Origin of the sequence: Streptomyces venetus (genome assembly GCF_039540295.1) — a bacterium.
GTDB lineage: Bacteria > Actinomycetota > Actinomycetes > Streptomycetales > Streptomycetaceae > Streptomyces > Streptomyces venetus.
This window is the reverse complement of sequence record NZ_BAABET010000003.1, coordinates 794375-845258: the sequence shown is the minus strand read 5'-3', so window position 1 is coordinate 845258 and position 50884 is coordinate 794375. Positions and strand designations below refer to the sequence as shown.

General features: G+C 71.6%; 39 protein-coding genes, 6 tRNA genes and 1 riboswitch (1 of these 46 only partly in view). Of the genes, 21 read left to right on the top strand and 24 right to left on the bottom strand.

The features are described from left to right. Nucleotides 1-553: 553 nt before the first annotated feature. Nucleotides 554-1102 carry a MarR family winged helix-turn-helix transcriptional regulator gene (locus tag ABEA82_RS13735; RefSeq protein WP_345661682.1) on the bottom strand — a complete coding sequence of 183 codons (549 nt, stop codon included), beginning with the start codon at nt 1100-1102 and terminating at the stop codon, nt 554-556. A gap of 122 nt (nt 1103-1224) precedes the next feature. Between ABEA82_RS13735 and ABEA82_RS13730 the strand changes: the two genes are divergently transcribed. After that, entirely contained in the window at nt 1225-2490 is a 1266-nt protein-coding gene (locus ABEA82_RS13730) for an MFS transporter (protein ID WP_345661728.1), read from the top strand. A 27-nt stretch (nt 2491-2517) separates the two neighbouring features. Here the strand turns inward: ABEA82_RS13730 and ABEA82_RS13725 are convergent, their stop codons facing one another. Together ABEA82_RS13725 and ABEA82_RS13720 are read right to left on the bottom strand one after the other, a co-directional pair. Beyond that, nucleotides 2518-4185, bottom strand: a complete 1668-nt coding sequence (locus tag ABEA82_RS13725) for an ATP-binding SpoIIE family protein phosphatase (RefSeq protein ID WP_345661681.1) — start codon at nt 4183-4185, stop codon at nt 2518-2520. Between the two features lie 173 nt (nt 4186-4358). After that, nucleotides 4359-5738: an NAD(P)/FAD-dependent oxidoreductase gene (locus ABEA82_RS13720; RefSeq protein WP_345661680.1), complete on the bottom strand. Its 1380-nt coding sequence runs from the start codon at nt 5736-5738 to the stop codon at nt 4359-4361. Nucleotides 5739-6112: 374 nt separating this feature from the next. Between ABEA82_RS13720 and ABEA82_RS13715 the strand changes: the two genes are divergently transcribed. Next, on the top strand, nt 6113-6892 hold the full coding sequence (locus ABEA82_RS13715; RefSeq protein WP_345661679.1) for a TetR/AcrR family transcriptional regulator: 780 nt from the start codon (nt 6113-6115) through the stop codon (nt 6890-6892). A 218-nt stretch (nt 6893-7110) separates the two neighbouring features. Beyond that, entirely contained in the window at nt 7111-9057 is a 1947-nt protein-coding gene (locus ABEA82_RS13710; RefSeq protein ID WP_345661678.1) for a sigma-70 family RNA polymerase sigma factor, read from the top strand. On the opposite strand, the gene ABEA82_RS13705 is transcribed toward ABEA82_RS13710, so the two are convergent. Further along, nucleotides 9054-12365 (bottom strand): AfsR/SARP family transcriptional regulator, encoded by a 3312-nt coding sequence (locus ABEA82_RS13705; RefSeq protein WP_345661677.1) that lies wholly within the window; start codon nt 12363-12365, stop codon nt 9054-9056. The two genes, ABEA82_RS13710 and ABEA82_RS13705, sit on opposite strands and share 4 nt — an antisense overlap. Before the next feature lie 427 nt (nt 12366-12792). After that, complete coding sequence (locus tag ABEA82_RS13700; RefSeq protein WP_345661675.1) at nt 12793-14910, bottom strand: asparagine synthase-related protein; 2118 nt, start codon at nt 14908-14910, stop codon at nt 12793-12795. A gap of 777 nt (nt 14911-15687) precedes the next feature. On the opposite strand from ABEA82_RS13700, the gene ABEA82_RS13695 reads away from it, so the two are divergent. The 4 genes from ABEA82_RS13695 (at nt 15688) to ABEA82_RS13680 (ending at nt 20842) form a co-directional block, all read left to right on the top strand. Further along, complete coding sequence (locus ABEA82_RS13695) at nt 15688-17112, top strand: NsdA family TPR-like regulatory protein (protein ID WP_345661674.1); 1425 nt, start codon at nt 15688-15690, stop codon at nt 17110-17112. 139 nt (nt 17113-17251) lie between these two features. Then, nucleotides 17252-18457 carry an L-2-hydroxyglutarate oxidase gene (lhgO, locus tag ABEA82_RS13690; protein WP_345661673.1) on the top strand — a complete coding sequence of 402 codons (1206 nt, stop codon included), beginning with the start codon at nt 17252-17254 and terminating at the stop codon, nt 18455-18457. A 164-nt stretch (nt 18458-18621) separates the two neighbouring features. After that, entirely contained in the window at nt 18622-19479 is an 858-nt protein-coding gene (gene trmB, locus ABEA82_RS13685) for a tRNA (guanosine(46)-N7)-methyltransferase TrmB (protein WP_345661672.1), read from the top strand. Nucleotides 19480-19537: 58 nt separating this feature from the next. Beyond that, complete coding sequence (locus ABEA82_RS13680) at nt 19538-20842, top strand: PrsW family intramembrane metalloprotease (protein WP_345661671.1); 1305 nt, start codon at nt 19538-19540, stop codon at nt 20840-20842. A gap of 33 nt (nt 20843-20875) precedes the next feature. Here ABEA82_RS13680 and ABEA82_RS13675 read toward each other — a convergent pair whose 3' ends face one another. The 4 genes from ABEA82_RS13675 to ABEA82_RS13660 all read right to left on the bottom strand — a co-directional run bounded on the left by ABEA82_RS13675 (nt 20876) and on the right by ABEA82_RS13660 (nt 24739). Further along, entirely contained in the window at nt 20876-21820 is a 945-nt protein-coding gene (locus ABEA82_RS13675) for an aldo/keto reductase (RefSeq protein ID WP_345661670.1), read from the bottom strand. A gap of 170 nt (nt 21821-21990) precedes the next feature. Beyond that, on the bottom strand, nt 21991-23022 hold the full coding sequence (locus ABEA82_RS13670; RefSeq protein WP_345661669.1) for a M23 family metallopeptidase: 1032 nt from the start codon (nt 23020-23022) through the stop codon (nt 21991-21993). An 11-nt stretch (nt 23023-23033) separates the two neighbouring features. After that, nucleotides 23034-23190, bottom strand: a riboswitch (cyclic di-AMP (ydaO/yuaA leader). 289 nt (nt 23191-23479) lie between these two features. Further along, nucleotides 23480-23553: transfer RNA gene (locus ABEA82_RS13665), tRNA-Met, on the bottom strand. A 55-nt stretch (nt 23554-23608) separates the two neighbouring features. Then, the gene (locus tag ABEA82_RS13660) at nt 23609-24739 is read right to left on the bottom strand and encodes a dihydrofolate reductase family protein (protein WP_345661668.1); all 1131 of its coding nucleotides are present in this window, start codon (nt 24737-24739) and stop codon (nt 23609-23611) included. 125 nt (nt 24740-24864) lie between these two features. Between ABEA82_RS13660 and ABEA82_RS13655 the strand changes: the two genes are divergently transcribed. From ABEA82_RS13655 to ABEA82_RS13645, 3 genes are all read left to right on the top strand, one after another. Next, the gene (locus ABEA82_RS13655) at nt 24865-25380 is read left to right on the top strand and encodes a MarR family winged helix-turn-helix transcriptional regulator (RefSeq protein WP_345661667.1); all 516 of its coding nucleotides are present in this window, start codon (nt 24865-24867) and stop codon (nt 25378-25380) included. Nucleotides 25381-25518: 138 nt separating this feature from the next. Continuing rightward, nucleotides 25519-26160, top strand: a complete 642-nt coding sequence (locus ABEA82_RS13650; protein ID WP_345661665.1) for a GTP cyclohydrolase II — start codon at nt 25519-25521, stop codon at nt 26158-26160. A 100-nt stretch (nt 26161-26260) separates the two neighbouring features. Then, entirely contained in the window at nt 26261-26788 is a 528-nt protein-coding gene (locus tag ABEA82_RS13645) for a MarR family winged helix-turn-helix transcriptional regulator (protein ID WP_345661664.1), read from the top strand. Between the two features lie 200 nt (nt 26789-26988). Here ABEA82_RS13645 and ABEA82_RS13640 read toward each other — a convergent pair whose 3' ends face one another. From ABEA82_RS13640 to ABEA82_RS13620, 5 genes are all read right to left on the bottom strand, one after another. Next, on the bottom strand, nt 26989-28056 hold the full coding sequence (locus ABEA82_RS13640) for a SpoIIE family protein phosphatase (protein ID WP_345661663.1): 1068 nt from the start codon (nt 28054-28056) through the stop codon (nt 26989-26991). Next, nucleotides 28056-28499: an anti-sigma regulatory factor gene (locus tag ABEA82_RS13635; protein WP_345661662.1), complete on the bottom strand. Its 444-nt coding sequence runs from the start codon at nt 28497-28499 to the stop codon at nt 28056-28058. The genes ABEA82_RS13640 and ABEA82_RS13635 overlap by 1 nt, the downstream gene beginning before the upstream one ends. After that, nucleotides 28499-28942 (bottom strand): STAS domain-containing protein, encoded by a 444-nt coding sequence (locus ABEA82_RS13630; protein ID WP_423652438.1) that lies wholly within the window; start codon nt 28940-28942, stop codon nt 28499-28501. The genes ABEA82_RS13635 and ABEA82_RS13630 overlap by 1 nt, the downstream gene beginning before the upstream one ends. After that, nucleotides 28939-29844, bottom strand: a complete 906-nt coding sequence (locus ABEA82_RS13625) for an STAS domain-containing protein (RefSeq protein ID WP_345661661.1) — start codon at nt 29842-29844, stop codon at nt 28939-28941. The genes ABEA82_RS13630 and ABEA82_RS13625 overlap by 4 nt, the downstream gene beginning before the upstream one ends. 107 nt (nt 29845-29951) lie before the next feature. After that, a complete protein-coding gene (locus ABEA82_RS13620; protein ID WP_345661726.1) occupies nt 29952-31145 on the bottom strand; it encodes a PP2C family protein-serine/threonine phosphatase in 1194 nt (397 codons plus the stop codon). A 204-nt stretch (nt 31146-31349) separates the two neighbouring features. Between ABEA82_RS13620 and ABEA82_RS13615 the strand changes: the two genes are divergently transcribed. Together ABEA82_RS13615 and ABEA82_RS13610 are read left to right on the top strand one after the other, a co-directional pair. Further along, nucleotides 31350-31844, top strand: coding sequence for a MarR family transcriptional regulator (locus tag ABEA82_RS13615; RefSeq protein ID WP_345661660.1), 495 nt, complete (start codon nt 31350-31352; stop codon nt 31842-31844). 307 nt (nt 31845-32151) lie between these two features. After that, entirely contained in the window at nt 32152-33000 is an 849-nt protein-coding gene (locus tag ABEA82_RS13610; protein ID WP_345661725.1) for an RNA polymerase sigma factor SigF, read from the top strand. A gap of 82 nt (nt 33001-33082) precedes the next feature. On the opposite strand, the gene ABEA82_RS13605 is transcribed toward ABEA82_RS13610, so the two are convergent. From ABEA82_RS13605 to ABEA82_RS13590, 4 genes are all read right to left on the bottom strand, one after another. Continuing rightward, nucleotides 33083-33155, bottom strand: a tRNA-Lys gene (locus tag ABEA82_RS13605). Nucleotides 33156-33272: 117 nt separating this feature from the next. Then, nucleotides 33273-35342 carry a DEAD/DEAH box helicase gene (locus ABEA82_RS13600; protein ID WP_345661659.1) on the bottom strand — a complete coding sequence of 690 codons (2070 nt, stop codon included), beginning with the start codon at nt 35340-35342 and terminating at the stop codon, nt 33273-33275. 380 nt (nt 35343-35722) lie between these two features. Continuing rightward, entirely contained in the window at nt 35723-36271 is a 549-nt protein-coding gene (locus tag ABEA82_RS13595; protein ID WP_345661658.1) for a hypothetical protein, read from the bottom strand. Between the two features lie 87 nt (nt 36272-36358). Beyond that, nucleotides 36359-36709, bottom strand: a complete 351-nt coding sequence (locus ABEA82_RS13590) for a metallopeptidase family protein (protein WP_345661657.1) — start codon at nt 36707-36709, stop codon at nt 36359-36361. An 83-nt stretch (nt 36710-36792) separates the two neighbouring features. On the opposite strand from ABEA82_RS13590, the gene ABEA82_RS13585 reads away from it, so the two are divergent. The 4 genes from ABEA82_RS13585 (at nt 36793) to ABEA82_RS13570 (ending at nt 38758) form a co-directional block, all read left to right on the top strand. Beyond that, nucleotides 36793-38397 carry a metallophosphoesterase family protein gene (locus tag ABEA82_RS13585; protein ID WP_345661656.1) on the top strand — a complete coding sequence of 535 codons (1605 nt, stop codon included), beginning with the start codon at nt 36793-36795 and terminating at the stop codon, nt 38395-38397. 80 nt (nt 38398-38477) lie between these two features. Further along, a tRNA-Glu gene (locus tag ABEA82_RS13580) sits at nt 38478-38550 on the top strand. A gap of 35 nt (nt 38551-38585) precedes the next feature. Further along, nucleotides 38586-38660: transfer RNA gene (locus ABEA82_RS13575), tRNA-Asp, on the top strand. Nucleotides 38661-38684: 24 nt separating this feature from the next. Then, nucleotides 38685-38758, top strand: a tRNA-Phe gene (locus ABEA82_RS13570). Nucleotides 38759-38825: 67 nt separating this feature from the next. Here ABEA82_RS13570 and ABEA82_RS13565 read toward each other — a convergent pair. Then, the gene (locus ABEA82_RS13565; protein WP_345661655.1) at nt 38826-39014 is read right to left on the bottom strand and encodes a hypothetical protein; all 189 of its coding nucleotides are present in this window, start codon (nt 39012-39014) and stop codon (nt 38826-38828) included. Between the two features lie 193 nt (nt 39015-39207). On the opposite strand from ABEA82_RS13565, the gene hrpA reads away from it, so the two are divergent. The 3 genes from hrpA (at nt 39208) to ABEA82_RS13550 (ending at nt 43775) form a co-directional block, all read left to right on the top strand. Further along, nucleotides 39208-43176: an ATP-dependent RNA helicase HrpA gene (hrpA, locus tag ABEA82_RS13560; protein WP_345661654.1), complete on the top strand. Its 3969-nt coding sequence runs from the start codon at nt 39208-39210 to the stop codon at nt 43174-43176. Nucleotides 43177-43269: 93 nt separating this feature from the next. Further along, a tRNA-Asp gene (locus tag ABEA82_RS13555) sits at nt 43270-43344 on the top strand. Between the two features lie 239 nt (nt 43345-43583). After that, complete coding sequence (locus ABEA82_RS13550) at nt 43584-43775, top strand: DUF6274 family protein (protein ID WP_345661653.1); 192 nt, start codon at nt 43584-43586, stop codon at nt 43773-43775. Between the two features lie 464 nt (nt 43776-44239). Here the strand turns inward: ABEA82_RS13550 and bldC are convergent, their stop codons facing one another. Further along, nucleotides 44240-44446 carry a developmental transcriptional regulator BldC gene (gene bldC / locus ABEA82_RS13545; RefSeq protein ID WP_003949541.1) on the bottom strand — a complete coding sequence of 69 codons (207 nt, stop codon included), beginning with the start codon at nt 44444-44446 and terminating at the stop codon, nt 44240-44242. 598 nt (nt 44447-45044) lie between these two features. Then, nucleotides 45045-45890 carry a DUF8083 family protein gene (locus tag ABEA82_RS13540; RefSeq protein WP_345661652.1) on the bottom strand — a complete coding sequence of 282 codons (846 nt, stop codon included), beginning with the start codon at nt 45888-45890 and terminating at the stop codon, nt 45045-45047. A 222-nt stretch (nt 45891-46112) separates the two neighbouring features. Between ABEA82_RS13540 and ABEA82_RS13535 the strand changes: the two genes are divergently transcribed. Then, nucleotides 46113-47219 carry a Leu/Phe/Val dehydrogenase gene (locus ABEA82_RS13535; protein WP_345661651.1) on the top strand — a complete coding sequence of 369 codons (1107 nt, stop codon included), beginning with the start codon at nt 46113-46115 and terminating at the stop codon, nt 47217-47219. A 309-nt stretch (nt 47220-47528) separates the two neighbouring features. Beyond that, the gene (locus tag ABEA82_RS13530; protein ID WP_345661650.1) at nt 47529-47780 is read left to right on the top strand and encodes a DUF3073 domain-containing protein; all 252 of its coding nucleotides are present in this window, start codon (nt 47529-47531) and stop codon (nt 47778-47780) included. Between the two features lie 93 nt (nt 47781-47873). Here the strand turns inward: ABEA82_RS13530 and purM are convergent, their stop codons facing one another. From purM to ABEA82_RS13515, 3 genes are all read right to left on the bottom strand, one after another. After that, nucleotides 47874-48953: a phosphoribosylformylglycinamidine cyclo-ligase gene (purM, locus tag ABEA82_RS13525; protein WP_345661649.1), complete on the bottom strand. Its 1080-nt coding sequence runs from the start codon at nt 48951-48953 to the stop codon at nt 47874-47876. 44 nt (nt 48954-48997) lie between these two features. Beyond that, nucleotides 48998-50527 carry an amidophosphoribosyltransferase gene (purF, locus tag ABEA82_RS13520; RefSeq protein WP_345661648.1) on the bottom strand — a complete coding sequence of 510 codons (1530 nt, stop codon included), beginning with the start codon at nt 50525-50527 and terminating at the stop codon, nt 48998-49000. A 62-nt stretch (nt 50528-50589) separates the two neighbouring features. Continuing rightward, nucleotides 50590-50884, bottom strand: partial view of an META domain-containing protein gene (locus ABEA82_RS13515; RefSeq protein ID WP_345661647.1) — the 3' end only. It continues 479 nt past the right edge of the window; 295 of the gene's 774 nt are visible here — the last part of the coding sequence; its start codon lies beyond the right edge, outside the window; it ends in the stop codon at nt 50590-50592.

Below are 50884 nucleotides of genomic sequence, written 5' to 3'. Positions count from 1 at the left end.
CAAAGGAACCTCGTCCCAGCCTGATGGCCGGAGACGGGGTATCAACATATCTGGCGTTGACTTTTGGCACGCTGTTGAGTTCTCAAGGAACGGTCGCTTCCTTTGTACTCACCCTCTCGGGCTTTCCTCCGGGCGCTTCCCTTCGGTCTTGCGTTTCCGACTCTATCAGATCTTTCCGATCCGATTTCCTCGGTGCTTTCCAGGTTCCCGCTTTCGCGTTTCCCTTTCCGGCGGTTCCGACTCTATCAGATCCTTTCGGGCCTGATCCCCAGTCAGCGGGGGTTGTCTTTGCGGCTGTTGGGCCGTTCCGACGTGTCCAACCTTAGCGCGCTCACTCGGCGATTCCAAAATCGAGTCGTCGAGTCCCAATTCGAATTGAATTCGGGCACGCCGAAAACAACCCCGCTGGGAGTGATCTTGCTGGTGGTTGGATGCCGCTCGTGCGGCGGAAGTGCTGCCGAAGAACCGTTACGGCTCTGTGGCAACCCGAAGAACTCTACGGATCGGGCAGGGGGCTGTCAAGCGGTCCCTGTCAAGATCTTTTGTTGTGCCGTCAGTCCAGGTCTGAGAGGCGTCCGCCGGCGTCCGGCTGGTCGTCCTCGACCCTGCGCAGGAGGCGAGTCAGGACTTCGCCGAGCGCGGCGCGCTCCTTCGGGGCCAGGTCCTGGAGCAGGTCCTCCTCGAAGACCGTCGCCAGGCGCATTGCCTCCAGCCACTTCTCACGCCCCTCGGATGTCAGCTCCACGATGACTCGTACGCGGTTCGTCTCGTCTCGCTCCCGGGTTACCAACCCTTCGCCGACCATGCGATCGATCCTGTGCGTCATGGCGGCCGGGGTCAGTCCGAGGCGCTTGGCCAGGTCGCTCGGGCCCAGACGGTAGGGGGCTCCGGAGAGGACGAGGGCCTTGAGGACCTCCCACTCGGCGTTGCTGATGCCGAGGGCCGAGGTCTGGCGGCCGTAGGCGACGTTCATACGGCGGTTCAGGCGGGACAGCGCCGAGACGATCTGCTCGACCTGGGGGTCGAGGTCCTGGAACTCGCGCTGGTACGCGGCGATCTGCTCTTCGAGGGTCGGCTCGCTGGGGCCGGGGGTGTCGCCCATGTGCGCAGTATCGCACGCCTGTTCTTTGCCTTGAAGTCCTTGGGTATGTACTCTTTAGCTTCGAACTTTAGTTTCGAAGTCTTCACTCCTAACTTGTGAGAGAGGTGAACGTGACCAGGGCGATGGGCGCAGCGATGCGCCGGATTCACGTGGGTAACGCACTCAGCGCGTTCGGGCTCGGCTTCACGGTCCCGTACCTGTACGTCTACGTGGCGCAGGTGCGAGGGCTGGGAGCCATGACGGCGGGTCTCGTACTCGCCGTCTTCGCTGTGGCCGCGCTGATCGTGCTGCCGTTCGCCGGGCGTGCCATCGTCCGGCGCGGCCCGCTGCCGGTGTTGCTCGCCGCCCTGGTCACCGCCGCTCTGGGTGCGCTCAGTCTGGGGATCGCGAGCAGCGCGGCGGCCGTGCTGGTGTCGGCCTCCCTGCTGGGGGCCGGGCAGGCGGTGACGCAGCCGGCGCTGGCGACGATGATCGTGGACTGCTCGTCGGCGGAGACGCGGTCGCGGGCGTTCGCCATGCAGTTCTTCCTGCAGAACCTCGGGCTCGGTGTCGGTGGCCTCATCGGTGGTCATCTCGTCGACACCACGAGCGCCGCCTCCTTCACTCTGCTGTTCGCGATCGAGGCGGCGATGTTCCTGTTGCTGGTCGTGGTGATGACGACCGTGCGGATGCCGCACGCGCCGCGGATCGGGGAGGCGCCCGTGTCGGCCGGGCGGAACAGCTGGAAGCAGCTGTTGGGCAACCGGGCCATGGTGCAGCTGTGCGTGCTGGGCTTCGTGCTGTTCTTCGCCTGCTACGGGCAGTTCGAGTCGGGGCTGAGCGCGTACGGGGTCGAGGCCGCCGGGATATCGACGTCGGCGCTGGGGACCGCGCTGGCTGCGAACACGCTGATGATCGTCGTCGCGCAGTTCGCCGTGCTGCGGTTCGTGGAGCGGCGCCGGCGGTCGCGGGTGATCGCGGTCGTGGGGCTGATCTGGGCCGTGGCGTGGGCCGTGGCCGGGTACGCGGGGCTCGGGCACGGGAGCCAGGAGATGGCGACGGCCGCGTTCGTCTCGACGTACGCCCTGTTCGGGCTGGGTGAGGCGATGCTGTCGCCGACGGTCGCGCCGCTGGTCGCGGATCTCGCGCCGGAGGGGATGGCCGGGCAGTACAACTCCGCGTTCGCCCTGGTCAAGCAGCTCGCGCTGGCCGTCGGGCCGGCGGTGGGCGGGCCGCTCGGGGCCTCGCTGCACGCGCCGTACATCCTGGCGTTCCTGGTGTTCTCCCTGGGGATCACCGTCCTTGCGCTGCGGTTGGGGCGGCAGCTCACGGACGTGCAGGACCAGCCGTGGGTCGCGAAGAGCCGGGTCGTGGCGCGGGGTGGGGCGCCCGTTTCGGCGGACGTCTGATCCTCCGTCGCCGATCCGGACCCGCGCCTACGGCAGCTGGGTGCGCGGCAGGGCGAACTCGCACCAGACCGCCTTGCCGCCGCCGGGTGTCCGGCGGCATCCCCAGTTCGACGCGATCGTGGCGACGATGGCGATGCCGCGGCCCGATTCGTCGCCCGGTTCCGCGCGGCGGCGTCTGGGGAGGTGGTCGTCGCCGTCGGTGACCTCGATGATCAGGCGGCGGTCGGTGCGGCGCAGGCGCAGCCGCATCGGCGGGGTGCCGTGCTGGAGGGAGTTGGCGACCAGTTCGCTGGTGGCGAGGACTCCCAGGTCGTGCAGGTCGGCGGGGAAGCGCCAGCTGGTGAGGACGCCGGAGGCGAAGGCACGCGCGCGGGGGGCCGCTTCGACGCCGCCGAGGAGTTCCAGGGCGGCGTTGCGGAAGAGCTCGCCCTCGGGGCCGGTGCGGGCCGGGTGCTGGAGGACCAGGACGGCCACGTCGTCGTCGTGGTCGGGGGTGACACCGGCGGAACGGACCAGGCGGTCGCAGACGACCTGGGGGGTGCCGGTGGCGCCGGACAGGGCGCGTTCCAGGGCGGCGATGCCCTCGTCCAGGTCGGCGTCGCGGCGTTCGACCAGGCCGTCCGTGTAGAGGACGGCCGTGGAGCCGGGGCTGAGGGGGATCGAGCCGGAGGTGTGCATCCAGCCGCCGGTGCCGAGCGGGGGGCCGGTGGGTTCCTCGGCGCGCAGGACCGTGCCGTTCTCGTCGCGGACCAGGATGGGGAGGTGGCCGGCCGAGGCGTAGACCAGCTTGCCCTCGTTCGGGTCGTGGACCGCGTACGCGCAGGTGGCGATCTGGTTGGCGTCGATCTCGGCTGCCAGGCCGTCGAGGAGCTGGAGGACCTCGTGGGGTGGGAGGTCGAGGCGGGCGTAGGCGCGGACCGCTGTGCGGAGCTGGCCCATGACGGCTGCCGCCCGGACGCCGCGGCCCATGACGTCGCCGATGACCAGGGCTGTGCGGCCGCCGCCCAGGGTGATGACGTCGTACCAGTCGCCGCCGACCGCGGCCTCGGTGCCGCCGGGGTGGTAGGTGGCGGCGATGCGCAGGTCATCGGGCTCTTCGAGTTCCTGGGGGAGCAGGGATCTCTGGAGGGTCACCGCGGTTTCGCGTTGGCGGCGTTCGCTGGTGCGCAGGCGTTCCGCGGCTTCGGCGTGGTCGGTGACGTCGGTGGCGAAGACGAGGACGCCGCGGCCGTTGCTGCCGCCCTTGCCGTCGCCCTGGGCGACCGGGGTGCAGGTGAAGGTGTAGGAGCGGCCGTCGGGGGCCTTGCGGGACTTCACCGTGCGCGGCTTGCCGCTGCGCTGGACCTGGTCCAGGAGGGGGAACAGGCCGAGGGCGTCCAGTTCGGGGAGGGCCTCGCGGGCGCGTTCGCCCAGGGGGCGTGCGCCGAAGGCGGTCCGGTAGGCGTCGTTGACGTAGGCGATGCGGTGGTCGGGGCCGTGGACCAGGGCGACGAGGGACGGGACCCGGTCGAGGACCTCGCGCACCCGCAGTTCGTCGACGGCGGGTACCGGCGGTGCCTCGTCGGTCACTTGTTCGGCACGGGCGGCGGGCACGGAGCCTTCCCCCTGCCGGTCCGGGGAGGCCGTCTGCTCGGTCCGCGCTGCGGCGCGGCGCTGCGTTCCGGGGAGCCGGGCGCTCCAGCGCGTGAAGTTCACGAATCCTTGCCTCGTGTAGTCGTCGGCGGCCGGCACCGGAACCGGCCGGGGCCCCGGGGGCCCGCACCGGGGCGAGCGGTGGCACACCCGCGGTGGAGGACCAGTCTGGCAGTGTGCCGACCGGGCCAACATCCGTCAGACGCCGGGCCGGCCGATGGAGTTCCTGGGTCCGGTCAGGACGACCCCTTCGGGTTGTGCGAGGGGTCCTGGGGAGGCTTTCCACCGGCCGCGAGTTCGAACTCCGCCCGGGGGTGTTCGAGTGAACCCAGCGAGACGATCTCCCGTTTGAACAATCCGGCCAGGGCCCATTCGGCGAGCACGCGCGCCTTGCGGTTGAAGGTGGGCACGCGGCTGAGGTGGTAGGCGCGGTGCATGAACCAGGCGGGGTAGCCCTTGAGCTTGCGTCCGTAGACGTGGGCGACGCCCTTGTGCAGGCCCAGGGAGGCGACCGAGCCGACGTAGGCGTGTTCGTACGTCGTCAGGGGCTCACCGCGCAGGGTGTGCACGATGTTGTCGGCGAGGACCTTGGCCTGGCGGAGGGCGTGCTGGGCGTTGGGGGCGCACTCGCGGCCGGTCTCCGCCGCGGTGACGTCGGGGACGGCGGCCGCGTCTCCCGCCGCCCACGCGTGCGTGGTGCCCTCGATGGTCAGTTCCGGCGTGCACTTCAGCCGGCCGCGGTCGTTGCGGTGCAGGTCGGTGGCGGCGAGCAGCGGGTGGGGTTTCACGCCGGCCGTCCAGACGACTGTTCGAGTGGGGAAGCGGGCTCCGTCGCTGAGGACGGCGACCCGGTCCGCGCAGGAGTCCAGACGGGTCCGCAGGCGTACGTCGATGTTGCGGCGGCGCAGTTCGGTGACGGTGTAGCGGCCCATCTCCTCGCCCACCTCGGGCAGGATGCGGTCCGAGGCCTCGACGAGGATCCACTTCATGTCCTCGGGCTGGACGTTGTGGTAGTAGCGCGCGGCGTAGCGGGCCATGTCCTCCAGTTCGCCGAGTGCCTCGACGCCCGCGAAGCCGCCGCCGACGAAAACGAAGGTGAGGGCCGCGTCGCGGATCGCGGGGTCGCGGGTGGAGGAGGCGATGTCCATCTGTTCGATGACGTGGTTGCGCAGGCCGATGGCTTCCTCGAGGGTCTTGAAGCCGATGCCGTGGTCGGCGAGGCCGGGAATCGGCAGGGTGCGCGAGACGGAGCCGGGGGCGAGGACGAGTTCGTCGTACGGGAGCAGCTGTCCGCCCGTGCCCTCCTCCTCGGTGGCGAGGGTGGCGACGGTGGCGGTGCGTTTCGCGTGGTCGACGGCAGTGGCCTCGCCGATGACGATGCGGCACCGGTCGAGGACGCGGCGCAGCGGTACGACGACGTGGCGGGGTGAGATGGCGCCGGCGGCGGCCTCGGGGAGGAACGGCTGGTACGTCATGTACGGGTCGGGGGTGACGACCGTGATCTCGGCCTCGTCCCGCTCCAGTTCCCGTTTCAGTCTGCGCTGGAGGCGCAGGGCCGTGTACATCCCGACGTAGCCACCACCGACAACGAGAATGCGCGCACGTTCCTTCACCATCCCATGACGCACCCGCCGCTTGCGTTTGTCCACAGCCTCGACGAATTGTGTGACCGGAGCGGGAGAGCGCGCGGAGTTGGCCGGAATCGCAAGCTGCTCTCGATTCCCGCAGGTCAGCAGGGGTGGTGTGGGGCGTGCGCGGGGGCACATTCAGGACGTATGCGGTCCGTACTCCGATCGGTGGGCGCTCCGTGCGGAACGTGCCCCTTCTGAATTGACTCCCTCTCAACTATGTTCGTGTGTCGACGGGGTGTAGGGGGATGTGCTCACCGGGTCCGCGACGGCGGGCCGCGGAACCGGGCCGGTTCCCACGTCCCGGCATCGAATGGCGGGGAGAGTCTCCGGGGGGAGACGTCATTACCGGGGGAATGCGTATGCATGTTCAGGATTCTCATTGGTCGTCCGCATCTGCTCTCGCGGCGGGTGGCGTGACGATGAGCGCGGCGACGGGCAACGGACGCGGGCACGGAGCGCGGACGACGCCACTGCGCGTGGACGCACAGCGCAATCTGGAGCACGTCCTGCGGGCGGCGCGCGAGGTCTTCGGCGAGCTGGGGTACGGCGCGCCGATGGAGGACGTGGCCCGGCGCGCGCGGGTCGGTGTGGGCACGGTGTACCGGCGGTTCCCGAGCAAGGACGTCCTGGTGCGGCGGATAGCCGAGGAGGAGACCTCCCGGCTGACCGACCAGGCACGGGCGGCCCTCGGGCAGGAGGACGAGCCGTGGTCGGCGCTGTCGCGTTTCCTGCGCACGTCGGTGGCCTCGGGTGCCGGACGGCTGCTGCCGCCGCAGGTGCTGCGGGTCTCGGTGGGCGAGGACGGGCCCGGCGGCGCGCGGGTGCCGCAGCAGCGGACGCAGCCGGGCGCCACGGAGCTGCGGCTGGTGCCGGAGGAGCCGGTGGCGGTCGCCGCGGTGCCGGCGCCCGTGGTCGGCGCGGACGACGACGCAGGGGCGTCGGCGCTGCTCGAGGTCGTGGGTCAGCTCGTGGAGCGGGCGCGTGCGGCGGGTGAGCTGCGGCCGGACGTGTCGGTGTCGGACGTCCTGCTGGTGATCGCGACGGCCGCGCCCTCGCTGCCGGACGCGGCGCAGCAGGCGGCCGCCTCGGCCCGGCTGCTGGACATCCTGCTGGAGGGGCTGCGGTCACGCCCGGCGTGAGCTTCCGCGCTCGGAACGGGGTTTCCGGGCTCGGAGGGGGACTTCCGGGCCCGGGGCGACGGGGAATCATTCCCCGAACGAGTGACAGCTAGTACTGGCGTGCGGCACGTCCCCACGGATGAGTGATGATCCGAATTCCGGGGTCCCGACCAGAAGCCGTTATGGCACTCTGACCCGGTGGTCTGGACGTGTTGGGCGGCTGGCGGGGGCTTTCCGCGATGAGCGTTGACGGGCGGGACGAGTCGAGCGGCAGCGGTGACGCCACAGCCGACGGCTCGGTGCCGCCGCAGCGTGCGTGGCACGAGGACAGTGTCCTGCCGCCGCCGCGCGAGCTGCCGCCCTCCGACGCCCAGCTCATCGACCGGATGCGCTCGGGCGACGACACGGCGTACGAGGAGCTGTACCGGCGTCACGCGCCCGCCGTGCGCCGGTACGCCCGGACCTGCTGCCGTGACGCCCACACCGCGGACGACCTGACCGCGGAGGTCTTCGCCCGCATGCTCCAGGCGGTGCGCGGCGGCTCCGGCCCCGAGCAGGCCGTACGCGCGTACCTGCTCACCTCCTTACGCCGCGTCGCGGCCTCCTGGACGAGGTCGGCACGGCGGGAGCAGCTCGTCGAGGACTTCGCGGTGTTCGCCGCCCGGTCCGCACCCGGCTCCGACGTCTCCGACGACGACGCGCCGGAACTCGGCGCGGACGTCCGGGCGATGCACGAGGCCGACCGGTCCATGGCGATGCGGGCCTTCCGCTCGCTGCCGGAGCGGTGGCAGGCCGTGCTGTGGCACACCGAGGTCGAGGACGAGTCGCCCAGCGAGGTCGCCACGCTCTTCGGGCTGGACGCCAACGGCACACGCGTCCTCGCCAGCCGGGCCCGCGAGGGCCTCAGGCAGGCCTACCTCCAGGCCCATGTCAGCGCCACGCTCACCGGCGACGAGGCGTGCGCGCGCTACGCCGACCAGCTCGGCACGTACGCCCGTGGCCGGCTGCGCACCCGCGCCGAGCGGGGACTGCGCAAGCACCTGGAGGAGTGCGCCAGGTGCCGGCTGGCCGCGCTGCAGATCGAGGAGGTCGCCGGGGGCATCCCCGCCGTGGTGCCGGTCGCCGTCATCGGCTGGTTCGGCGCCGCCGGGTACGCCAAGGCGGCCGGGCTCATCGCCAAAGGTGCGGGCGCGGCCGGGGCGGCCGCGGCGGGCGGAGCGGCCTCGGGCGGGGCGAGTGGCGGGACGGCGGCGGCCGGTGCCGGTGCGGCCGGTGCTTCCGGAGGGGCCGGAAGCGGTGGCGGTGGCGGTGGGGTGGCGTCCGAGGGGGTGGGCGCACCCCTGAAGGCCGGTATCGCGGCCGGTGTGGTCGCCGTGGGCGTCGCGGTCGCCGTGGTGCTGGCACTGGCGGGGAACGACAAGCCCGACGGCGAGGCGGCGACGGCCCCTTCCCCGTCGTCGCCGGCGCTCCTGCCGGGCGATCCCACTCCCGCTCCCTCCTCTCCTTCTCCTCCTTCGGGTCCGTCGAGTCCTTCGGATCCTTCGGGTCGGGAACCCGGTCCGCGGCCGCCGGCGATCGTGCCGGTGGGCGCCGAGACCCCCGTGCCGGCACCGACACCGGCTCCCACACCCAGCTCCTCGTCCGCACCGTCCTCCGGCCCGGCACCGGCTCCCAGCCCGCCGCCCGCGTCCGCGTCCCCGAGGCCGACGCCACCCCCGGCCCCCGCGCCCACCCCACCACCCGTGCCCGCCCCGGCCGTCTACCAGTGGAGCGAACTGTCGTACGACATCAGCGGCGACGGCAGCGAGCCCGAGATGCGGATCGGCTCGAGCAGCTGGGTCTGGCAGCGGTCCGGCCTGTCGGTCGGCGACCGGCGGTACCCGCACGGCGTGACCGTGCACGGCCGCTCCTCCGTCACCATCGACCTCAACCGCGACTGCTCCTCGTACGAGGCGCTCCTCGGCGTGGACGACATGACGCTGAGGCTCGGCGAGGTGTCCTTCTCCGTCTACGCCGACGGAACCCTGCTGTGGCGGTCCACCCCGGTCGAAGGGGGTGACCCGGCGAGGCCGGTGCATGTGGACCTCACCGGCCGCAGCACCGTACGGCTCGTCGTGGAACCGCACGGTGTTCTCGACGGCGTGGCCTTGGCGGACTGGGCCGAGTCGAGGTTCACCTGCGGTTAGCGGCCACCGGGCCCACCCGCGTACGAGCCGCGTGCCTCGTCCAACTCGCACAGCACGTCGTCGGCGGTGAGCTGGGCGCCCCGGGCCCGCTCCGCATCGCACCGGACACCGCCCAGGGCGGCGCGGGCGGCGGCCGTGGCCCGTTCCGCGTGGGCGCGTTCCGGCATGGGGCGGGGACGGCCGCCCCGCCAGTGGTCCCCGGCACCGAGCAGCCGGGCCGCGCGCGCGAAGTCGCCGGAATCGGCCAGCAGCCATGCCGCGCTGTCCACGACCGTGGCCCGGATCGTGTCGGAGCAGCGCTTCTCCACCGCCTCACGCAGGGCCCCGGCCAGTTTGACCAGCGCGGGCTCCGGACCGGACTCACTCGCCGTGATCACGGCGTCGATGAGATCCAGCATCACCATGAACTGGGGCGGCGGGGTGCCACGCCCGGTCTCCGCGCGGGCCTCCTCGCACAGCGCCCGAGCCCGCGCCATATGTCCCTCCTCCCACGCCATCTGGGCCCGCAACAGCAGGACGAACGCCTTGGAGTCCGCCACGGCGTACCGGTCGGCGGCGGCGCTCGCCTCGTCCAGCGCCGTCAGCGCGGCCGGCCGGTCCCCCGCGCGGTAGGCGATCTCGCCGAGCCGTGCGATGAGGAACGGCGACTCGGCGTACGCGCCCACCTCGTAGGCGAGCCGCAGCGCCTCCTCGTACTCCCCCTTGGCCTCCTCGAAGCGGCTGCGCGCCATGGCCGTCTCGCCGGCCGCGCTGCACACCTGCGCCCGTAGCCAGCGGTCCCCGGAGCGGTTGCTGAGCAGGCGCAGCTCCGCGAGGTCGTCGTCGACGCCTGTCAGGTCGCCAGGAGAGTCGATGACCATGTGGGTGCGGAACATCAGGGCGACGGCGGTCTCCCAGTCCCCGCCGTGGGCACGGCAGTTGGCGACGACAGAGTCCATGACGCCCCGGATGTCACCCTGCCAGCCCACGAAGGGGGAGATCACCGGCCAGACGAGCCCCGGGACCCGGGCCGCCTGCGGTCCGCCCGCCTCGAAGTACGCCCACAAGCGGGTCACGTACGACCGCCGCTCCTCCACGAACGCCTCCATGGGCCGGGCCTCGGCCATGAAGAACAGATGCAGCATGCGCAGATCCATCCGCAGGGCAGCCAGCGGGTGCCCCGCCTCCCCGTCCGGCAGGGCGAGGAAGTGCTCGGCGGGATCAGGCAGGTCCTCTTCCTCAGGGGAGGGCACCCGGCCCAGTACGTCGATCCCCACCCCCAGGCGCAGGATCCGGTCGAGCCACTCCATGCCCTCGTGCCGGTAGTTCCGCAGCCACCAGAACCAGCCCATGGCCACGGCGAGGGCAGCCGCCTCCCGCTCGTCCCCGCCCGCGAGGGCCCGGTCGAGGGCGGCACGGATGTTGTCGTGCTCGGTCTCCAGCCGGGAGATCCACGGCAGTTGCCCGGCGGAGCGCAGCAGCGGATCGGCCCGCTCGACGAGCGCCCGCGCCCAGGCACGATGCCGGAGTTCGGCCTGCGCGCGCAGCCCGGGGACTTCGGCGGCGCGCTCGACCGCGTACTCGTGGATGGTCTCCAGCATCCGGTACCGCATGCCGCCGGAGCCGTCCCTCGCGCAGGGGGCGGCCACGACCAGGGACTTGTCGACGAGCGCACCGATCAGCTCGGCCGCGGCCCCGGTGCACACGGCCTCCGCCGCGTCCAGGTCCCAGCCGCCCGCGAACACGGACACCTCGCACAGCACCGTCCGCTCGGCCTCGTCGAGCAGGTCCCACGACCAGTCGACGACGGCACGCAGGGTCTGCTGACGGGGCAGGACCGTACGGCTCCCGGAGGTGAGGAGGCGGAAGCGGTCGTCGAGCCGGTCGGCGATCTGGCGGGGTGTGAGCAGCCGGAGCCGGGCCGCCGCCAGTTCGATGGCGAGCGGCAGCCCGTCCAGGCGGCCGCAGATCTCCGCCACCGCCCGCTCGTCCCGGAGCACGGCGTCGGCATCGGGCCGGACGGCGGCGGCGCGCTCCGCGAACAGCCGGCGGGCGTGGTCGGGCCGCAGGGGCTCGACCGGCCGCACCGACTCCCCCGGCACGCCCAGGGGTTCCCGGCTGGTCGCGAGGATCCTAAGCCCCGGGCAGCGGGTCAGGAGGGTCTCGGCGAGATGCGCGGCGGCCCCGATGACATGCTCGCAGTTGTCGAGGATCAGGAGGGGGCTGCGCGGCGCGCAGTACTCGACGAGCAGGGCGACCGGGTCGTCCTGCACGGCCGTCAGCTCGCTTGTCATCAGCACGGTCTCGCGCAGTCCGAGCGCGCTGACCACCGCGCCCGGCACCGCCTCCGGCCGGTCGAGCGGGGCGAGCTCGGCCAGCCACGCCTGCGGGAGCCCGGCGGCGGCTTCCTCGGCGAGACGGGTCTTTCCGGAGCCGCCCGGTCCGGTGAGGGTGACGAGGCGGGCCCTGTGCATGTCGGAACGGATGGCGTCGATCTCGGGTTCCCGGCCGACGAAGGAGGTCAGACGGGGGCGGAGGTTCCCGGTGCGCTCGGGCGGGGCGGGGTGTGCGGGTGGCTCGGGGTGTGCGGGTGGCGGTCCGCCGTCGGTCTCGGAAGAGGTGAGCAGGTCGGCGTGCAGGGTGCGGAGTTGGGGGCCTGGGTCGGTGCCGAGGCCCTCCGCGAGGGCGCGGCGGACGGATTCGTAGGCGGCGAGGGCGTCGGCTGTTCTGCCGGTGTCGCGCAGGGCGCGGATGAGAAGGGCGTGCAGCGGTTCGTCGTACGGGTGCACGGCGGTCAGTTCGCGCAGTTCCGGTACGACGTCACGCGCGCGGCCCAGCCGGAGGCGGGCCTCAGCCCGCGCCCGGGTCGCCTCCAGGCGGGCCGCCTCCGGGCGGGTGGCGGCGGAGCGGTCGGGGAGGTCGGCGAGGGCCGGGCCGCGCCAGAGGGTGAGGGCGGCGTCGAGGTGCTGGTCCGCGAGGGTGGGGTCGCCGGCGGTGAGGGCGTCGGTGCCGTGCCGGACGAGCCGTTCGAAGACGAAGAGGTCGATGTCGTCGTGGGTGGCCGTGAGGCGGTAGCCGCCGGTGTGGGAGGTCACGGCGTTCTTGCCGAGGGCTCGGCGGAGTCGGGCGACGAGGGCCTGGAGGGCGGCGGGGGCGTCCTGGGGCCGGGTGTCCGTCCACACCTCGTCGATCAGGGTCTGGGGTGTGGTGACGTGGGAGGGGCGTAGGGCCAGGGCGGTGAGCAGGGCGCGGAGGCGGGGGCCGCCCAGGGGGATGGGTTTGCCGTGCTCGTCTGCTGCCTCGGTGGTGCCCAGGATTCTGTACCGCACTGGGTCATTGTGGCCGGGGCGGGTGCGAGGACCGTGGGGTTTTCGCGCGGGGCGTTGCGGAACTCGGCGGTGTCAGGTGCTCGGGGTTGTCGCTGGGGCCGGGGCGTTGCGCAGCCCGGCGCTGCGGGGTGCCGCCGCGCCCACCCTCCCCCAAGCTCTCGGCTTCGCTATAGCAGGGGGGACCCCCATCGCCCCAGCGGCACGACTGCCCGCGGCTAGGACGGATTGCGGCAGCCACGACGCGCCCGCACCCGCCGTCGCACGGAAGGGGACGTGTCGGGGGGTGTCCGCCCGCAGCGGTTGGCGCGTCGACGCCAGTCAGTCGGTGTGACACCCCATCGCGCCGTTCCGAGGACGGACACCCCCCGGCGCGGCCCCGACCCACCCCCGGCGAGCAGGCGCAGACGCGCACCCCCACGCGGACGCGCTACACGCGCCCGCCACGCCCGGCCCCCGCCCCCAACGCCCCCCTCTGCGGCGCGATCCCCGCCGGTACCGCGCGCTGGCGGGCCGGTGTCCCCGTCCAGCACGTCCCCCGGCGGGCCAGCAGGCGGCGCAGCCACAGTTCCAAGGAGACCAGGTCCGCGAGGCCGTCCAGCGGAAGGGGTTCGCCGGCTGCCGCGCCGCGCAGGGCCTTGCGGACCACCCGGGCCTCCACCAGACCGGCCTCCGCGAGCAGCGGCGTGTCGAACAGGGTGATCAGGGAGTCCGCCGCCACCCTCAGGCCCGTGCGGGCCACGGCCGCCGTCGTCGCCTGGGTCGGGGCGCCCCACCCGGGCGGCAGCTCCCGTACTCCGGCCCCCTCCAGCACCGTCCGCAGGATCGCGGCCCGTGCCCCGGGCCGCACCCGCAACGCCTCCGGCAGCGCCCGTGCCGCGCGCACGACCTGGTTGTCGAGGAACGGCGCGTGCAGCCGCTGGAAGCGGATCTCCGCCGCCTGCTCCAGCACCCGCAGGTCCGCCGCCTGCCGCGCCAGCGCCGCACGCGCGCGGAAGTCACCCGGCCGCTGCCCCGGCCCCACCGACTCCGACCGGTGCGTGGCCGCCTGAAGGCGAACCGATACCTCGGCGAGCGCCTCACCGGTCAGCCAGCGCGCCGCCGGCCCGGGTCTGCCCCAGGTCAGCGCGGCGAGCGAGGCCTCCACCGCGTTGCCGGGCGCGTCGAGACCGTCGTCCGTACGGTGCTCCAGCAGGGTCTCGGCCAGGGATTCCAGCCCCGCCCGATACGGCGTACGGGACAGCCGCCGAGCCGCCGCGTACACGCGCGCGGGCACCAGCACCGAGCCGTCGGCCTTGGCCAGCGCGGCGACGGGCCGCACCAGGTGACGCCGCTTGCGGTCCATCAGCAGGTCGGCCAGCCGGGCCGGATGCGCGTCCAGGACCTGCCGCGCGCCGTAGCCGGTGAAGTGGTCCGCGCTGCCGGCCGCCAGCCGCGCCCGGTGCCGGGCCGCCGCCACCAGGGACGCGCCCGGCTCGTCCGTCAACGGGCCGTCGAGGTCGGCGTACGGCAGGGTCTCCTCACCGCCGGCCACCACCACGTGGTGCAGTCGCGGGTTGGCGGCCAGGGCACCGGCCCGCTCCAGCTCGGCCTCCCGCCCGCCGACGGCGAGGTCGTTGAACGTGACGGCCAGCAGCCGCTCCCCCGCGCCCGTGCCGTGTCCCAGCACCGTGCCCGGCCTCCCGGGCAGTCCCGCGGCGAGCAGCGCCAGCGTCCCGGAGGCCGGCCCGCCGGAGAGGTCCGCTCCGATCCCCGGCACGGGCATCCCGCGCGCGGCACGCCGCTCGGCGGGCCCCATGCCGGGCACCGGTCCGGGGTCGATGTCCGCCCCGGGCACGTGCCGCGGCGCGGCCAGCCGCGTCCGTACGGCTTCGACGAGCGCGTCGCGCACCGCGTCGACCGCGCTGTCGGGATCGGCCGCGGGTGCGGCCACGGCCAGCGAGGCCACGGGCTCGTAGCCGGCGATCTCGCGCGCCCCGGCGCGCAGGATGAGTGCGTGCCCCGGCGGAACGCGCTTCACGCCGTCGTACGGCGTGGAGTCGTGCAGCGCGGCCGGCACGTCGGGGGCGGCCAGCAGCGCGGCGAGGTGCCCGAAGTCGAGGTTGGCCTCGATGAGGTCGGCCAGCGGCAGCGCGGCCGTGGCGTACGCCGTACCGCCGGCCCAGGGCGTGTGGAACACCGGCCGCGCGCCCGCGAGATCGCCGCAGACGGTGACCCTCCGGCCGACCTGCACGATCGCGGTGTAGCTTCCCGGCCAGGCGGTCAGATGCCGAAGTGCCCCGCCGCGCGCGGCGAACAGGGCGACACGCAACTGCTCGTCGGTGGCGCCGCAGATGCCGAGGACGGCGATACGGGTACGGTCGTCGGCCTTCACGACCCGCACCTCGTCGGGACGCCAGTCGCCGACCGCCCACAGCGGGTCGGGGTCGCCCCACAGGAGGTGGGAACCCACCGGGTGCACGGTCTCGCCGTCGGGTCCCGTGGCCCCCGCAGAACCGGCAGCGACGGCTCCCGCGGCGGTGCTGCTCCACCCCACCAACCACCGCATCGCCGCCTCCACAGGCTGTGGACAACCAGTGCACCGTACGAACCGGTTCACCATGCTGCCATGAAGGAAGCGTTCCAGAGGGTGCCCGCGCCGCTTGCGCTCCGCTGAATGCGCCCCGGCGGAGACACCCGCGCCGTCCCGAACGACCCCGAACACCCGAGCGTGACAAGAAGATACGGACGACGCCGACGGAGAGAAGGACCAAGAGAAGGGCGAAGAGAAGGCGAAGTGAGGGGAGAAGGTAAGGGAGTCGGCAAGACCGCGACGTGAATGCGCCCCCGGAACGCGCCTCGAATACGCCTGGTGCGCCCTCAATCACCATGGTCGGAGCCCTGAAGCCGCACGACCGACGGGGTCGATTTTCAGCCAAATCGGCTTCACGCGGACGGCGTCGAACACTCTCCGTACAGACTCCGCACACCCTCACCCGGCCGCGCAGTCCGGGAGACGGGACACGCCTCCCGGACCGTTCCGCCGCCCGCGGGGATGTAGGCGGCGGTGTCCCCCAGCCCACTGGATCCAGTACAGCGGGCCGACCCACGCACGGACCATGGAACCGCTCCCGTGATGGCCGGAGAAGAGCGCACGGGCGGGCGCACGGCCACACAGTGGGAGCACGCCGCAACTGCCCGTATCCGACCCGTACCTCAGTACGGACCACAATCCCGCCAACCGGAACAATGCCCCTTAACGCTTGGGATGCGGCGAACTACGCTGGGTTTACGAATGCCGCATGGTTATGCCAGCGCGGCAGCCGTCTGTGTCGAGGGGTGGCTCATGTCCAGGGAGCAACGCGGGCCGAACGAAAAACTCGGCGCCGTTCTCGCCCTCGCGGGAATCAGCAACGCAGGCCTCGCGCGGCGGGTCAACGACCTCGGCGCCCAGCGAGGGCTGACGCTTCGCTACGACAAGACGTCGGTGGCGCGCTGGGTGTCCAAGGGCATGGTGCCGCAGGGTGCGGCGCCGCACCTGATCGCCGCCGCCATCGGCCAGAAGCTGGGCCGCCCGGTACCGCTCCACGAGATCGGCCTGGCGGACGCGGACCCCGCGCCCGAAGTCGGCCTCGCCTTCCCGCGGGACGTCGGGCAGGCGGTGACGTCCGCGACGGAGCTGTACCGCCTCGACCTCGCCGGCCGCCGCGCCGGCTCCGGCGGCATCTGGCAGTCGCTGGCCGGATCCTTCGCGGTAAGCGCGTACGCGACGCCCGCCTCACGATGGCTGATAACCCCGGCCGACAGTTCGGTCGCGCGTGACGTGGGCCCCGGCGAGGGCTCCGGCGCACCGCTCAAAGTCGGCCACAGCGATGTGCAGAAGCTGCGGGAGGCCGCCGAGGACGCGCGGCGCTGGGACTCCAAGTACGGCGGCGGCGACTGGCGTTCGTCGATGGTCCCGGAGTGCTTAAGGGTGGAGGCGGCCCCCCTGCTGCTCGGCTCCTACTCCGACGAGGTGGGCCGGGCCCTCTTCGGCGCCTCCGCGGAACTCACCCGGCTCGCGGGCTGGATGGCCTTCGACACGGGCCAGCAGGAAGCCGCCCAGCGCTACTACATCCAGGCCCTGCGCCTGGCCCGGGCGGCGGCGGACGTCCCCCTCGGGGGCTACGTCCTGGCCTCCATGTCCCTCCAGGCCACCTACCGCGGCTTCGGCGACGAGGGGGTGGACCTCGCCCAGGCCGCCCTGGAACGCAACCGCGGTCTGGCCACGGCCCGGACCATGAGCTTCTTCCGCCTCGTCGAGGCACGCGCCCACGCGCGCGCGGGTGACGCCCAGGCGGCCGGCGGTGCCCTGAAGGCGGCCGAGAGCTGGCTGGAGCGGGCCCGCTCCGGCGACAACGACCCGAGCTGGCTCGGCTTCTACTCCTACGACCGCTTCTGCGCCGACGCGGCCGAGTGCTACCGCGACCTCAAGGCGCCCCGCCAGGTCCGCCGCTTCACCGAGCAGGCGCTGTCGAAACCGACGGAGGAGTTCGTCCGCTCGCACGGGCTGCGGCTGGTCGTCTCGGCGGTCGCCGAACTGGAGTCGGGGAATTTGGACGCGGCGTGCGAGCAGGGGGTGCGGGCGGTGGAGGTCGCCGGGCGGATCTCCTCCGCCCGGACGACGGAGTACGTCAAGGATCTTCTCCACCGGCTGGAGCCGTACGGCGACGAACCTCGGGTGGTGGAGCTGCGTGAGCGTGCCCGGCCCCTGCTGATGGCGCCCGCGTGAGCCGTCTGCCCGGGTTGTGTGATCTTGCGGCTGCGGTCGGCCGTTGTTGATCGCGCGGTTCCCCGCGCCCCTTGCGGCGTCGCTCAGCTCGGCGTTTGAACGTGCTGTCAGTGGTGCAGTGCACTATCGGTAGCGGGAGGTGGTGCTGGTGCGGGCCGTGTACGACTGTGACGTACTGGTGATCGGCGGTGGGATCGTCGGGCTGTCGACGGCCTATGCGATCACACGCGCCGCACCGGGCACACGTGTCACCGTCCTGGAGAAGGAACCAGGCCCGGCCCGGCACCAGACCGGCCGCAACAGCGGCGTCATCCACAGCGGCATCTACTACCGTCCCGGCTCCCTCAAGGCGCGCTACGCGGTGCGGGGTGCTGCCGAGATGGTCAAGTTCTGTGCCGAGTACGGCATCCCGCACGCCGTCACCGGCAAGCTGATCGTCGCGACCGACCGCTCCGAGCTGCCCCGGCTGCACGCGCTCGTGCAGCGCGGCCGGGAGAACGGCATCCCGGTGCGCGAACTGCGCGCCTCCCAGATCATGGAGTACGAGCCGGAGGTGCGGGGCCTGGCGGCGATACACGTCGGCACGACCGGCATCTGCGACTTCGTCGCGGTCGCCCGGCAGCTCGCCCGCGGCTCGGGGGCGGAGATCCGCTACGGCACGCGGGTCGTCCGCATCGACCGCCGGCCCGAGCGGGGGGTCGCCGTGCTCACGGCGTCCGGCGACGTCGTGCGCGGCCGGGTGCTGGTGAACTGCGCGGGCCTCTACTGCGACGAGATCGCCCGGCTGACCGGGGACGACCCGGACGTGCGGATCGTGCCGTTCCGCGGCGAGTACTACGAACTGGCCCGGCCGGAGCTCGTGCGGGGGCTGGTGTATCCCGTGCCCGACCCGGCGTTCCCGTTCCTCGGGGTGCATCTCACACGCGGCATCGACGGGGGTGTGCACGTCGGCCCCAACGCGGTACCGGCGCTGGCCCGCGAGGGGTACGGGTGGGGCACGGTCCGGTGGCGGGAGCTGGGGGCCACGCTGAGCTGGCCCGGCTCCTGGCGGATCGCCCGCCGGCACTGGCGGTACGGGGCGGGGGAGATGCGGCGGTCGCTGTCCAAGGGGGCGTTCGCGGAGGCGGTGCGGAGATTGTTGCCCGGGGTGTCGGAGGGGGATCTGGTGCCTACGGCGGCGGGGGTGCGGGCGCAGGCGGTGCTGCGGGACGGGACGCTGGTGGATGACTTTCTGATACGTGAGGGGGATCGGGCGGTGCATGTGCTGAACGCGCCGTCTCCTGCGGCTACGGCTTCTTTGCCGATCGGCAGGGAGGTGGCTCGGCGGGTGTTGCAGGTGCTGTGAGTGTGTGGGGTGCTCGGCGTTGGTGCTGGGGGCGAGGCGTTGCGCAGCTCGGCGTGACGAGGTGCCGCTGCGCCCACCCGTGCCGCCCCTAGCGGCACGACTGCCCGCAGCTCGGGCGGCACGACTGCCCGCAGCTGGGCGGGCCCCGTAAAATCAGGGGCACTGTGTCTGACTCCGTTAACTGTTCCGCAAGCACCCAGTCCACCCCCGGCGGCGAGTACCCGCGGCACGCGCCCGGTGTGTCCGTCCGGCATACCCGGGCCAAGGGAGAGCCGCGCTTTCCCGATGGGCCGAAGGCCGACCCGGCCGGGTCGCACTTCGAGCGGCGGATCCGGAGTTTTCAGCCGCGGCGGAGCCGGGTGACCGCCGGGCAGGCCGACGCGCTCCAGCGGCTCTGGCCCAAGTGGGGCCTCGACATCGACGGCGGCCGGACCCTGGACCTCGCCGAGCTGTTCGGCAACGACAACCCCGTCGTCCTGGAGATCGGCTTCGGCATGGGCGAGGCCACCGCCCAGATGGCCGCCGCCGACCCCGGCACCAACATCCTCGCCGTCGACGTCCACACCCCCGGCCAGGGCAATCTGCTCAATCTCGCCGACAAAAACGGCCTGTCCAACATCCGGGTCGGCAACGGTGACGCGATCATCCTGCTCCGCGAGATGCTCCTTCCGGACTCCCTCGACGGCCTCCGCGTCTACTTCCCCGACCCCTGGCCCAAGAAGCGGCACCACAAGCGCAGGCTCATCCAGCCCGAGTTCCTGAGCCTCGCCGCCACCCGCATCAGGCCGGGCGGGATCGTGCACTGCGCCACCGACTGGGAACCGTACGCCGAGCAGATGCTCGAGGTGCTCACGGCACACCCCGACTTCGAGAACACGCAGGCGGACGGCGGTTTCGCGCCGCGTCCCGACTTCCGACCCCTGACCCGTTTCGAGGGCCAGGGACTGGACAAGGGACATGTCGTGAACGACCTCCTCTTCCGTCGCGTACAGCACGTGGAGCAACCCCCCGTCGGCGCCTGACCGCATCCGCACCTCCTCCGCCTGCGGACAGCGCCCATCCGTCGTTAGGGTCGAAGCCGTGGCCACCAGCCCCCCACTCCCGTCGCACCCCGGCGGCCCCCTGCGGCACGCCCACTGGTGGCAGCGCACCTGGGTCCGCTACGCCGCGCTGACGACGCTCCTCGCGATCTCCGGCCTCGTGATCCTCGCCCTGGTCCGCGAGGAGACCGGCACGGAGGGGTTCCTGGTGGGGCTCGGGCTGGCCACGCTCCCGGTCCCGCTGCTCATCGCCACGTTCCGGTGGCTGGACCGGGTCGAACCGGGCCCGTGGCGGAACCTGTTGTTCTGCTTCGCCTGGGGCGCCTGCGCGGCGGCGCTGATAGCGATCGTCGCCAACAGCTTCGCGACGAGATGGATAGCGACGGCGACCGCGGACCCGTCCAGCGCCGACACCCTCGGCGCGACCGTGATAGCCCCGGTGGTGGAGGAGACGGCCAAGGCGGCGGCCGTCCTGTTGGTCTTCCTCTTCCGGCGCCGCGACTTCACCGGCATCGTCGACGGGGTCGTGCTGGCCGGTGTGACCGCGACCGGCTTCGCGTTCACGGAGAACATCCTCTACCTGGGCATGGCCTTCGGCACCGACCAGCTCACCGGCCACAGCGGCATCGCCTCCGTCACGGCGGCGACCTTCTTCGTGCGCGTCATCATGTCGCCCTTCGCGCACCCGCTCTTCACCGTGCTGACCGGCATCGGCTTCGGCATCGCCGCGCTCACGGCGGACGGCCGGCCCGTCCGCCGGGTCGCCTTCCCGCTCTCCGGGCTGCTGCTCGCGATGGGCATGCACGCGATGTGGAACGGCTCGTCCTCGTTCGGTGAGTACGGGTTCTTCGCCGTGTACGCGGCGTTCATGGTGCCCATCTTCGGGCTGCTGACCTGGCTGGTGGTCTGGACACGGCAGCGGGAGCTGCGGACCGTGCAGACGGAACTGCCCGCGTACGCCGTGGCCGGGTGGCTGTCCCCGGCGGAGCCGTACGCGCTCGGCTCGATGCGGGCCCGGCGGATCGCCCGCCAGTACGCCCGCCGCCACGCGGGCAGGGCGGCGGCACGGGCGGTGGCGCAGTACGAGGGGTACGCGACGTCCCTGGCGTTCCTCCGGCACCGGGGCCGCAAGGGCCGGACCGGTGGTGCCGACTTCGTCGTCCGGGAACGGGAACTGCTCGACGAGCTGTGGCGGCGCCGGGAGGCCGCCCGCCCCGCGCTGGACCACGCGGCGCGGCTCACGGCCCCTCCGGTCCCGGTGGCGGCACCGCCCTGGCCGGTGTACGGGGCGTACGGGTACAGCCATCCGACGCCGTACCCCGCGTACAACCCGTACCGCTCGTAGCCGGAAAGGCACCGAGCCCGGCCCGGGGCGTTCTCAGGCGGAAGCCTCCGTGAGCCGTCCCACCTCCGCGTCCGTCAGGGTCAGCCGCCCGACCTCCAGCAGCGCGGGCAGCTGCTCCACCGTCCGCGCCGAGGCGATCGGCGCGGCCACCGTGGGCTGGGCGGCGAGCCAGGCCAGGGCGACCGTGGCGACGGGGGCGTCATGGGCCGCGGCGATCTCGTCGAGGGCGTCGAGGACCCGGAGGCCCCGCTCGGTCTCCAGGTGCTTGGCGGCACCGCCCGCCCGCGCGCTCTCGACGGTCGTACCGGGCCGGTACTTGCCCGTGAGGAAGCCGGACGCGAGCGCGTAGTAGGGGACGGCCGCGAGGCCCGCCTGCTCGGCCAGGTCCTGGAGCTCGCCCTCGTAGGTGTCGCGGGAGACCAGGTTGTAGTGGGGCTGGAGGGCCACGTACCGGGCGAGGCGCTCACGGTCGGAGAACTCCAGGGACGCCCGCAGCCGCTCCGCGGAGATGTTGGAGGCCGCGATGTGCCGCACCTTGCCGGCCTTCACCAGTTCGTCGAGCGCGCCGATGATCTCCTCGACCGGCACGTCGGGCCGGTCGAAGTGGGTGTAGTAGAGGTCGATGTAGTCGGTCCGCAGGCGCCGCAGGGAAGCGTCGGCGGCGGCCTTGATGTTGGCGGCGGACAGGCCCTGGAACTCGGGGTGCTGGCCGACCTTGGTGGCGACGACGACGTCGGAGCGGTTGCCGCGCGCCTCGAGCCACTTGCCGAGTATGGTCTCGGACTCGCCGCCCTGGTTGCCGTCGACCCACGCCGAGTAGACGTCGGCGGTGTCGACGAAATTGCCGCCGGCGGCGGTGTACGCGTCGAGGACGGCGAAGGACCGGTCCTCGCCGGCGGTCCAGCCGAAGACGTTGCCGCCGAGGGCGAGCGGGAAGACCTCGAGGTCGGAGGAGCCGAGCTTGCGAAGAGAAGTCATGCTCCACGTCAACGACCGTACGAGAGCGGCTCATTCCGCGTCGGATGCGAAAACCGCGTGAACGCAGTCCCGCGATCGTGAACAACCGAAAACCGGCAGCCCTGACGTCGGGGGGTCGTCATCAGGACCGCCGGTGCTTCAACTGGCGTGCGCTGCTCGGGGGGTGAGGCTCAGGGAGTGAGGCCCTTGCCCCGCAGCCACGCCATCGGGTCGATGCCGCTGGAGGAACCACCGGAGTGGACCTCGAGGTGCAGGTGGGCGCCGGTGACGTTGCCGGTGGCGCCGACGCGGCCGATGACGTCGCCCGTGCTGACCTTCTGCCCGACGCTGACGCCGATGGAGGACTGGTGCGCGTACCAGATCTCCGTGCCGTCATCGAGGGTCAGGACCGTCTTGTAGCCGTAGGAGCCGTTCCAGCCGGCCTCGGTGATGGTGCCGCTGTGCACCGCCTTGATCGGGGTACCCGTGGGCGCGGCGAAGTCCAGACCCGTGTGGTAGCCGGAGGACCAGTAGGCGCCGGCCTGACCGAAGGTGGAGGTGAGGGTGTACGAGGAGGTCGGCAGCGTGAACTGCTTGGCGAGGGCGGCGAGCCGCTCGGCCTCGGCCTTCTTCCGGGCCTCCTCCTCCGCCTTCTTCTTGGCTTCGGCGGCCTTGGCCTTGGCTTCCTGCTCCGCCTTGGCGGCGGCTTCCGCGGCCGCCTTCTCGGCGGCCTTCGCGGCGTCCTGTGCGGCCTTGGTCTCGATCTGCTCCTGCTGGCGCTCGACCTGGGCCATGATCCGGGCGCGCAGCGCCTCGCCGGCGCCGGAGCCGCCCTGGTCGGTCTCGGCGGACGCCGTGGCGAGGTCGCTGAGCGGGGTGGCGGAACCTTCGGGGGTGTCGTCGTCCGAGATGAGGGAACCCACCGAGGGCAGGTCCGGCACGGAGATCGACACCGGCGGCTTGCCGGTCTGGGCGCTGGCGATGCCGCCCGCGCCCACGGCGGCTATGACGCCGACGCCGAGGACGGTGGAGCTGCGGGCGAGTCCTCCGCCGCGCTGCTTGGTGACGCGATGCCGGCCACGGACGGGACGGATGGACTCCGCGGTGGGGTTCCACTCCTGGAACGGGCCCTCGTCGGTGCGGTGACCGCCGAAGCCGAAGGTCTCGGTGTCGCGCTGGTGGGGCGCGGGCGGGGCCGCGGGGGCAGGCCGGTTGGACGCCACGTGGGCGTACTCCTTTCCTTCCTTCTCGCCTACCGGGTTAGCTGACGGGTTCGGAGCAGGAAGGTCTCCTACGCGCGTATACCAACCGTGCTTCCACGGCGATATCCGCCCGATTCACCCCAAGTGGTGGTTCCCCGGTTCCCTTTCGGGATTCGGCGCGTGCGCACGGAGCCGCCTTCTGTGACGGCTGGGACGACCGCGCTGCGTTATCGAACGTTAATAGACGCGCGGTGGGTATTCCAGCGATTCCGCTTGATCATTAACCTTTTTCGCGCGGACTTACCTGCCACGACCAGCTCAAATCGGACGAGTTGGCCGCTCCGCAAGTGATTCACGGGTTTTGACGACGCGTCAGCTGGGCAGCGGAGCGGGGCGGTTCACTCACTGCCCGTGACGATGAAGGCCCGACATGCACCGAGGGCCGGAACCCTTTCGGATTCCGGCCCTCGGCCTTCAGTAGCGGGGACAGGATTTGAACCTGCGACCTCTGGGTTATGAGCCCAGCGAGCTACCGAGCTGCTCCACCCCGCGTCGTTGTGTCTCCAGTGTACGCCATCCGCGGGACCGCTCGCGCACACCCGCCGGTTCAGCTCAGCAGGTGGCGGTTCGGAGCCTTCGCCTGCCCCTCGTACTCAGGCAGGACGACGACCTCCGCTCCCCCGGCCGCCAGGACGCCGCTGCCGTCGGCCCCCGCCACGAAGGTGTCCGGCTCGCGCCAGGCCGTGACGACCCGCCGCACGCCCGCGTCGAGGATCAGCCGGGCGCAGGGTGCGGGGCGGGAGGCGCGGCGGGCGCAGGGCTCCAGGCTGCTGTAGACCGTCGCGCCGGTGAGCCTCGGGTCGGCCGGGTCGGTCTTCGCCAGGGCCGCCTCCTCCGCGTGCACGACCGCGTCGCCGCCCTCGCGGGAGTGGCCGCGGGCCAGTTCCGTACCGTCGGCCGCGACCACCACCGCGCCGACGCTGAACGCCGTGTCCGACGGCGGACACTGCGCGGCCAGTTCGCAGGCGAGGGCGAGCCAGCGGTGGTCGGCGGCGGTGGGGAGGGAGCCGGTGCCCGGGGCGGTCGGCTCGTAGCGCATGAGGACCACGTCCTCGATCCGCCGGGTCTCCAGCAGCCGGAGCCGGCCGGGCGGGTAGCCGCCGGGCCCGAAGAGGCGGGGGGCGTCGGGGTCGCCCACGAAGAGCGGGGCGAGGACCAGCTGGAGTTCGTCGGCGAGGCCCTGGGTGAGCAGTTGGGTGTGGATCAGACCGCCGCCCTCGACCATGAGCCGGCGCACCCCGCGTACGTCGTGCAGGTGGGTGAGGAGGCGCCGCCAGTCGAGGCCGGCGCCGAGCGGGACGACGTCCGCGGCGAGGCCGCGGGCCCGGGCGCGTTCGGCGCCCTCGTCGGTGGTGTAGAGGACCTTCTCGCCGCCGGTGTGCCAGAACCGCGCCTCCGGGTCGAGGTCGCCGGTGCCGCTGACGGTGACCTTCAGCGGGTATTCCGGCAGGCCGGCGGCCGTGCGGGCGGCACGCCGCACGGGTGAGTTGACCAGCAGCCGCGGGTTGTCGGCACGGATGGTCCCCGCGCCGACCAGGATCGCGTCGACGGAGGCCCGGACCTCGTCGACCCGGTCGAAGTCGGCCGGGCTGGACAGGAGCAGGCGTTCGGGGCCGGTGTCGTCCAGGTAGCCGTCGAGGGAGACGGCGGCGGACAGCAGGACGTACGGGTGGGGCATCGACGCGCTCCTCGGCGGCTCGGGTCACGGAGGCGGGGCTGGGCTCGACCGGACTGGAGTGGAGTGGACTGACTGGGCCGGACGGCGGGCTTGGTTCAAGTTTGAAACAAACCTACACTGGTGGCATGACGAATCGCTGGCTCACCCCCGAGGAGCAACGCGCCTGGCGCGCGTACATCGCCGCCTCGCTGCTCCTGGAGGACGCGATCGACCGGCAGCTCCAGCAGGACGCCGGCATGCCCCACCTGTACTACTCCATCCTGTCCGTCCTGTCCGAGTCCCCGGAACGGCGGCTGCGCATGACCGACCTCGCCGAGCGGCTGAAGATCACGCGCAGCCGGCTGACGTACGCGGTGACGCGGCTGGAGAAGGACGGCATGCTGCGGCGCGAGGCCTGCCGGTACGACAAGCGGGGGAGCATCGCGGCCCTGACCGACGAGGGGTTCGCCGTGCTGGAGCGCGCCGCGCCCGGGCATGTCGAGACCGTGCGGAGTTTCCTGTTCGACCGGCTCAGCGAGGAGCAGGTGGGGCAGCTGGAGGAGATCTCCTCGGCGATCGCACAGGGGCTCCAGGAGGACGGGGCGCGTCCGGCGTCGGACGACGTGCCGTGGCGGCGGAGGTCGTCGACGTCCTGTTCGTGAGGCACGTCACAAGACCCTGACGGTCATTGCTTCAAATTTTAAGCAAGAGTAGGGTTCCGATCACGGATCTGCTTCAAATCTGAAGCAGTCCGGCAGACGGCTGTGCAGCCGAACAGGAACGGAACCCGGAGGCCCCGCATGCCCGACACCCCCACCGTCGTCGCCACCCCGCGCTCCCGTGTCCGGGTCCCGCTGCGCTTCCAGGACGGTTACGAGGCCGACGCCGAACTCGTCACCTTCCACGGTCTGGCCGACGGCCAGGAGCACGTGGCCGTCGTCCTGGGCGAGCCCGGCCCGGTTCCGCTGGTGCGGCTGCACTCCGAGTGCCTGACCGGGGACGTGTTCGGCTCGGCCCGTTGCGACTGCGGGCCGCAGCTGCGCGAGGCCGTCGAGCGCATAGCCGACCGCGGCGGCGTGCTCCTCTACCTCCGCCAGGAGGGCCGGGGCATCGGCCTCTACAACAAGCTCGACGCGTACGCCCTCCAGGACGAGGGCCTCGACACGTACGAGGCGAACGCGGCCCTGGGGCTGCCCGAGGACGCCCGCGACTACACGGCGGCGGCCCAGATGCTGCGGGCCCTGGGCATCGGCGAACTGGACCTGCTCTCCAACAACCCCGACAAGGCGGACCAGTTGCGCGCCCTGGGCGTCGACGTCCGCGACCGGATCCCCACGGGTGTCTTCACCACCGCGCACAACGTCCGCTATCTGCGCGCGAAAGTCCTCCAGACGCAGCACACGCTGCCGCTCGCCGCGCTGACGGAGCTGAGCGCCGGCTAGCACCTCCCGGCCGCTGCCGGACGGCGAACGGAACTGCTTGCCCCTCGGCTCATCGGGTACAGCCTTTGAAAGAGGGCGACCTCAGCAGTACCCGGAGCTTATGGAAAGTGACCGTTTCGTGACCGAACTCGGCGGCCCCGGTGACCACCGGGCGAGGAGACCGGGCGACGGCCCGGAGGCCGTCGCGTCACAGATCGCCGATGCGGTGGACAGCCTGGCGACCCTCTGGTCGGTCGCCGCCCAGGACGCGTCCCTGCGTCTTTCCCTGCACCAGCTGCGCGCACTGCGCACGTTGGAGGCGGCGCCAGGCCTGAACCTCACGACCCTGGCCGACCGGCTGGACATAGGCCTCCCCACGGCCAGCCGCCTCTGCGACCGCCTCGCGGCGGCCGGCCTCCTGGAGCGCGCCCCGCACCCCGACACCCGCCGCGAGGTGCAACTGTGGCTCACCACCCACGGACAGCACGTCCTGGGCGATGTCGCGGCCCGGCGCGCCGAGGCCCTGGCCACGGCCCTGGCAGCGATGGCACCGGCGGAACGGGCAGCGCTGAGCACGGGGTTGCGGGGGTTTCTCGCCGCCCAGGAGGGGGGCTTTCCCCGCCCGGGCGGGACGAACGGGACCGGCTGACGGGGCCGGGGCGCGGGCGCTGGGCCGGGCGGGCGCGCTGAACCGGGGAGGGCGCTGGGCCGGGGCTTGGACAACACGGCCCCGACTGCGGGCACTCATACCGCTGCGGCGACGGGGTCCCCTCTGCGGACGCAGCGACACCTCGTGACACCGGGCTGCGCACCCACCCGGTCTCGACGCCAACGCCCGGTTCCTGCTGCTCAGCCCGGTGAGTCGGTGCGGCGCGCCGCAGTGCCGCCGCCGAGTACGGCCACACACGTGTCGTCGCTCACCGGACGGGCCGCGCTGCCCGCGTCCCTGAGGATCACCGCGGCCATCAGCGCCGGGTCGCAGCCGAGGAGCACGGTGTCGTCGGGTGACGTCCAGCGGCTGGGCAGGCCGTCGCTGTGCAGGACGAGGAGGCTGTCGTCCTGCCACGGCTCCCGCTGCACGGGCACCGACGCCGGGGCCTGGGCGCCCACGATGCCGGGCTGGGACAGCAGCGGCTTCCACGTACCGCCGGTGCGCAGGCGGGCACCGACGTTGCCGATCCCGGCGAAGTTCAACCGCCCTGATGCGAGGTCGATTTGGGCCACCGCGACGGCCGCGCCCCGGGTGGGGCGCAGGGCCCGGCCGAGGTGCCGCAGGATCTCGGCCGGGGGCAGGCCCGCCGCCCCGCGCAGCTCCTTCACCGCGGCGTCGGACGCCTCCGCGGCCTTGGCCCCGTGACCGAGCCCGTCGGCGAGCAGGAGGGTGAGGCGGTCGCCGTCGCTCAGGTGGCTCCAGGCGTCGCCGGAGTGCTCGGCCCGGCCCAGCGGGACGTTGACGCCACCCGCGCGCGGGCCCTGCGGGGGCGTCCCGGTCCGGCGTGCGGGCGGTTCGTGGTCGATGCGCGCCACGGCCACCGTGCCCCGTCCGGGGGCGCTGTGCAGGTCGAAGTCGTTCGCTATGCGCCGGCACGTGCCGAGGCCGGCGCCCAGGGAGGACGCGGTGGTGTAGCCGTCGCGCATCGCCACCGCGATGTCCGGGATGCCGGGGCCGTGGTCGAGCGAGACGAGCTGCACCGACTGGCGGGGCCCGCCGCTGTGCGCGCGCTCGACGAGATTGACGAGCATGCGCCCGCCGTCCGCGTGCCGGATCAGGTTGGTCGCCAGCTCCGTCGCCACCAGCGCCGCGGTCGCCGTGCGGTGGGTGCCGAGCCCGGCGCACGCACTGGCCTCCTCGGCCGCCACCCGGACGTCCCGCACCCGGGTCGAGTCGTCCACCGGTACGTCCCAGACCCTGCTCATCACGCCCCCGGTCGGGACGGCGGCAGGGCGGTCGCCCAGGCCGTCACGGTGACGGTGGTCCCCTCGCCGGGCCGGCTCTCCACATCGAACTCCTGGACCAGGCGCTTCGCCCCGCTCATCCCGAGGCCCAGTCCGCCGCCGCTGGTGTAGCCGTCGGTCATCGCCTGGTCCAGGTCCCTGATCCCGGGCCCGGCGTCGACGAAGGTCAGCCGCAGCCCGTGCGACTGCCCGGTGTCCAGCGGGGTGATCATCACATGGCCGCCTCCGCCGTGGACGAGGGTGTTGCGGGCCAGCTCGCTGGCGGCGGTGACGAGCTTGGTCTGCTGCACCAGCCCGAAGCCGAGCTCGGCGGCGGCCTGCCGGACCTGCTGCCGTACCCAGGCCAGGTCGGCGTCCGAGCCGATCGGCAGGCTGGCCGGGGCGGCATGGCGCGAGGCCTGCATCACGGACTCCCCTCGCCCTCACGCTCACCGGCGGTGAGCAGCTCCATCGCGCGTTCGACGTCCAGGGCGGTCAGCAGTCCGGGCAGGGTGAGGCCCAGCTCGACCAGGGTGATCGCCACCGCCGGGCGCATCCCGGCCAGCACCGTACGGGCGGCCAGCAGTTCGGCTCCCGCGGCGATCTCGGCGAGGACCCGCCCCAGGAAGGAGTCGACGATCTCCACGCCGGAGATGTCGATGACCACACCGGTCACCCGGGTGTGCGCGATCCGGTCCGTGATGTCCTGCTGGAGCTGCTCGGCCATGCCGTCGTGCAACTCCCCCTGGAGGGTGACCAGCAGGATGTCGCCCAGCTTGAGGACGGGGACCGTGAAGGCGTGCCCGCCCGCGGCCCCGGCCCCCGGGTGCCCGTACCCGGCGGGACCGTTCCCCCCGGCCCCGGTCACCGCGCTCCCGCGTCGGCAGCCGGGACCGGCGCGATGGCGACGCCCTGCCGGCTGAGCGCGTAGGCCAGGGCGTCCGCCAGGCTCGCGCGCGTGAGCACCGTACCGAGGTCGATGCCCAGGTGGACTATGGTCTGCGCGATCGCGGGCCGGATCCCGGAGACGATGCACTCGGCGCCCATCAGCCGGGCCGCCGCCACCGTCTTCATCAGGTGCTGGGCGACCAGCGAGTCGACCGTGGGCACGCCGGTGATGTCGAGGATGGCGTACCGGGCGCGCTCGGCGACGATCGCGTCCAGCAGGCTCTCCATGACCACCTGGCTGCGGGCGCTGTCCAGCGTGCCGATCAGCGGAACGGCGACCGTGCTCTCCCAGAGCTTGATCACCGGGGTGGCCACCTCGTGCAGCTGCTCGCGCTGCCGTGCGATGACCTCCTCGCCCGCGCTGACCGTGGTCTCCATCACGACCAGGCGCAGCGTGCCGAGGAGCACGGTCAGCCCCACCACGCACTCCTGCGCCTCGGGGGCGTACGGGTCCGGGAACTCGGCGCGCAGCAGCTCGGTCGCCGGTTCGCGCAGCGCGGCGACCTCTCTGGCGACGCCGTCCGGGTCGAGACCCGTGCGGGCGCGGGAGGCCGCCATGCGCCCCAACTGGTCGCGCACCGCCTCGAAGCCGGACGCCCGGATGTCCTCCAGCCGCCCGGAGGCCGCCACCGCGGCCAGCGCCGCCACCACCGCCCTGCCCGCCTCGACCGCCTCGTCGCGGGATACGGTGAAGACCGTGCGGAACAGCGCCGCGTCCGCCCAGCGTTGGGCGATCTGCTCCCGGCGCCGTTCGAGGAAGGCGCTCACCTGCTGTGCGACCGGCTCCTGCTCCGCGTTCTCTTCCGACACCGCCACTTGCATCGCTCCCTTGCACGGGCCGGACCGAGGTCGCGCCATGGCGCCTCAGCCGTTACTTGCCGTATGACAAACATTAGTGCCGACGGGCGACACCACCAAACAAGTCCTCGTCAACTCTCATGACCTGCGCCTTCCCCCGTGCCCTGCCTCCCACGCCAGTCCAGACACACCACCAGGGCGTCGTCGTCCGCGACGGATCCGCCGCGATGGCCGGTCAGTTCGCGCAGGATGGCCCGGGGCACCTCGGCGGCCGGGAGCAGCCGGGTCGACTGGATCGCCCGGGCCAGGGCGGCGTCCCCGTACGCCTCTCCGCCCGGCGAGGCCACGTCGTACACCCCGTCGCTGACGAAGACCAGCCGGTCGCCGGGCTCGGCCCGGAACTCCTGGACGACGTAGTCGGTCTCCTCGAACATGCCGAGCGGCAGCTGGGCGTCGAAGGGCACCCGCTCCACCGCGCCCCGGCGCAGCCGCAGCAGCTGCGGGGAACCGGCGTCCACGGCCCGGACCCGCCCGGTGGCCAGCTCGAAGTCGAGCATGAGCACGGACAGGTAGCAGCGGCCCCGGTAGTGGGCGTACACCGCCTGGTCGGCCAGGGCCGCCTGGTCGGCGAGGTGCAGGCCGGCCCGGCGCGCGTTGCGCAGGGCGTTGATCGCCAGGTTCGTCAGCAGGGAGGCCTCTATGCCCTCGCCCATGCCGTTGGTGACGTAGAGACTGAGCCGGTCGGCCGTGGCGGACCAGTCGAAGTTGTCGCCGAAGATCGCGTACGCCGGTTCCAGCTGCGCGCCCAGCTCGTACTCGGGGCGGGCGCAGGAGCGGCCGGGCAGCAACTGCCACTGCATCTCGGCGGCCAGGGTCAGCCGGTCCTTGCGGCGCGCCTGGAGGTACAGGTCGGTGTCCCGCTCGGCCACCACCACCTCGTGCCCGAGCACCTCGGCGATCTCGGCCAGTTCACCCAGGCAGCCGTCGAGGTGCGCGCCGCTGGGCAGGGTCACCGTCAGCACGCCGAGCCGGTCGCCGCGCACGGTGACCGGCAGATGCGCGCGCACGCGGCTGTCGGAAAGGGGGTCCAGGTACGGCACCTGCGCGCCGAAGGCCCGTCCCGCCGGGCTGTTGTGCACGGACACCGGCTGGAGGGTGTGAGGCAGCACGGACACCGGCTGAAGCACCGTCAGCCCGTAGTCGGCCAGAAACAGCTCGACGGAGTCCGCCGCGTACTGATCGGTCAGTACACGACGGACCGCGTCCAGCAGTTGGTGGGGGGCCGCCGTGCGCAACGCGCGCTCGGCGGCCATGAATCTGTCCATGATCATGGTCATTTCGGTCAACACACCTCTCTCTGATCGGTCGTCTACGAATCCACGGGTACGGGTCCGGAGCGCAGGTCATCCGGTACGGGGCGGGCACGCGCGGCGGCGGGCGCGGTGGGCGCCGGCCGTCCCCGCGCCGGCTTCGGCCCCCGCCGTCCGCACGCCTAGTACGCTGACGGCCACCCCGGTGCCTGCGAGAGTGTGACTGTGACTTCCCTCCGACCCCGCCCTGAGCCAGCAGAGGTCGCGCGTGTGACCTCCACGGCTGCGGAGTTGCTGGAGGTCCTGTGGGGCCGGGCCTCGACGGCACCCGCCTCCGCGTCCCAGCTGCGCGTGCTGCTCATCCTCGAACACCACGAGGGCATCAACCTGCGCACCCTGGCCGACTCCCTCGCCTCCACCCCGCCCTCGACCAGCCGGCTCTGCGACCGGTTGCAGGCGGCCGGGTTCGTCGAGCGCGTGGTGAGTGCGGTGGACCGGCGCGAGGTGCGCCTGCAGCTCAGCAGCCGGGGCCGGGCCTTCCTGGCCGACCTGCGCATCCGCCGGGAGCAGGCGCTGCGCGCGGTGCTCGACCAGATGCCCGCCGCGAAGCGGGTGGCGTTGCTCCAGGGGCTGGAGGCGTTCTGCGACGCGGCGGCGGCCCAGATACACGACGACTCCGACGACGTCCCCGCATCCGAGACCCGGACTGCCTGAACTGCCCGCCGTGGCACCGGGTTGTACATTCCGGATCCTTCCCCGTACCCCTTCGCCACGGCTACTTTGTTGCTTTGCGACTATGGTTGTCAAACGACAACTGTCCGCTCCTCGCATCCCTCGACCTCCCCTCCGCATTCCTGGTCCGAATACCCCGACAACGCCTCGACCTGCGTCGACTGTGGTCTACGTCTCGGAGCGAGGTGCCCAGGGCATGAGCCCGGCAAGTGCGGGTAGCGGGGCGGGAGGTGGCCTGTCGGGGGATGGGAGCGGGCCGGACTACGAGGGAGGGCCCGTGACGGCGACCATGCGCATCGGCACGACGACGGATTCCCGCACCGCCACCGGTGCGGACCTGCCGCAGATCGCGGAGCCGCAGAAGCTCGCCCCGCAGGACGCGCGCGAGCTGACCGGACAGTTCCTGGACCGGCTCGCCGTACTGGAGGAAGGCACGCCCGAACACCAGTACGCGCGCAACACGCTCATCGAGATGAACATGTCGCTGGTGCGGTTCGCGGCCCGCCGGTTCCGCAGCAGCGGCCAGGCGATGGAGGACGTCGTCCAGGTCGGCGTCATCGGCCTCATCAAGGCCATCGACCGCTTCGAGGTCTCCCGCGAGGTCCAGTTCACCAGCTTCGCGGTGCCGTACATCGTCGGCGAGATCAAGCGGTTCTTCCGCGACACGTCCTGGGCCGTGCACGTGCCGCGCCGCCTCCAGGAGGCCCGTACGGAACTCGCCAAGGCCACCGAGGAACTGGCCTCCCGCCTCGGCCGCGCGCCGAGGGTCGCGGAGCTGGCGGCGCTGATGAACCTGTCCGAGGAGGAGGTCGTCGAGGCCCAGGTCGCGGCGAACGGCTACCTGTCCTCGTCCCTGGACGCCACGGTCAGCGGCGACTCCGAGGACAGCGACTCGAAGCTCTCCGAGTTCATCGGCGAGGAGGACCCGGCCCTGGAACTCGTCGAGGACTTCCACGCGCTGGCCCCCCTGATCGCCGAACTCGACGAACGCCAGCGCCTCATCCTCCACCTGCGCTTCGTGGAGGAACTCACCCAGGCGGAGATCGGCAAGCGCCTCGGCATCTCCCAGATGCACGTGTCCCGGCTGATCGCCCGGACCGTGGCGCGACTCCGGTCGGGGATGCTGGCGACGGGCTGAGCCCGGCAGCGGCCGGCATGTGAGAACCGGAGAACGCAGCAGCGCCCGAGCCGACCGAAGTCGACTCGGGCGCTGCCTCAGGTAGGCCCTGTGGGACTCGAACCCACAACCAATGGATTAAAAGTCCACTGCTCTGCCAATTGAGCTAAGGGCCCCAGGCGATGTTGCCCCCACGAGCATAGCCCGAGGTGGCCGAGTCTCCGATCAGGTATCGGGGACCCGGCCGTGCCGAAGGGGGAAACAGGCCCGGTGCGGGTCACTGACGCCGAGCGTCAGCCGTTGCGCTTCCAGCGCGGCTTGTCCTCGCGGCGGCCGAAGGAACCGCCGCCACGGTGGTCGTCACGACGGCCGTAGGGACGGTCGTGGCCGCCGGAGCGGTAGCCCGGACGGTCGTCCCGGCGGTCGCGGTTGAAGGGACGGTCGCTGCCCCGGTGCCCGCCGCGCTCGTCCCGGCGGAAGCCGCCACGGTCACGGTCGCGGTTGAGGCCACCGCGGTCGTCGCGACGCTCGAACGAACGCCCACCACGGTCACGGTCACGGTCCCGGTCGAAGGAACGGCCACCACGGTCGTCACGACGGAAGCCGCCACGGTCGCCGCGGTCGCCCCGGTCGGCCCGGTCGTCCCGGCGGAAGCCGCCACGGTCCCCACGGTCGAAGGAGCGACCGCCACGGTCACGGTCCCGGTCGCGGTCCCGGTTGAAGCCACCACGGTCGTCGCGACGCTCGAACGAACGCCCACCACGGTCACGGTCACGGTCCCGGTCGAAGGAACGGCCACCACGGTCGTCACGACGGAAGCCACCGCGGTCCTCGCGACGCTCCCGCCGCTCGTACGGCGCGGAAGCCTCGGCGCGGTCCTCGCGCTCGACGTCCTTCGCGGTCGGCTGCTCCGGCACGGACACCTCGACGCCCGCCGGAGCCTCGGCGGACTCACCGGCCACCACCGCGGCAGGCTCCTCGCCCCGCTCGCGGGCGACCCGGGCGAGCAGCCGGTCGGACTCCTCACGCAGCTCGTTCGCACGCCGCTGGGCCCGCTCCAGCTCCTTGGTGAGCTGGGCGACCTCGCGCTCGGCCTGCTGCGCGGCGTTGCCCACGGACTCGGCCTGCACCTCGGTCATCGACCGGGCGCCGGTGATCTCGGCGACCTCCGGGTCGAAGGCGCCGGCACTCTGGATGATGTGACGCGTGGCGTCGACGCCCGCGTCCTCCATCAGGCGGAAGATCTGCCGCCGCTGGTGCGGGAGCGAGAGGGAGACGACCGTGCCCGTGCGGCCGGCCCGCGCGGTGCGGCCCGCCCGGTGCAGGTAGTCCTTGTGGTCACCGGCCGGGTCCACGTTCAGCACCAGGTCGATGCCGTCGACGTGGATACCGCGCGCGGCGACGTCGGTCGCGACGAGCACGTTGACGTACCCGTCCTTGAAGTCGGCCAGAGTCCGCGTCCGCGCGCCCTGGGTCATGCCGCCGTGCAGCGCGTCGGCCTTCGCCCCGGCGTCGCGCAGCTGCTCGGCGACGCGGTCGGCGCCCAGCTGGGTCCGGACGAAGATGATCGTGCGGCCCTTGCGGGAGGCGATGGCCGCGGTGACCGGCGCCTTGTCCTTGGGCTTCACGATGAGGATGTGGTGCGACATGGTCGTCACGGCGCCCTGCGCGGCGTCGACCTCGTGGCTGACCGGGTCCTTCAGGTACCGGTCGACCAGGGTCTTGATCTCGTTCTCCATGGTCGCGGAGAACAGCATCCGCTGGCCGCCCGCCGGAACCTGGTCCAGCAGCTCGGTGACCTCGGGCATGAAGCCCAGGTCGGACATCTGGTCGGCCTCGTCGAGGACCGCGATCTCCACGTTCTCCAGGGAGCAGGCGCCGCGGTTGATGATGTCGCGCAGCCGGCCCGGGGTGGCGACCAGGACGTCGACGCCCCGCTCCAGGGCGTAGATCTGGTTGCCCATGGACGTACCGCCGCAGACGACCTTCATCTTCAGGCCGAGGACGTCGCCGTAGGGCTGGAGCGCGTCGGCGACCTGCATGGCGAGCTCACGCGTCGGGGTCAGGATGACGGCGCGCGGCTTGTGCTTCTCGGTGCGACCGCCGGCCAGCGTGGCCAGGGTCGGCAGACCGAAGGAGAGGGTCTTGCCGGAGCCGGTGCGGCCACGGCCGAGGATGTCCTTGCCGGCCAGGGCGTCCGGGATGGTCGCGGCCTGGATCGGGAAGGGGGTGGTCACGCCGTTCTGCGCGAGCTTGCGCACGACGCCTTCGGGCAGGCCGAGGTCGGCGAAAGTGACCTCGGGGGCGTCTTCGGCTGCCTCGTTCTCGGGCACGACGACGTGATCAGTACTGGCGATGGACATGCGAATGCGAAACCTTCCGGAGTCTCGTCGGCACGCGCCCGTCAACTCCGTGATTCGCGATTCGCAATACGACCGCCTCAATGCGGTCCACCACGGCAAGGGAGAGTACGCGCCACACGGCGCGCTCTGCGGTGGCGCCGGGCAAGATGGGATCAAACGATCTGCCACCATACGCAGTCCGGCCCCGTCAAGGCAAACCGAATGGTGCGGGCGGCAGTGGGAGCGCGCCGAGGCCCGTCCCGAGTGCTGACAACCGACCCTCGCCCGGAAATGTTCCCGCGTCACGAACACCGGTCCGCTGATGTGACCGCCGCAACAGCGTCCGGCCACAACGGGCTGCCCCCGCCGTGCCGGACCACCCGCGCGGCCCGGGACGGACGCTACGCCGGCGCCCCGGCCTCCGGCGCCGGTTCCCGCTGCTCCAGCTGCGGCCCCGGCGGCTCGTGCGCCGACGACGACGGCTCCGGCGTCGGTTCCGGGGACGCCGTCGGCTCCTGCGGCGTCGGCGTCGGTTCCGGATCGGCCGTCCGGGTGGGAGTGGGCGGAGCCGGCGGCTTCGGCACGGGCTGGTCCGGCTTCCCCGGCTTCCCCGGCTTCCCCGGCTCGCGCCCCGGCGCGGACGCGCTCGCCGCGGCGGTCGGCGACTCCTCGGGGGACGCCGCCTCCCCCGGCTTGCCGTGCTTGCCCTTCCCGCCCTTCCGGCCCTTGCCGCGCCCGCGCTCGCCGTCGGCCGAGGCGACACCGATCCCGGTGCCGCCGCCCGAGACCCCCGACCCGCCGTCGGACGCCTCCCCGCCCCGCTGCCCGGCGGAGTGCGACGGCTTGGCCCTCCCGCCCGCACCGTCGTCGCCGACGCTCATGCAGCCGGCGGCAGCGGCGACGGCCACGACGGTGGCGGCCAGGCGGACGGGTACGTACAAGGGGCGCACGGGGCCACCTCCGGAAGGGGTGATGGAGTCAACACCTCCAACTCCCGCCGCCCGCAAGAGGACACGCCGCCCGCGTTCACATCACGGTCAGCCGTAACCCAGGGCGTGAAGGCGCGCGTCGTCGATGCCGAAGTGGTGCGCGATCTCGTGCACCACGGTGACTTCCGTCTCGGCGACGACGTCCTCCCGCGACTCGCACATCCGCAGGGTCGGATTCCGGTAGATGGTGATCCGGTCCGGCAGCACACCGGCGTACCACTCACCCCGGTCGGTCAGCGGAGTCCCCTCGTACAGCCCGAGCAGCTCGGGGTCCTCCGCCGGCGGCTCGTCCTCGACGAACACCGCCACGTTGTCCATCAGTCGGGTCAGCTCCGGCGGAATCCGGTCGAGCGCCTCGGCGACCAGCTCCTCGAACTCCTCGCGCGTCATCTCCAGCACAGGCCCATTGTCGGCCACGGCCCGCCCGTACGAGAGCCATCCGGCGTCGCATATCCGGCCGGGCACATGGGCATACGGGACCAATGGCCCGCGTCCCCGCCGCTGTCCTGAGTGTCCTGAACCCGATCCGCAAGGCCCCGCGCGCCCTCGCCCGCCGGTACCGCTCCCGACAGGCTCCGGCCACGATCGCGCTCGTGCCGCAGCCGCACCCGTGGGCCCGCGCGGCCGGGCTCGTGGCCGTCGTCGTACTCGGCGCCTGGCTGGGCCTGCTCGTGGTGGGCAATGTCCGGGTCCCGGTCGGCCCCATGAACACCACCATGACCCTGCGCCCCTCCTTCACCGGCGGCACCAAGATCAACATCTCGCCGCTGGGCGCACTCCAACTGGACAGCCACGTCGCCCCCGTCCGGCTGGACGTGAACGTCGACCAGCTCGACCCGGAGCGCTCCCAGGCGCTCGTCGACCACCCCGAACGCCTCTCCGGACTGCAGGACGAGGTCACCGAGGACGTCGGCCGCGGCACCCTCGACCTGGCCGTACGCTCCGGCGTCGCCGTCGTCGCCGGAGCCACCGCGCTCGGTCTCGCGGTCTACCGCCGCCCCCGCCGCGCCCTGGCCGCCGGAGGTCTGGCCCTCACGCTCCTCGCCGCCTCGGGCGGCACGGCGTACGCCACCTGGCGCCCCGACTCCGTCCTGGAGCCCAAGTTCTCCGGCCTGCTCACCTCGGCTCCCTCCCTGGTCGGCAACGCCCGCAACATCGTCACGGAATTCGACGTCTACCAGAAGGAGTTGGCCCGCCTGGTCACCAACGTGACCAAGCTCTACGACGCCACCTCGACCCTGCCCGCCTACGCGCCCGACCCCTCCACCATCCGGGTCCTGCACGTCTCCGACATCCACCTCAACCCGGCGAGCTGGAAGATCATCGCCTCGCTCGTGGAGCAGTACAAGGTGGACGTCATCGTCGACTCCGGCGACACGATGGACCACGGCACAGCCGCCGAGAACGGCTTCCTGGACCCCATCGAGGACCTCGGGGCCCCCTACGTCTGGGTGCGCGGCAACCACGACTCGATGATCACGCAGGACCACATGGAAGGCCTGAAGAACGTCCACGTCCTGGACAACGGCCGGGCGAAGACGATCAAGGGCCTGCGTTTCGCGGGCATCGGCGACCCGCAGTTCACCCCCGACCGCTCCAAGACCCCCGGAGCCCGCCAGTCCCAGGAATTCGCGGGCGCCCGCCTGGCCACGGCCCTGCGTGACCAGAGCGCCGCCGGCACCCCGGTGGACGTCGCCGTCGCCCACGAGCCGTCGGCCGCCCGCGAGGTCGACGGCGAGGTTCCCCTGGTCCTGGCCGGCCACCTCCACCACGACGAGACGGAAGTCCTGAAGTACGGCACCCGCCTGCGCATCGAGGGCTCCACGGGCGGCAGCGGCCTGCGCGCCATCGAGGGCAAGCACCCGGACCCCATCGAGGCGTCGATCCTCTACTTCGACCGGGACACCCGGCACCTCCAGGCCTGGGACGAGATCGAACTGGGCGGCCTCGGCCTCACGACCGCGGAGGTCAGCCGCCACCTGCCCGAGGAGAACCAGCCGGGCGCGTCCCCGTCCCCGAGCGCTCCGTCCCTGGGCACCTCGCCCCCGAGCACCCCGACGACGGGCACCGCGTCACCCTCCCCGTAAACCGTTTTGGCGATAGGTCCCGCCATCCCATATGCTTCTCACGTCCCCGACGCGCTGAGAAGCGCGCAGGCGGGCCGATAGCCCTCATCGTCTAGCGGCCTAGGACGCCGCCCTTTCAAGGCGGTAGCACGGGTTCGAATCCCGTTGGGGGCACGCACCACCCTGTGCGACACTGTCGTACGAAGCTTGGTCCTGTGGAGCAGTTTGGAGTGCTCGCCACCCTGTCAAGGTGGAGGCCGCGGGTTCAAATCCCGTCAGGACCGCCGAGGTTTCACGTGAAACCTCGTGGCTGGGTAGCTCAGTTGGTACGAGCGTCCGCCTGAAAAGCGGAAGGTCGCCGGTTCGACCCCGGCCCCAGCCACAACCGCCCTGTCAGGGCATGCGGCCCCACCGAAGATATTCGGTGGGGCCGTTCTCGTGTCGGTCGACTACTCGTCCCCGTCGCTCCGCTGTGAGCGGGAACCACGGTTCGCGCTGCGGGCCAGTTCGCTGCCGAGCAGCGTCACCTTGGCCACACCACGTGCCCAGCGAGGAGCGTCGCCCCGGGCCGCCCAGAAGACACAGACGCAGCCGCCGATGAGGAGCAGAACGACGACCGACAATATGAGCACCAGCATGCTCGACCCCCGTTTTCGTGTGATGGTCCGCGCCATCCTCTCAGGCGGGTCGAGCCGGCCGGGCGCGGTGATCATCCGGCCGTCCCGGCCGAGCTCTCCGCGCCCCGCGTCATGACCCCGCCGCCCGTCTCGCGCACCGCCGAGACAAAAGCGTTCGCCACGGATTTCCCGGGGATGAGATCCTGGGGGGCGTATGTCTACGCAATCCGCCCCCGCACTCGGCGCCCTCGCCTCCCGCCTGACCGAGCTGTCCCTGCGCGACGCGCACCGGCTCGGGCGCAGGCTCGAAGGTGCGCGCAAGATCCGTAAGCCGGAGGCCCGGGACGCCGTGCTCGCCGAGATCGAGGGCGAGGTCGTCAAGGGCGAGGAGCGGATGGCCGGCCGGCGGGCCCGGGTGCCCGCGGTCACGTACCCCGAGCAGCTGCCGGTCAGCCAGAAGAAGGACGCGATCGCCGACGCCATCCGCGACCACCAGGTCGTGATCGTCGCCGGTGAGACCGGCTCCGGCAAGACCACCCAGATCCCCAAGATCTGCATGGAGCTGGGGCGGGGCGTGCGCGGCATGATCGGGCACACGCAGCCGAGGCGGATCGCCGCCCGCACCGTCGCCGAGCGCGTGGCGGAGGAACTGGACACGCCGCTGGGCGAGGCCGTCGGCTGGAAGGTCCGTTTCACCGACCAGGTCGACCCGGACGCCACCTTCGTCAAGCTCATGACGGACGGCATCCTGCTCGCCGAGATCCAGACCGACCGCGAGCTGCGCGCCTACGACACGATCATCATCGACGAGGCCCACGAGCGGTCCCTCAACATCGACTTCCTGCTGGGCTACCTCGCCCAGCTGCTGCCGAAGCGCCCCGACCTCAAGGTCGTCATCACCTCGGCGACCATCGACCCCGAGCGCTTCTCGCGGCACTTCGGCGACGCCCCGATCATCGAGGTCAGCGGACGGACCTACCCCGTGGAGGTCCGCTACCGGCCGCTCCTCGAAGAGGACTCCGACGACGCCGACCGCGACCAGATCACCGCGATCACCGACGCCGTGGAAGAGCTCCAGAAGGAGGGCAAGGGCGACATCCTGGTCTTCCTCTCCGGCGAGCGTGAGATCCGCGACACGGCCGACGCCCTCACGAAGAAGAACTACCGCTTCACCGAGATCCTGCCGCTCTACGCCCGGCTCTCCCACGCCGAACAGCACCGCGTCTTCCAGCCGCACACCGGCCGCAGGATCGTGCTGGCCACGAACGTCGCCGAGACGTCCCTCACCGTGCCCGGCATCAAGTACGTCATCGACCCGGGCTTCGCGCGCATCTCCCGCTACAGCCACCGCACCAAGGTCCAGCGGCTGCCCATCGAGCCGGTCTCGCAGGCCAGCGCCAACCAGCGCAAGGGCCGCTGCGGCCGTACGTCCGACGGCATCTGCATCCGCCTCTACAGCGAGGACGACTTCAACGCCCGCCCGGAGTTCACGGACGCGGAGATCCTCCGGACGAACCTCGCCTCCGTCATCCTCCAGATGACCGCGGCCGGCCTCGGCGACATCGAGAAGTTCCCCTTCATCGACCCGCCGGACCACCGCAACATCCGTGACGGTGTCCAGCTGCTTCAGGAGCTGAACGCCCTCGACCCCACGCAGAAGGACCCGCGCAAGCGGCTGACGGACACCGGCCGCAAGCTCGCCCAGCTGCCCGTCGACCCGCGGCTGGCCCGGATGGTCCTGGAGGCGGACCGGAACGGCTGTGTCCGCGAGGTCATGGTCATAGCCGCCGCGCTCTCCATCCAGGACCCGCGGGAACGCCCCGCCGACAAGCAGACCCAGGCCGACCAGCAGCACGCCCGGTTCAAGGACGAGACCAGCGACTTCCTGGCCTTCCTCAACCTCTGGCGCTACCTCCGCGAGCAGCAGAAGGAACGGGGTTCGTCCTCCTTCCGCCGGATGTGCAAGCAGGAGTACCTCAACTTCCTTCGCATCCGCGAATGGCAGGACATCTACTCCCAGTTGCGCACGGTCGCGAAGCAGATGGGCATCCACCTCAACGAGGACGACGCCCCGGCCGACCGCATCCACGTCTCCCTCCTCGCGGGCCTGCTGTCCCACGTCGGCATGAAGGACGTGAAGAACGCCGGGGGGGAGGGCGGGAAGAACACAGCGAAGAACGAGTACCTGGGCGCGCGGAACGCCAAGTTCGCGGTCTTCCCCGGCTCGGCCCTCTTCAAGAAGCCCCCGCGCTTCGTGATGTCCGCCGAACTCGTCGAGACCTCCCGCCTCTGGGCCCGCGTCAACGCCAAGATCGAGCCCGACTGGGTCGAGCCCCTCGCCCAGCACCTCGTCAAGCGCACCTACAGCGAACCGCACTGGGAGAAGGACCAGGCCGCGGTGATGGCGTACGAGAAGGTCACGCTGTACGGCGTGCCGATCGTGGCGCAGCGGAAGGTCAACTACGGCCGGATCGACCCGGAGGTCAGCCGCGAGCTGTTCATCCGGAACGCGCTGGTCGAAGGGGACTGGCGCACGCACCACAAGTTCTTCTCGGACAACCGCAGGCTCCTCACCGAGGTCGAGGAGCTGGAGCACCGGGCCCGGCGCCGGGACATCCTGGTCGACGACGAGACGCTGTTCGACTTCTACGACCAGCGGATCCCCGAACACGTCGTCTCCGGCGCGCACTTCGACTCCTGGTGGAAGCGCAAGCGGCACGAGCAGCCCGACTTCCTCGACTTCGAGCGCGAGATGCTCATCAACGAGAAGGCGGGCGAGGTCACCAAGGCCGACTATCCGGACACCTGGCGCCAGGGGAACCTCAAGTTCCGAGTGACGTACCAGTTCGAGCCGGGCGCGGACGCCGACGGCGTGACCGTGCACATCCCGCTCCAGGTCCTCAACCAGGTCACGGATGAGGGCTTCGACTGGCAGATCCCGGGCCTGCGGGAGGAGCTGGTGACGGAGCTGATCCGGTCCCTGCCGAAGCCGATCCGCCGGAACTACGTCCCGGCCCCGAACTACGCGAAGGCGTTCCTGGACAAGGCGGTGCCCCTCCAGGAGCCCCTGACCACGACCATGAACCGCGAGCTGCGGCGCATGGTCGGCGTGCCCTTCGAGGCGGACGACTTCGACTGGGCCAAGGTCCCCGACCATCTGCGGGTCACGTTCCGGATCGTCGACGAGCGGCGGCGGAAGCTGGCGGAGGACAAGGACCTGGAGGCGCTCAAGCTGCGGCTGCGGCCGAAGGCCCGCAAGGCCCTGTCCCAGGCGGCCGCGGCCACCGCGGAACGCCAGGGCGGCGAGTCGCTGGAGCGCAAGGGCCTCACCGACTGGACGATCGGCACGCTCACCCGTGTCTTCGAGACGCGGCGGGCCGGGCAGCCGGTGAAGGCGTATCCGGCGCTGGTCGACGACGGCGACACCGTATCCGTACGCCTCTTCGACACGGAGGCGGAACAGGCGCAGGCCATGTGGAAGGGCACCCGCCGCCTGATCCTGCGCAACATCCCGGTGAACCCGGCGAAGTTCGCCTCCGAGAAGCTGACGAACGCGCAGAAGCTGGCACTGTCCTCGAATCCGCACGGCTCCATCCAGGCGCTGTTCGACGACTGTGCCATGGCGGCGGCCGACCAGCTGATCGCGGACTTCGGCGGGCCGGCGTGGGACGAGGAGTCGTACCGCAAGCTGTACGACAAGGTGCGCGCCGAGATCGTCGACACGACCGTCCGTACGGTGGGGCAGGTGCAGCAGGTGCTGGCCGCCTGGCAGGCCTGTGAGCGCCGTCTGAAGGCCGTACGCAGCCCCGCGCTGCTGCCGAACCTCCAGGACGTGCGGGGGCAGCTGGACGCCCTGGTGAAGCCGGGCTTCGTGACGGCGGCGGGGCTGCGTCGGCTGCCGGACCTCATGCGCTACCTGGTCGCGGCCGACCGCCGTCTGCAGCAGATGCCGACGAACGTCCAGCGGGACACGACGCGGATGCAGAAGATCCACGAGATGCAGGACGAGTACGCCTGGCTCCTGGAGCAGATGCCGCAGGGCCGGCCGGTCCCGTCGGCCGTCCTCGACATCCGCTGGATGATCGAGGAGCTCCGGGTGAGCTACTTCGCCCACGCGCTGGGCACGGCGTACCCCGTCTCCGACAAGCGGATCGTGAAGGCGATCGACGCGGTGGCGCCGTAACGGCACGGGCACGCAGGGTGAGTTCGACCAGCCGCCCACCCTCCTGTACAGTCTCTTCTCGCAGCGCAACGCACGAATCGCGCCGCGAAACCTGGTCCTGTGGAGCAGTTTGGAGTGCTCGCCACCCTGTCAAGGTGGAGGCCGCGGGTTCAAATCCCGTCAGGACCGCAGCGAGAGAGCCCGGATCTTCGGATCCGGGCTCTTCTGCGTCCCGGCTCTTCTGCGCCCCGGCCTCTCTACGTCGCGGCTCTTCTACGGCCGGGCCCCAGCCCTCATCCCCCACCACCACACCCCTGCCCGGCGCTCAGTGTGCCCCTCCCGGGCCCTCGCGCCGTCTTGACGGGGTTTCATTCGCTCGGTACCCAGAAACCAGGACCGCTCCCCGTGTGGCCCCCTGGAGGTGGCGTATGGCGGCATCGGCCAAGCACGAGACGCGAGCCCTGCTCCGCGCCCACCTGGCGGCCGCGTCGTCGTACCGGCATCTCACCCGTCACTGCCCGATCTGCCACTACCTGCTGCGCCTGGCGATGGAATCCACCCCCCGCGCCGCACAGGCCTCCGAGGAGGTCATGGAGGACGAGAGCCCGGCCCGGGCGTGACCGGGGGGCCGGCCCCAACACCCGCCCACACGTGGGTCGCTGGAGACCGGAAGCCCCTCTACCGCACCGCCGTCGACGCTAACAAGCCGCTTGGTATGTGACGGGTGTCACGGCATGAGTTTTGGAAAGTGCGGTACTTACACCCCGCCTACAACGGGTCAATTTAATATGTGCAATTGCACCCTCACCGCGGTGCCGCGCACAGAGGATCCGACACCCTCCCCCAGACTCCGACAAGGCCGCTCACAGCCCGTCGGCAGACGGACGGTCGACGCACAAAAAAGATCGCGCTGGACCCGGCGGAGTCCAGCGCGACCGACGACGCACCCTGTTATGTGTCTGAGTAGCTCTGACTTGCGTGGGCGAGGGGCCTGTTGGGGCAGGACCCGCGTCGCTTGGAGCTGTGGTTCCGAACGCCTCGGCCAGTTGGGGGAACCAGCCGGTTTGCCCGGTTATTCAGTTGTTCAGGCTTCGCTGCGCTGCTGCGGAATGCCCGCGAGCAGAGCGCGGACCTCTGCCTCGCGGTAGCGGCGATGCCCGCCGAGCGTGCGGATCGACGTGAGCTTGCCGGCCTTCGCCCACCGCGTGACCGTCTTGGGGTCGACGCGGAACATGGTGGCGACCTCAGCCGGGGTCAGCAGCGGCTCGGCATCAGGGGTGCGAGCGGTCATGAGCGGCCTCCTCGGGAGAACCGAACCTTCTCGGTTCTTTCCTCTAAATTCTGCACCTTGACCCGCGTTGCCCGAAATGGCGGACGCGAGTCGAGTCGGTTATAGGACGAACGGCTTGTCCTCGGCACTACAACTACACCATCTGTCCAGCCGCGTCGGCCAAACCGATGGAATTGCCCTCCCAGGTGTTCATCAGCGACGGAAGCCGATGGACCATGCCATAGCGGACAGTCACGCCGCTGTGACGATCAGTCACAGGGCGATCAGGAGGCACCAGACCCCCCAAAGCGTGCAATGCTGAGATTCCGCCCACACTGCAACGCAACGGGACGGAAGGAGCCCTCCCCGGACTCCTTGTCCTATTTTGGCATGAGGAGGGGCAAGGGGCGCAAGGGCCGCGTACGTGTACTCCGTCACGCTTGGCCTACTTGAGAGGTACGCCCGGATCGGGACCTACGTCCGATGTTGACGAGGCCTCAGCGAACGGAGGGCGCACTTCAGGAACATCGGTGCGAGGACGAAACCCCAAAACGGGCGGTACGTCAAACGTCAGTTCGTGACCGACCGGGAGCGTTCCGTAGGAGCCGAAGGTCAGAGGTCAGTTCGCCGAGCGAAGATCCCGTACGGAACGCCACCGCTCCACGAGCCGGGCGTACGCCGCGCCCGCCGCCGTCCCGTCACCCCGGCGCAGCGCGGCGATGCCCTCGGCCACGTCCGCCGCCGAATGGTCCTCCTCCAGCGCCCCGGCCGGCAGGGCGTGCACCAGGCCGCCGTAGTCCAGCTCCACGAGCGAGCGCGGGTGGAACTCCTCCAGCCAGCGCCCGACGTCCACCAAGCCGTCGATCAGCGGCCCCTCGTCCATGGCCTCCTTCAGGGCCCGCAGGCCCCGGGCCACGCGCCGCCGGGCCTGGACCATGGGCGTGCGGTAGCGCAGCACCGGCGGGCTGCCCGCGCTGTCGCCCTTGTCGTACTCGCGCTCCTCGTCGGAGACGAGCACGAACCAGTTGATCGGCACCTGCCAGGTCGCCGTGCGGATCCACGGCCGGGCGTCCGGGTTGATCGCCAGCCAGCGCTCGTAGTCCTGGGCGGCCTGACGCCGCAGGACGGGCGGCAGCACCGCGTCCATGACCGGCGGCGGGAGCTCCTCGGAGAGCTCGTCCAGGGCCAGCCAGCCGCGCAGCCGGGTGCGCCAGGGGCAGACGCAGACGACGCCGTCGATCTCGAGCACGAACGCGTCCTCGCTCTCGTGCACCGGCACCGGGACCGGCGGGGTGGGCGCCAAGTCGGCGAGCGCGCGGCGGAGTTCGTCCTGGTACGAGGGACGGTCCGGACGGCGGGCGTAACGGTCCCACTGGCTGCGCTCCGGCTCGGGGAAGGCGGCCAGCGGTTCGTACACGCGCAGGTAGGTCGCGTAGGGGACGATCACCGAGGACACCTTGGGCACGCCTGCTCCCTCCCCCGCGCTCCGACGGGAAAACCTGCGGAACCCACTCACAAACGCGCGGGAAATCTATGCAAATCGTCGCACGGGTGTACTCCAGTCGGAGGTGATCCTGAGCACTGTGCGGCCGGCGGGGCGGCCAGGCCCTAATCTCATGCTCAACAGTTCCCGCCACCCGCACGGGAGCTTGTCTCCACCCGCCGCACCTACTCAGGAGTCACCACAGTGACCGACGTAACCGGCGCGCCTGCTGATGTACTGCACACCCTGTTCCACTCGGACCAGGGGGGTCATGAGCAAGTCGTGCTCTGCCAGGACCGCGCGAGCGGCCTCAAGGCCGTCATCGCCCTCCACTCCACCGCGCTGGGCCCCGCGCTCGGCGGTACGCGCTTCTACCCGTACGCGAACGAGGCGGAGGCCGTCGCCGACGCGCTGAACCTCGCCCGCGGGATGTCGTACAAGAACGCTATGGCCGGTCTCGACCACGGCGGCGGCAAGGCCGTGATCATCGGCGACCCGGACACGATCAAGAGCGAGGAGCTGCTCCTCGCCTACGGCCGGTTCGTCGCCTCGCTCGGCGGCCGGTACGTCACCGCCTGCGACGTCGGCACGTACGTCGCCGACATGGACGTCGTGGCCCGCGAGTGCCGCTGGACCACCGGGCGCTCCCCCGAGAACGGCGGCGCCGGTGACTCCTCCGTCCTCACCGCCTACGGCGTCTACCAGGGCATGCGGGCCTCCGCGCAGCACCTGTGGGGCGACCCCTCGCTGCGCGGGAAGCGAGTCGGCATCGCCGGCGTCGGCAAGGTCGGCCACCACCTGGTGGAGCACCTGCGGGCGGAGGGCGCCGAGGTCGTCGTCACGGACGTGCGCGAGGAGGCCGTGGGCCGGATCCTCGCGGCCCATCCGACGGGCGTCACGGCCGTCGCCGACACCGCCACCCTGATCCGCGCCGAGGGCCTCGACATCTACGCCCCGTGCGCGCTCGGCGGTGCCCTGAACGACGACACGGTGCCGGCGCTCACCGCCAAGGTGGTCTGCGGCGCCGCCAACAACCAGCTCGCCCACCCGGGCGTCGAGAAGGACCTCGCCGACCGCGGGATCCTCTACGCGCCGGACTACGTGGTGAACGCGGGCGGGGTCATCCAGGTCGCCGACGAGCTGCACGGCTTCGACTTCGAGCGGTGCAAGGCGAAGGCGGCGAAGATCTTCGACACCACGCTGGCCATATTCGCACGTGCGAAGGAGGACGGCATTCCGCCGGCCGCCGCGGCCGACCGGATCGCCGAGCAGCGGATGCACGACGCCGCGCGGGCGCGCCGGACGCGCTGACACGGACCGCATCCGCGGGGCCCTCGTACGTTTGGCCGGTACCCGTCGGTGGGCAGTTAGAGAGAACTCTCACTTCTACCGGCGGGTCGACCGCCGATAAGTGGTTAAAATCGCGGTTGACCAGCGAGGACGGGGCGCCTCGAAGGTCCTGGGCGCGGGCACGTCATGCGGGCGACGTACCGTATGGGCGCGGGCTCAGGTACCGTGGAAGCCCTACGGACCGGTCTCTCTGCGGAGAGTCCGTGCCGGACCATGAACGCGTGTCAAGACTCTGGGGCCGTCGAGCCCCGTCGTTGAGGGGGTCGAGCCATGGGGCGCGGCCGGGCCAAGGCCAAGCAGACGAAGGTCGCCCGCCAGCTGAAGTACAACAGCGGTGGGACTGACCTCTCACGCCTGGCCGAGGAGCTGGGTGCATCGCCTTCGAATCCGCAGCCGCCTAACGGCGAGCCGTTCGAAGACGATGATCAGGACGAGGACCTGTACGCACGGTACGCCGACCTCTATGAGGACGACGACGAAGACGAGGACGGCCAGTCCTCGCAACACCGTCGCGGCGCTTGACCCTGCACTGAGCATTCACCCGGTCGGTGGCTGAAGGTCACCGACCGGGTTCTGTGCTGCCCGCGGGGTTACGGCCCCGCGGGCTCAGTCACCTCAGTTGGCGTAGTCACCGATCAGGGCGGCACCGGTGGTGTGCTCGCCCCGGTCCGTGATCTCTCCGGCCACCCAGGCGTCCACGCCGCGGTCGGCCAGGGTCGCCAGGGCCACGTCCACGGACTCCTGCGGCACGATCGCGATCATGCCGACGCCCATGTTCAGGGTCTTCTCCAGCTCCAGGCGCTCGACGTCGCCCGTCCGCCCGACGAGGTCGAAGATCGGCCCCGGGGTCCAGGTGGAGCGGTCGACGATGGCGTGCAGCTCGTCGGGGATGACCCGGGCCAGGTTGGCCGCGAGCCCGCCGCCGGTGACGTGGCTGAAGGCGTGCACCTCGGTGGTGCGCATCAGGGCCAGGCAGTCCAGCGAGTAGATCTTGGTGGGCTCCAGCAGCTCCTCGCCGAGGCTGCGGCCGAGCTCGTCGATGTGGGCGTCCAGGGCGAGACCGGCCTGCTTCAGCAGGACGTGCCGGACGAGGGAGTACCCGTTCGAGTGAAGACCGGAGGACGCCATGGCGATCACCGCGTCACCCGTCCGGATACGATCCGCGCCGAGCAGCCGGTCGGCCTCCACGACGCCCGTACCGGCGCCGGCGACATCGAAGTCGTCCTCGCCCAGCAGACCCGGGTGCTCGGCCGTCTCACCGCCGACCAGGGCGCAGCCGGCCAGCACACAGCCTTCCGCGATGCCCTTGACGATGGCGGCGACCCGCTCGGGGTGGACCTTGCCGACACAGATGTAGTCGGTCATGAACAGCGGCTCGGCGCCGCACACCACGATGTCGTCCATGACCATGGCGACCAGGTCGTGGCCGATGGAGTCGTAGACGCCCATCTGCCGGGCGATGTCGACCTTGGTGCCGACGCCGTCCGTGGCGGAGGCGAGCAGGGGCCGCTCGTAGTTCTTCAGGGCGGAGGCGTCGAAGAGTCCGGCGAAGCCGCCGAGGCCGCCGAGGACCTCGGGGCGCTGGGCTTTCTTCACCCACTCCTTCATCAGCTCGACGGCGCGGTCGCCGGCCTCGATGTCGACGCCCGCGGCTGCGTAGCTGGCGCCGCCCTCGGCACTGGGGTTCTCAGACATGGCTGTGAGAGCTTTCGTGTCGTACGGCAGGTGATACGGGCTGACTACGGGCGGCGGATCGCGTCGGCTGCGGCCGTGGCGGCCGGGCCGGCGGCCAGCTCGGTCTCCAGGAGCTGCTTGCCGAGCAGCTCGGGGTCCGGGAGGTCCATCGGGTACTCGCCGTCGAAGCAGGCACGGCAGAGGTTCGGCTTGGCGATGGTGGTCGCCTCGATCATGCCGTCGATGGAGATGTACGCCAGGGAGTCGGCGCCCATCGAGGTGCCGATCTCGTCGACGGTCATGCCGTTGGCGATGAGCTCGGCGCGGGTGGCGAAGTCGATGCCGAAGAAGCAGGGCCACTTCACGGGCGGCGAGGAGATCCGGATGTGGACCTCGGCGGCGCCCGCCTCGCGGAGCATGCGGACCAGGGCCCGCTGGGTGTTGCCGCGCACGATCGAGTCGTCGACGACGACCAGGCGCTTGCCCTTGATGACTTCCTTCAGCGGGTTCAGCTTCAGGCGGATGCCCAGCTGGCGGATGGTCTGCGAGGGCTGGATGAACGTGCGGCCGACGTAGGCGTTCTTCACCAGGCCGTTGCCGAAGGGGATGCCGGAGGCCTCCGCGTAGCCGATGGCGGCCGGGGTGCCCGATTCCGGGGTCGCTATGACCAGGTCGGCCTCGGCCGGGGCCTCCTTCGCCAGGCGGCGGCCCATCTCCACGCGGGAGAGGTAGACGTTCCGGCCGGCGATGTCGGTGTCCGGGCGGGCCAGGTACACGTACTCGAAGACGCAGCCCTTGGGCTTCGCGTCCGCGAATCGGGAGCTGCGCAGGCCGTTCTCGTCGATGGCGACGAACTCGCCCGGCTCGATCTCGCGGACGAAGCTGGCGCCGCAGATGTCGAGGGCCGCGGACTCGGAGGCGACGACCCAGCCGCGCTCCAGCCGGCCGAGGACCAGCGGGCGGATGCCCTGCGGGTCGCGGGCCGCGTACAGGGTGTGCTCGTCCATGAAGACGAGCGAGAAGGCGCCCTTGACCTGCGGAAGGACCGTGTGAGCGGCCTCTTCGATGGTCAGCGGCTTGCCGTCCTCGTCCGTCTGGGCCGCGAGGAGGGCGGTCAGCAGGTCGGTGTCGTTGGTGGCCGCCACGCGCGGCGTCCGGCCGCCCTCCTGCTTGGGCAGGTCGGCGACCATCTCGGCGAGCTGGGCGGTGTTGACGAGGTTGCCGTTGTGGCCGAGCGCGATGGAGCCGTGCCCGGTGGCACGGAACGTCGGCTGGGCGTTCTCCCATACGGACGCACCGGTGGTCGAGTAGCGGGCGTGACCGACCGCGATGTGACCCTGGAGCGAACCGAGGGAGGTCTCGTCGAAGACCTGGGAGACCAGGCCCATGTCCTTGAAGACGAGGATCTGTGAGCCGTTGCTGACCGCGATTCCCGCGGATTCCTGGCCTCGATGCTGGAGGGCGTAGAGCCCGAAGTACGTGAGCTTGGCGACCTCTTCGCCCGGAGCCCAGACACCGAAGACGCCACAAGCGTCCTGGGGGCCCTTCTCACCGGGGAGCAGGTCGTGGTTGAGTCGTCCGTCACCACGTGGCACGCCACCGAGTGTAGGCGAGGTCGACCACTGGTCCGAATTGGGGATTCCGGACTTTTCGTGGCTCACTGCTCGGCGACGGCTCGCACGCTCGTGCCGTTTTGGCTGGTCAGCGTGAGGGTGCGGTGATCGACTTCGTACTTCAGCTTCCCGTCGAAAAGTCGCAGCAGGGTCTTCTCGTCGGCCATGAGTGAGTCTTCGCACATCATTCGGGTCGTGGCCGCGGGGCCCAGGGTGATATCGCCGTCGCGCACGGTGGCCTCGGCGTTCACCTTGTTGCAGCCGAGGCTGCCGGAGACGGTGCCCTTCTTCGCGTCGAAGGTGAGGTGGGCGCGGCCGTCGGTGCGCGGGGTCGTGACG

What these genes read in the sequence shown, in the direction of transcription:
- ABEA82_RS13735 (WP_345661682.1), bottom strand. Translation starts at nt 1,102, where the DNA reads ATGGGCGACACCCCCGGCCCCAGCGAGCCGACCCTCGAAGAGCAGATC.
- ABEA82_RS13730 (WP_345661728.1), top strand. Translation starts at nt 1,225, where the DNA reads ATGGGCGCAGCGATGCGCCGGATTCACGTGGGTAACGCACTCAGCGCG.
- ABEA82_RS13720 (WP_345661680.1), bottom strand. Translation starts at nt 5,738, where the DNA reads ATGGTGAAGGAACGTGCGCGCATTCTCGTTGTCGGTGGTGGCTACGTC.
- ABEA82_RS13715 (WP_345661679.1), top strand. Translation starts at nt 6,113, where the DNA reads ATGCATGTTCAGGATTCTCATTGGTCGTCCGCATCTGCTCTCGCGGCG.
- ABEA82_RS13710 (WP_345661678.1), top strand. Translation starts at nt 7,111, where the DNA reads ATGAGCGTTGACGGGCGGGACGAGTCGAGCGGCAGCGGTGACGCCACA.
- ABEA82_RS13700 (WP_345661675.1), bottom strand. Translation starts at nt 14,910, where the DNA reads ATGCGGTGGTTGGTGGGGTGGAGCAGCACCGCCGCGGGAGCCGTCGCT.
- ABEA82_RS13695 (WP_345661674.1), top strand. Translation starts at nt 15,688, where the DNA reads ATGTCCAGGGAGCAACGCGGGCCGAACGAAAAACTCGGCGCCGTTCTC.
- ABEA82_RS13675 (WP_345661670.1), bottom strand. Translation starts at nt 21,820, where the DNA reads ATGACTTCTCTTCGCAAGCTCGGCTCCTCCGACCTCGAGGTCTTCCCG.
- ABEA82_RS13660 (WP_345661668.1), bottom strand. Translation starts at nt 24,739, where the DNA reads ATGCCCCACCCGTACGTCCTGCTGTCCGCCGCCGTCTCCCTCGACGGC.
- ABEA82_RS13655 (WP_345661667.1), top strand. Translation starts at nt 24,865, where the DNA reads ATGACGAATCGCTGGCTCACCCCCGAGGAGCAACGCGCCTGGCGCGCG.
- ABEA82_RS13650 (WP_345661665.1), top strand. Translation starts at nt 25,519, where the DNA reads ATGCCCGACACCCCCACCGTCGTCGCCACCCCGCGCTCCCGTGTCCGG.
- ABEA82_RS13645 (WP_345661664.1), top strand. Translation starts at nt 26,261, where the DNA reads ATGGAAAGTGACCGTTTCGTGACCGAACTCGGCGGCCCCGGTGACCAC.
- ABEA82_RS13640 (WP_345661663.1), bottom strand. Translation starts at nt 28,056, where the DNA reads ATGAGCAGGGTCTGGGACGTACCGGTGGACGACTCGACCCGGGTGCGG.
- ABEA82_RS13635 (WP_345661662.1), bottom strand. Translation starts at nt 28,499, where the DNA reads ATGCAGGCCTCGCGCCATGCCGCCCCGGCCAGCCTGCCGATCGGCTCG.
- ABEA82_RS13625 (WP_345661661.1), bottom strand. Translation starts at nt 29,844, where the DNA reads ATGCAAGTGGCGGTGTCGGAAGAGAACGCGGAGCAGGAGCCGGTCGCA.
- ABEA82_RS13620 (WP_345661726.1), bottom strand. Translation starts at nt 31,145, where the DNA reads ATGGACAGATTCATGGCCGCCGAGCGCGCGTTGCGCACGGCGGCCCCC.
- ABEA82_RS13610 (WP_345661725.1), top strand. Translation starts at nt 32,152, where the DNA reads ATGCGCATCGGCACGACGACGGATTCCCGCACCGCCACCGGTGCGGAC.
- ABEA82_RS13600 (WP_345661659.1), bottom strand. Translation starts at nt 35,342, where the DNA reads ATGTCCATCGCCAGTACTGATCACGTCGTCGTGCCCGAGAACGAGGCA.
- ABEA82_RS13585 (WP_345661656.1), top strand. Translation starts at nt 36,793, where the DNA reads ATGGCCCGCGTCCCCGCCGCTGTCCTGAGTGTCCTGAACCCGATCCGC.
- ABEA82_RS13565 (WP_345661655.1), bottom strand. Translation starts at nt 39,014, where the DNA reads ATGCTGGTGCTCATATTGTCGGTCGTCGTTCTGCTCCTCATCGGCGGC.
- hrpA (WP_345661654.1), top strand. Translation starts at nt 39,208, where the DNA reads ATGTCTACGCAATCCGCCCCCGCACTCGGCGCCCTCGCCTCCCGCCTG.
- ABEA82_RS13550 (WP_345661653.1), top strand. Translation starts at nt 43,584, where the DNA reads ATGGCGGCATCGGCCAAGCACGAGACGCGAGCCCTGCTCCGCGCCCAC.
- bldC (WP_003949541.1), bottom strand. Translation starts at nt 44,446, where the DNA reads ATGACCGCTCGCACCCCTGATGCCGAGCCGCTGCTGACCCCGGCTGAG.
- ABEA82_RS13530 (WP_345661650.1), top strand. Translation starts at nt 47,529, where the DNA reads ATGGGGCGCGGCCGGGCCAAGGCCAAGCAGACGAAGGTCGCCCGCCAG.
- purM (WP_345661649.1), bottom strand. Translation starts at nt 48,953, where the DNA reads ATGTCTGAGAACCCCAGTGCCGAGGGCGGCGCCAGCTACGCAGCCGCG.